At 70.7% G+C, this 45,944-nt stretch carries 42 protein-coding genes and 1 pseudogene (1 of these 43 running past the window's edge); 25 read left to right on the top strand and 18 right to left on the bottom strand.

What is annotated here, in order from left to right; all coding sequences use genetic code 11:
* Nucleotides 1-132 precede the first annotated feature (132 nt).
* The 3 genes from ACF1DX_RS06020 to xseA all read right to left on the bottom strand — a co-directional run bounded on the left by ACF1DX_RS06020 (nt 133) and on the right by xseA (nt 2,358).
* A complete protein-coding gene (locus ACF1DX_RS06020; protein ID WP_085575369.1) occupies nt 133-723 on the bottom strand; it encodes a malonic semialdehyde reductase in 591 nt (196 codons plus the stop codon).
* 154 nt (nt 724-877) lie between these two features.
* The gene (locus tag ACF1DX_RS06015; protein ID WP_391790013.1) at nt 878-1,138 is read right to left on the bottom strand and encodes an exodeoxyribonuclease VII small subunit; all 261 of its coding nucleotides are present in this window, start codon (nt 1,136-1,138) and stop codon (nt 878-880) included.
* Nucleotides 1,135-2,358, bottom strand: a complete 1,224-nt coding sequence (gene xseA, locus ACF1DX_RS06010) for an exodeoxyribonuclease VII large subunit (protein WP_391790012.1) — start codon at nt 2,356-2,358, stop codon at nt 1,135-1,137. The genes ACF1DX_RS06015 and xseA overlap by 4 nt, the downstream gene beginning before the upstream one ends.
* 65 nt (nt 2,359-2,423) lie before the next feature.
* Here xseA and ACF1DX_RS06005 point away from each other — a divergent pair, with 65 nt between their 5' ends.
* Both ACF1DX_RS06005 and ppgK read left to right on the top strand, forming a co-directional pair.
* The gene (locus ACF1DX_RS06005; RefSeq protein ID WP_391790011.1) at nt 2,424-3,443 is read left to right on the top strand and encodes a 4-hydroxy-3-methylbut-2-enyl diphosphate reductase; all 1,020 of its coding nucleotides are present in this window, start codon (nt 2,424-2,426) and stop codon (nt 3,441-3,443) included.
* 71 nt (nt 3,444-3,514) lie between these two features.
* The gene (ppgK, locus tag ACF1DX_RS06000) at nt 3,515-4,261 is read left to right on the top strand and encodes a polyphosphate--glucose phosphotransferase (protein ID WP_391790010.1); all 747 of its coding nucleotides are present in this window, start codon (nt 3,515-3,517) and stop codon (nt 4,259-4,261) included.
* Nucleotides 4,262-4,267: 6 nt separating this feature from the next.
* On the opposite strand, the gene ACF1DX_RS05995 is transcribed toward ppgK, so the two are convergent.
* Nucleotides 4,268-4,843 (bottom strand): DUF6542 domain-containing protein, encoded by a 576-nt coding sequence (locus ACF1DX_RS05995; RefSeq protein ID WP_391790009.1) that lies wholly within the window; start codon nt 4,841-4,843, stop codon nt 4,268-4,270.
* A gap of 182 nt (nt 4,844-5,025) precedes the next feature.
* Between ACF1DX_RS05995 and ychF the strand changes: the two genes are divergently transcribed.
* Nucleotides 5,026-6,114, top strand: a complete 1,089-nt coding sequence (gene ychF / locus ACF1DX_RS05990) for a redox-regulated ATPase YchF (RefSeq protein WP_391790008.1) — start codon at nt 5,026-5,028, stop codon at nt 6,112-6,114.
* An 83-nt stretch (nt 6,115-6,197) separates the two neighbouring features.
* Here ychF and ACF1DX_RS05985 read toward each other — a convergent pair whose 3' ends face one another.
* The 4 genes and pseudogenes from ACF1DX_RS05985 to ACF1DX_RS05970 all read right to left on the bottom strand — a co-directional run.
* Complete coding sequence (locus tag ACF1DX_RS05985; protein ID WP_391790007.1) at nt 6,198-6,590, bottom strand: twitching motility protein PilT; 393 nt, start codon at nt 6,588-6,590, stop codon at nt 6,198-6,200.
* On the bottom strand, nt 6,587-6,853 hold the full coding sequence (locus tag ACF1DX_RS05980; RefSeq protein ID WP_391790006.1) for a hypothetical protein: 267 nt from the start codon (nt 6,851-6,853) through the stop codon (nt 6,587-6,589). Before ACF1DX_RS05980 ends, ACF1DX_RS05985 begins: the two co-directional genes overlap by 4 nt.
* Before the next feature lie 576 nt (nt 6,854-7,429).
* Nucleotides 7,430-8,701, bottom strand: a complete 1,272-nt coding sequence (locus tag ACF1DX_RS05975) for a phosphatase PAP2 family protein (protein ID WP_391790458.1) — start codon at nt 8,699-8,701, stop codon at nt 7,430-7,432.
* A 59-nt stretch (nt 8,702-8,760) separates the two neighbouring features.
* Nucleotides 8,761-9,045: pseudogene (locus ACF1DX_RS05970) on the bottom strand (hypothetical protein); the annotation flags it as partial.
* Between the two features lie 67 nt (nt 9,046-9,112).
* Here ACF1DX_RS05970 and ACF1DX_RS05965 point away from each other — a divergent pair.
* The 7 genes from ACF1DX_RS05965 to ACF1DX_RS05935 all read left to right on the top strand — a co-directional run bounded on the left by ACF1DX_RS05965 (nt 9,113) and on the right by ACF1DX_RS05935 (nt 17,236).
* Nucleotides 9,113-10,312 carry a DUF4190 domain-containing protein gene (locus tag ACF1DX_RS05965; protein WP_391790005.1) on the top strand — a complete coding sequence of 400 codons (1,200 nt, stop codon included), beginning with the start codon at nt 9,113-9,115 and terminating at the stop codon, nt 10,310-10,312.
* A gap of 147 nt (nt 10,313-10,459) precedes the next feature.
* Complete coding sequence (locus ACF1DX_RS05960) at nt 10,460-11,212, top strand: GntR family transcriptional regulator (RefSeq protein WP_391790004.1); 753 nt, start codon at nt 10,460-10,462, stop codon at nt 11,210-11,212.
* Between the two features lie 704 nt (nt 11,213-11,916).
* Entirely contained in the window at nt 11,917-12,105 is a 189-nt protein-coding gene (locus ACF1DX_RS05955; RefSeq protein WP_073932281.1) for an SPOR domain-containing protein, read from the top strand.
* Between the two features lie 49 nt (nt 12,106-12,154).
* Nucleotides 12,155-12,568, top strand: a complete 414-nt coding sequence (locus ACF1DX_RS05950; RefSeq protein WP_391790003.1) for a (deoxy)nucleoside triphosphate pyrophosphohydrolase — start codon at nt 12,155-12,157, stop codon at nt 12,566-12,568.
* Nucleotides 12,569-12,710: 142 nt separating this feature from the next.
* Entirely contained in the window at nt 12,711-13,139 is a 429-nt protein-coding gene (locus tag ACF1DX_RS05945) for an ATP-binding protein (protein WP_391790002.1), read from the top strand.
* A 265-nt stretch (nt 13,140-13,404) separates the two neighbouring features.
* Nucleotides 13,405-16,020, top strand: coding sequence for a SpoIIE family protein phosphatase (locus tag ACF1DX_RS05940; protein WP_391790001.1), 2,616 nt, complete (start codon nt 13,405-13,407; stop codon nt 16,018-16,020).
* A 118-nt stretch (nt 16,021-16,138) separates the two neighbouring features.
* Nucleotides 16,139-17,236 (top strand): hypothetical protein, encoded by a 1,098-nt coding sequence (locus ACF1DX_RS05935; RefSeq protein ID WP_391790000.1) that lies wholly within the window; start codon nt 16,139-16,141, stop codon nt 17,234-17,236.
* On the opposite strand, the gene ACF1DX_RS05930 is transcribed toward ACF1DX_RS05935, so the two are convergent.
* Genes ACF1DX_RS05930 through ACF1DX_RS05915 form a run of 4 tightly spaced genes read right to left on the bottom strand, consistent with a single transcriptional unit; the run spans nt 17,233 to nt 21,144 of the window.
* A complete protein-coding gene (locus tag ACF1DX_RS05930) occupies nt 17,233-17,997 on the bottom strand; it encodes a succinate dehydrogenase/fumarate reductase iron-sulfur subunit (RefSeq protein WP_391789999.1) in 765 nt (254 codons plus the stop codon). The two genes, ACF1DX_RS05935 and ACF1DX_RS05930, sit on opposite strands and share 4 nt — an antisense overlap.
* The gene (locus tag ACF1DX_RS05925) at nt 17,994-19,952 is read right to left on the bottom strand and encodes a fumarate reductase/succinate dehydrogenase flavoprotein subunit (RefSeq protein ID WP_391789998.1); all 1,959 of its coding nucleotides are present in this window, start codon (nt 19,950-19,952) and stop codon (nt 17,994-17,996) included. Before ACF1DX_RS05925 ends, ACF1DX_RS05930 begins: the two co-directional genes overlap by 4 nt.
* Nucleotides 19,953-19,968: 16 nt before the next feature.
* The gene (locus ACF1DX_RS05920) at nt 19,969-20,805 is read right to left on the bottom strand and encodes a hypothetical protein (RefSeq protein ID WP_391789997.1); all 837 of its coding nucleotides are present in this window, start codon (nt 20,803-20,805) and stop codon (nt 19,969-19,971) included.
* Between the two features lie 45 nt (nt 20,806-20,850).
* Nucleotides 20,851-21,144 carry a hypothetical protein gene (locus tag ACF1DX_RS05915; RefSeq protein ID WP_391789996.1) on the bottom strand — a complete coding sequence of 98 codons (294 nt, stop codon included), beginning with the start codon at nt 21,142-21,144 and terminating at the stop codon, nt 20,851-20,853.
* 290 nt (nt 21,145-21,434) lie between these two features.
* Here ACF1DX_RS05915 and ACF1DX_RS05910 point away from each other — a divergent pair, with 290 nt between their 5' ends.
* From ACF1DX_RS05910 to ACF1DX_RS05880, 7 genes are all read left to right on the top strand, one after another.
* A complete protein-coding gene (locus ACF1DX_RS05910) occupies nt 21,435-23,675 on the top strand; it encodes an ABC transporter family substrate-binding protein (protein WP_391789995.1) in 2,241 nt (746 codons plus the stop codon).
* Between the two features lie 165 nt (nt 23,676-23,840).
* Nucleotides 23,841-25,748 (top strand): translational GTPase TypA, encoded by a 1,908-nt coding sequence (gene typA, locus ACF1DX_RS05905; protein ID WP_391789994.1) that lies wholly within the window; start codon nt 23,841-23,843, stop codon nt 25,746-25,748.
* A gap of 706 nt (nt 25,749-26,454) precedes the next feature.
* Nucleotides 26,455-28,068, top strand: coding sequence for an ABC transporter substrate-binding protein (locus tag ACF1DX_RS05900; protein WP_391789993.1), 1,614 nt, complete (start codon nt 26,455-26,457; stop codon nt 28,066-28,068).
* 130 nt (nt 28,069-28,198) lie between these two features.
* Nucleotides 28,199-29,128, top strand: a complete 930-nt coding sequence (locus tag ACF1DX_RS05895) for an ABC transporter permease (protein ID WP_391789992.1) — start codon at nt 28,199-28,201, stop codon at nt 29,126-29,128.
* The gene (locus ACF1DX_RS05890) at nt 29,121-30,083 is read left to right on the top strand and encodes an ABC transporter permease (RefSeq protein WP_391789991.1); all 963 of its coding nucleotides are present in this window, start codon (nt 29,121-29,123) and stop codon (nt 30,081-30,083) included. Before ACF1DX_RS05895 ends, ACF1DX_RS05890 begins: the two co-directional genes overlap by 8 nt.
* An 11-nt stretch (nt 30,084-30,094) precedes the next feature.
* The gene (locus ACF1DX_RS05885) at nt 30,095-31,153 is read left to right on the top strand and encodes an ABC transporter ATP-binding protein (protein WP_391789990.1); all 1,059 of its coding nucleotides are present in this window, start codon (nt 30,095-30,097) and stop codon (nt 31,151-31,153) included.
* Complete coding sequence (locus ACF1DX_RS05880) at nt 31,146-32,294, top strand: ABC transporter ATP-binding protein (protein ID WP_391789989.1); 1,149 nt, start codon at nt 31,146-31,148, stop codon at nt 32,292-32,294. The genes ACF1DX_RS05885 and ACF1DX_RS05880 overlap by 8 nt, the downstream gene beginning before the upstream one ends.
* 95 nt (nt 32,295-32,389) lie before the next feature.
* Here ACF1DX_RS05880 and ACF1DX_RS05875 read toward each other — a convergent pair whose 3' ends face one another.
* Nucleotides 32,390-32,812, bottom strand: coding sequence for a hypothetical protein (locus ACF1DX_RS05875; RefSeq protein ID WP_391789988.1), 423 nt, complete (start codon nt 32,810-32,812; stop codon nt 32,390-32,392).
* 233 nt (nt 32,813-33,045) lie between these two features.
* On the opposite strand from ACF1DX_RS05875, the gene ACF1DX_RS05870 reads away from it, so the two are divergent.
* The 5 genes from ACF1DX_RS05870 to ACF1DX_RS05850 are packed head-to-tail and all read left to right on the top strand — an operon-like array spanning nt 33,046 to nt 38,639.
* Nucleotides 33,046-34,671, top strand: coding sequence for an ABC transporter substrate-binding protein (locus ACF1DX_RS05870; protein ID WP_391789987.1), 1,626 nt, complete (start codon nt 33,046-33,048; stop codon nt 34,669-34,671).
* 6 nt (nt 34,672-34,677) lie between these two features.
* Nucleotides 34,678-35,601, top strand: a complete 924-nt coding sequence (locus tag ACF1DX_RS05865) for an ABC transporter permease (protein WP_391789986.1) — start codon at nt 34,678-34,680, stop codon at nt 35,599-35,601.
* Nucleotides 35,594-36,574 carry an ABC transporter permease gene (locus ACF1DX_RS05860; RefSeq protein WP_391789985.1) on the top strand — a complete coding sequence of 327 codons (981 nt, stop codon included), beginning with the start codon at nt 35,594-35,596 and terminating at the stop codon, nt 36,572-36,574. The genes ACF1DX_RS05865 and ACF1DX_RS05860 overlap by 8 nt, the downstream gene beginning before the upstream one ends.
* Nucleotides 36,575-36,580: 6 nt before the next feature.
* On the top strand, nt 36,581-37,573 hold the full coding sequence (locus ACF1DX_RS05855) for an ABC transporter ATP-binding protein (RefSeq protein ID WP_391789984.1): 993 nt from the start codon (nt 36,581-36,583) through the stop codon (nt 37,571-37,573).
* Entirely contained in the window at nt 37,566-38,639 is a 1,074-nt protein-coding gene (locus ACF1DX_RS05850; RefSeq protein WP_391790457.1) for an ABC transporter ATP-binding protein, read from the top strand. Before ACF1DX_RS05855 ends, ACF1DX_RS05850 begins: the two co-directional genes overlap by 8 nt.
* 100 nt (nt 38,640-38,739) lie before the next feature.
* On the opposite strand, the gene ACF1DX_RS05845 is transcribed toward ACF1DX_RS05850, so the two are convergent.
* Nucleotides 38,740-40,878: a prolyl oligopeptidase family serine peptidase gene (locus ACF1DX_RS05845; protein WP_391789983.1), complete on the bottom strand. Its 2,139-nt coding sequence runs from the start codon at nt 40,876-40,878 to the stop codon at nt 38,740-38,742.
* A 186-nt stretch (nt 40,879-41,064) separates the two neighbouring features.
* On the opposite strand from ACF1DX_RS05845, the gene ACF1DX_RS05840 reads away from it, so the two are divergent.
* Complete coding sequence (locus ACF1DX_RS05840) at nt 41,065-41,259, top strand: hypothetical protein (protein WP_030860044.1); 195 nt, start codon at nt 41,065-41,067, stop codon at nt 41,257-41,259.
* A 320-nt stretch (nt 41,260-41,579) separates the two neighbouring features.
* Nucleotides 41,580-43,007 (top strand): amidase, encoded by a 1,428-nt coding sequence (locus tag ACF1DX_RS05835; RefSeq protein WP_391789982.1) that lies wholly within the window; start codon nt 41,580-41,582, stop codon nt 43,005-43,007.
* A 57-nt stretch (nt 43,008-43,064) separates the two neighbouring features.
* Here ACF1DX_RS05835 and ACF1DX_RS05830 read toward each other — a convergent pair whose 3' ends face one another.
* From ACF1DX_RS05830 to ACF1DX_RS05815, 4 genes are all read right to left on the bottom strand, one after another.
* Nucleotides 43,065-43,394, bottom strand: a complete 330-nt coding sequence (locus ACF1DX_RS05830; protein ID WP_391789981.1) for a hypothetical protein — start codon at nt 43,392-43,394, stop codon at nt 43,065-43,067.
* A 215-nt stretch (nt 43,395-43,609) separates the two neighbouring features.
* Complete coding sequence (locus ACF1DX_RS05825; RefSeq protein WP_391789980.1) at nt 43,610-44,071, bottom strand: pyridoxamine 5'-phosphate oxidase family protein; 462 nt, start codon at nt 44,069-44,071, stop codon at nt 43,610-43,612.
* 311 nt (nt 44,072-44,382) lie between these two features.
* On the bottom strand, nt 44,383-44,592 hold the full coding sequence (locus tag ACF1DX_RS05820) for a DUF397 domain-containing protein (protein ID WP_391789979.1): 210 nt from the start codon (nt 44,590-44,592) through the stop codon (nt 44,383-44,385).
* Nucleotides 44,589-45,473, bottom strand: coding sequence for a helix-turn-helix domain-containing protein (locus ACF1DX_RS05815; protein ID WP_391789978.1), 885 nt, complete (start codon nt 45,471-45,473; stop codon nt 44,589-44,591). The genes ACF1DX_RS05820 and ACF1DX_RS05815 overlap by 4 nt, the downstream gene beginning before the upstream one ends.
* A gap of 154 nt (nt 45,474-45,627) precedes the next feature.
* Between ACF1DX_RS05815 and ACF1DX_RS05810 the strand changes: the two genes are divergently transcribed.
* Nucleotides 45,628-45,944, top strand: partial view of an ATP-binding protein gene (locus tag ACF1DX_RS05810; protein WP_391789977.1) — the 5' portion only. Its footprint extends 166 nt past the window's final position; the window shows 317 of its 483 coding nt (coding positions 1-317); the start codon lies at nt 45,628-45,630; its stop codon lies off the right edge, out of view.

Below are 45,944 nucleotides of genomic sequence, written 5' to 3'. Positions count from 1 at the left end.
TCGGGCCGCGGGCTGGCCTGTGTGGGGGGGCCGGGGCGCTGGGGGCGCGCGGGGGGGGGCCCGCCGCGCGGGGGCCCCCCCCCGTCGCGCCACGGGGGGGGGGGCCCCGCCCCCTGTGCGCCGTGCTGGTGCTCAGACGGTGGTGACGACCTGCTCGTACTCCAGGCGCGGGGAGCGCGGGAACCACGCGTCCGGCCCGGGGCGGCCGATGTTGACGATCATCAGCGGGGTGTGGTCGTCGTCGAGGAACTCCTTGCGGACGCCCTCGAAGTCGAAGCCGGTCATCGGGCCGGCGGCCAGGCCCGCGGCGCGCACGCCGACGATGAAGTAGGCGGCCTGGAGGGCGGCGTTCACCGCGGCGGCACCCTCGCGCACCGGGCGCTCGCTGAAGAAGGCGTCCTTGGCCTGCGGGAAGTGCGGGAGGAGCTGCGGCAGTTCCTCGTGGAACTCGTTGTCCGCGGAGAGGATCGCGACCAGCGGGGCGGAGGCCGTCTTGGGCCGGTTGCCCTCGGCCATGTGCGCGACCAGGCGCTCGCGGGCCTCGGGGGAGCGGACCAGGGTGACGCGCAGGGGGCTCTGGTTGAAGGCGGTGGGGCCGTACTTGACCAGGTCGTAGATCGCCCGCACCTGCTCGTCGGTCACCGGCTCGTCGGTGAACGTGTTGGCGGTGCGCGCCTCGCGGAACAGCAGGTCCTGGGCGGCGGGGTCAAGGGCGAGTGACATGCGTGAACCTTCTCGGGGGGTACGTCGGCCCGTCTGTCCGTGGGGGGACCACGGATGTCCGTGCAGGAGCCACGGACCGGTGGACGGGTCCGACGGTACGCCTATGAAGTTCAACGCTCAACTAAATCCGGAGCCCAGTGGTCCACTTCACAGCTCAGGCCTCCCCGGAGCCCTCCGCCCCGCCCTCCTCCTTCCGCTCCTCCTCCGCGAGCGCCGCGTCCAGCCGGGCCCGCGCCCCCTCCAGCCGGCGCCGGCACACCCCGGCCAGCTCCTCGCCCCGCTCCCAGAGCGCGAGGGACTCCTCCAGCGTCGTACCGCCCGCCTCCAGCCGTCGTACGACCTCGATCAGCTCGTCCCGCGCCTGCTCGTACCCGAGCGCCTCGGCCGCCGCCGTCTGCTCCGTCCTGCCGGTCATCCGTCCACCCTCTGTGTATCGACTCGAACCGTGAACTCGCCCTCGGACACCCGCGCCCGCAAGGTCTCACCGGCCTCCACCCCGGCCGGATCCCGCACCGCGTGCCCGTCCGCCCGCTGGAGCACGGCGTACCCGCGCTTCAGCGTCGCGGCGGGGGACAGGGCCACCACGCGCGCGTGCGTGTGCGTCAGCTCGGAGTCGGCCCGGTCCAGCCGATGCCGCAGACCGCGCCGGCTGCGCTCCAGCAGCGCCGTGACCTCCTCCGCGCGCGCCTCGACCATCCGGTGCGGATCCTGGAGCGAGGGGCGGGCCAGCGCGTGCGCCAGCCCGCGCTCCTCCCGGTCCAGCAGCGCCAGGACCGAGCGCCGCGCGCGGTCGCGCAGCATCCGTACCCGCTCGTGCTCCTCGCCCACGTCCGGCACCACCTTCTTGGCGGCGTCGGTCGGCGTGGAGGCGCGCAGGTCGGCCACGTGGTCGAGCAGCGGGTTGTCCGGCTCGTGCCCGATCGCGGAGACGACCGGCGTACGGCACGCCGCCACCGTCCGCACCAGCTGCTCGTCGGAGAACGGCAGCAGGTCCTCCACGCTGCCGCCGCCCCGCGCCACGATGATCACGTCCACGTCGTCGACCGCGTCCAGCTCCTTCACGGCCTGGACGACCTGCGGCACCGCGTGCACCCCCTGCACGGGCACGTTGCGCACCTCGAAACGGACGGCGGGCCACCGCAGCCGCGCGTTCTCCAGCACGTCCCGCTCGGCCGCCGAGGCGCGCCCGCACACCAGCCCGATCAGCCGCGGCAGGAACGGCAGCGGCTTCTTCCGCTCCGGCGCGAACAGCCCCTCCCGCGCGAGCGACTTCTTCAGCTGCTCGAGCCGCGCCAGCAGCTCGCCCACCCCCACCGGCTTGATCTCGGCGGCCCGGAGCGAGAGCTGCCCGCGCGGCGCGTACCACTCCGGCTTGCAGTGCACCACCACCCGCGCGCCCTCGCTCACCACGTCCGCGACGGCGTCGAACACCTGCCGGTAGCAGGTCACGCCCACCGAGACGTCGTACGACGGGTCGCGCAGCGTCAGGAACACCACCCCGGCGCCCGGCCGCCGCGACAGCTGGGTGATCTGCCCCTCGACCCACACCGCACCGAGCCGGTCGATCCACCCCCCGATCAGCCGCGACACCTCACCGACGGGCAGCGGCGCTTCCGCAGACGTGTTGAGAGCCATGTCCGCGAGAGTAGTGCGCCCCACCGACAACGCACCGTGACCGGGCCCCCGTACGCGGCCTTACGATGGGACGCATGACCGCTTCGCCTGGCCGCCGTGTCCTGCTCGCCGCCCCCCGTGGCTACTGCGCGGGAGTGGACCGCGCCGTGATCGCCGTCGAGAAGGCCCTGGAGCAGTACGGGGCCCCCGTCTACGTCCGGCACGAGATCGTGCACAACAAGTACGTCGTGCAGACCCTGGAGAAGAAGGGCGCGATCTTCGTCGAACGGACGGAGGAGGTCCCGCCGGGCAACATCGTCATGTTCTCCGCGCACGGCGTCGCCCCCGTCGTCCACGAGGAGGCCGAGCGCGGCCGGCTCGCCACCATCGACGCCACCTGCCCGCTGGTCACCAAGGTCCACAAGGAAGCCGTCCGCTTCGCGAACGACGACTACGACATCCTCCTGATCGGCCACGAGGGCCACGAGGAGGTCATCGGCACCTCCGGCGAGGCCCCCGACCACATCCAGCTCGTCGACGGGCCGGGCGACGTCGCGAAGGTCGAGGTCCGCGACCCCTCCAAGGTCGTCTGGCTCTCCCAGACCACGCTGAGCGTCGACGAGACCATGGAGACCGTCGACGCGCTGAAGGAGAAGTTCCCCCAGCTCATCTCCCCGCCCAGCGACGACATCTGCTACGCCACGCAGAACCGTCAGCTCGCGGTCAAGCAGATGGGCGCCGAGGCGGACCTGGTGATCGTGGTCGGCTCGCGCAACTCCTCCAACTCCAAGCGGCTGGTGGAGGTCGCCAAGCTGGCCGGCGCCCGCGCGGCGTACCTGGTGGACTTCGCCGACGAGATCGACGAGGCCTGGCTGGAGGGCGTCACCACGGTCGGCGTCACCTCGGGCGCCTCGGTGCCGGAGATCCTCGTCGAGCAGGTGCTGGAATTCCTGTCGGGGCGCGGCTTCGAGGACGTCGAGATCGTCAAGGCCGCCGAGGAGTCCATCGTCTTCTCCCTGCCCAAGGAGCTCCGCCGCGACCTGCGCGAGGAGGCGGCGGCCCTGGTGGCCGAGCGCGGCGGCTCCGGGGCGGATTCCGCGCGGTGACGGCGGAGCGGGTGTGACGGTCACGCGGGCTGCCTCGTGTGACCGTCCGTCGTACGTCGTAACGTAGGGCCATGCAGATCTTCGGCGTGGACATCGGCGGTTCCGGGATCAAGGGTGCCCCGGTCGACCTGGACATGGGGGACCTGGCGCAGGAGCGCCACAAGGTCCTCACCCCGCACCCGGCCACACCCGACGCGGTGGCCGACGGCGTGAAGCAGGTCGTCGACCACTTCGGCTGGACCGGACCGGTCGGGGTCACCTTCCCGGGTGTCGTCACCGGCGGCACCACGATCCGTACGGCGGCCAACGTCGACAAGAACTGGATCGACACCGACGCGCGCGTGCTGCTCGGCGACCGCCTGGGCGGCCTGCCGGTGACGGTGGTCAACGACGCGGACGCGGCCGGCGTCGCCGAGATGCACTTCGGCGCCGGACGCCACCGCCGGGGCACGGTGATCATGCTGACCTTCGGCACCGGCATCGGCAGCGCCCTGTTCGTGGACGGCGTCCTCGTCCCCAACACCGAGCTGGGCCACCTGGAGCTGCACGGCCACGACGCGGAGAAGCGGGCCTCCAGCAAGGCCAGGGAGGACGAGGACCTGTCGTGGGAGGACTGGGCGCACCGGGTGCAGAAGTACCTGGCCCACGTGGAGATGCTGTTCTCGCCCGAGCTGTTCATCATCGGCGGCGGCGTCAGCCGCAAGTCCCACAAGTTCCTGGACCACGTCCAGGGCATCAAGGCGGAGATCGTCCCGGCCCAGCTCCAGAACAACGCGGGCATCGTGGGCGCGGCGATGCGCGCGGCGACGGGCGGCTGAGGGACGTCAGGGGCGGGGACGGTTCCGCGCGGCGCGCCGGTTGATCCCGCGCACCCGGCGCATCCTGCGGCCGAGCACGATCAGGCTCGTGACCAGCGTCCCGCCGTAGAGCCACCCGGCCTGGGTGGCGAGGCCCGTCACCATGCCCATCAGCCGGTCGCCGGTACCGCCGCCGCCCTCGTCGGCGAGCGGGACCAGCCCCACGGCGAAGGCGATCGGCACCACGACGGGCGCGACGAGCAGGTCCCCCTCGCGCACCCACAGCGCGGTCAGCACGCACACCGGCAGGAAGAGCACGCCGTACACGGTCCCCGACGACCCGAACAGGACGTCGGTCAGCAGGCCGAGGACGAGCGTCACCAGCCCGCAGAACAGGCTCAGGCCCAGCCCGGTGAGCCGTGGGTTGGGCAGCCGCCGGACCGCGGGCGGGGGAGCGGGCCGGCCCTCCGGCACCCGGGCGGGCCGGACGGGCCGTGCGCCCCCTCCTCCCGCCGCCCGCCCCGCCCGGGGAGGCAGCGGCGGCTCGGCCGGCCTGTCACGTCGCGGTCCGTACCGCGCGGGTCGCGTCCTGTGTTGCTCCACTGCACCAACGTAGGTCGTTTTATGTGCCGAACAGCCCGTCAGACACGCCGGGGATCGCGGTCCGGCCGCACGTTCGACGGATCGCCGGGTCGCGGGCGGGCACGCCGTAGACTGGTGGATCGGCCCACACAGCCCCGTCGGCCGGTCCTCGTCCCCCATCCTCACGTACGGGAAGTCGCAACGTGTCGCTCACGATCGGAATCGTCGGTCTGCCGAATGTCGGCAAGTCGACCCTGTTCAACGCCCTGACCAAGAACGACGTGCTGGCGGCCAACTACCCGTTCGCCACGATCGAGCCGAACGTCGGCGTCGTCGGTGTCCCCGACCCCCGGCTGACCAAGCTGGCCGAGATCTTCGGCTCCCAGCGGATCCTCCCGGCCACGGTCGACTTCGTCGACATCGCCGGCATCGTGCGCGGCGCGTCGGAGGGCGAGGGCCTCGGCAACAAGTTCCTCGCGAACATCCGCGAGTCCGACGCGATCTGCCAGGTCATCCGCGCCTTCAAGGACGAGAACGTCGTGCACGTCGACGGCAAGGTCTCGCCGAAGGACGACATCGAGACGATCAACACCGAGCTGATCCTCGCCGACCTCCAGACCATCGAGAAGGTCCTTCCCCGCCTCCAGAAGGAGTCGCGGATCAAGAAGGACGTCGCGCCGAAGGTCAAGGCGGTCGAGGAGGCCAAGGAGATCCTGGAGAAGGGCGACACCCTCTTCTCCCAGGGCGTCGTCCAGGGCACCGAGCGCGCGGAACTCCTCCACGACCTGCACCTCCTCACCACGAAGCCGTTCCTCTACGTCTTCAACGTCGACGAGGACGAGCTGACCGACGAGGACTTCAAGAACGAGCAGCGCGCCCTGGTCGCCCCCGCCGAGGCGATCTTCCTCAACGCCAAGCTGGAGGCGGACCTCGCCGAGCTGGACGAGGACGAGGCCCTCGAACTCCTCCAGTCCGTCGGCCAGGAGGAGCCCGGCCTCGCCACCCTCGCCCACGTCGGCTTCCGCACCCTCGGCCTGCAGACCTACCTGACGGCCGGCCCGAAGGAATCCCGCGCCTGGACCATCAAGAAGGGCGCCACCGCCCCCGAGGCCGCCGGTGTCATCCACACCGACTTCCAGAAGGGCTTCATCAAGGCGGAGGTCATCTCCTTCGCCGACCTGGTGGAGACCGGCTCGGTGGCGGAGGCCCGCGCCAAGGGCAAGGCCCGCATGGAGGGCAAGGAGTACGTGATGCAGGACGGGGACGTGGTGGAGTTCCGCTTCAACGTGTGACCGTATCGCCATAGACGGCCTGACCTGCGAGAACGCCGGTCAGGCCGGCTTGCTGTCCGCAGGAGTCCGCAGACCTTCGGAGGTCAGACGGTGCGGATGACGGGAGCGGGCTTGACGTCCTGGGCGTCGACGAGGGCGTGGATGTCGTACGGGTCGGAGGTCCAGATGATCGCCCCGAGACCGGCAGCCATGACGACGACGGTGGCGTCGACGATGTCTGCGGTGCCGGCCTTGCCGCAGAGAATGCCCGCGGCCTTGGCGGTTTCGAGACCCACGGGTACGACATGGCACCCGGCGAGGAACTTGCCGAGCCTGACCTGTCGGCGGGAGTCCCGCCATGCCTGGCTGACGACCACGGAGGGCACGTGGATGTCCCTGCCGTCTTCGAGAGCCAGGCTGTGGCGAGCCCACATGCGCCGGTCGTCGTTGTCGATGGCGATCAGCGCACCGGCGTCGTACAGGTAGGGGATGTTCACGCGGCCGATGCCCCCGTGCCGCTGAGGTACTCGGCGTCGGCGTCGGCCATCTCGGCGCGGGCGTTGGCGAGCTCCTCCGGCGTGAAGGCGCCGTGCTCCGCCTGCCACTCCTGGATCACGGCCCGCCCGGCCCGCAGCCGCAACTCTCGTTCGGCTGCTCCGGCGACGAGCCGGGAGAGTGGGATGCCTTCCTCCTCGGCTGCGCCGGCCAGGGCGTCCACCAGGGATTCGTCGAGAGTGATCGTCACCTTCTTGGTAGCCATACCAACACCATAGCGTGATATGGCGGAGGCGGGGGCGGGTTTCGGGCGGTGGGGGTTGCCCTCGTGGGCCCGGCCGGGGAGCCGCCGTGTCGTGGAGCTCGCCATTCCGTCAGCGCTCCAAGGCCGTACTGGGCGGCGCACCACTGCCGGCGGGGATGGTGGGAGGATGCGGGGACTGCGAGAGAGGGGCGGGACGCGTGGGGCGACGCGATGGACACGGCAGCCCTTCCGGACGGCTATTTCGACGCGCTTGCCGTGACGATGCCCTGTTGCTCTGCCCAGACGGACTTGAACGCCCTCGACTACGTCGAGACTGCGGGTTTCGCCAGGTACAGCCTCGTCACCACAGACCTGGAATGTGAGCTGTCACTACCACCAGCCAGGCGTTGGAGGATCTCCTGGGCACGGACCTGCGGCAGGTCGTCGCCCGGTACTGACGTCAAGCGCTGGCTTCGCTATGCGGGGCCGCTCGGAAACAGAAGTTCGTACGGCAGGTGATCGTCATCCGGTACGTGCGGCACGTAGTCCGGGGCCGTGCGTGCGGCCACAGCCGGCAGGCGAGCGGCGTCACGCCGCTCAGACGGGTTCCGGCCGCGGTTCCCGCCGCGGCTCCGGGACGGTCGTCGTCTCCCACAGCGCGGTGGTGCGCGCGTAGCCGTGGATCACCGAGGTCATCGCCAGGACGAGAAGGGGACCGAACGCCCACGGGTACTCGGCCATCCGCGCCGGCAGCCACCGGTACGACACCAGCAGCACGGTGAAGACCGTCGTGCCGTGGACGACCAGCCAGGTGGCCGGCCGGTCCCAGCCGCGTGCGAGCGAGCGCATCGCCGCCTCGACGGTGAGCGCGAACACCACACCGGCGACGAGGTCCACGCCGTAGTGGTAGCCGAAGCCCAGCGTCGCCGAGAGGGTGGCGACCAGCCAGAACGTGCCCGCGTACCGCATCGCCCGCGAGCCCTCGCGGGTGTGGACGAAGAGGGTGACGGCCCACGCGGTGTGCAGGCTGGGCATGCAGTTGCGCGGGGTGATCCCGTCGAACGGGAGCGGGTGCGGGGTGCCGATGGACGGCAGCGTGTCCGGCCACAGGTGGCCCACCGCCCACGGTCCGCCGTCGGCGCCGTAGGCGTAGACCGGCCCGACGACCGGGAAGATCATGTAGACGGCCGGTCCGAGCAGGCCGATGACCAGGAACGTGCGCACCAGGTGGTGGGCAGGGAAGCGGCGCTCCACCGCCACGCGGCGCAGCTGGTACAGCCCGACGAGCGCCGCCGCCAGCGGGAGCTGGCCGTAGACCACGTGGAGGAGGAAGGGGCCGACCGGATCGGTGGTCTCGACGATCCGGCCGGCCAGCCACGACGGGTCGCCCAGCGCGCGGTCGGCGAGCGCGACGTACGGGTCGAGCACCGTCGGGCGGGTCTTCGAGGTGATGAGCAGCCAGGTGTCGCCCGTCTTGTGGCCGGCCACCAGGAGCAGGCCCAGACCGGAGCCCTTCAGCAGCAGGAGGCGCTCCGGCCCGGTACGGCGGGTGACGGCGACGGCCGCGATGCCCAGGACCACCCACAGCGCGCCGTTGCCGAAGTTCATCTCGGCGCCGGCCGCCCACCGCACCAGGAAGAAGACGACGTCGACGCCGATCGCCGTGCCCGCCGCGACGAGCCGCTGCCGCCAGGTGAGCACCACCATCGCCAGCGCGAGACCGGCGTACAGCAGCGGTCCCGAGTCGGGGGCGAGGACCACCTCACGTGCGTGGTGGGTGACCGGCCCCGGCAGGCCGTAGCGGTGCGCGGTGAATTCCAGGGCTATGAGGAATCCGAGGGTCGCGACACCCGCGGCCGCCCACAGCATCGCCTGCGGCTGACGTATGCGCGCCGGTGCGCGGCTGGGTTCTGTTTTCACTGCCTGGTCTATATATGAAGATCGGGTGATCGGCGGGGCGCCATGGGTCCGCACATGCTAACGGCACCCTGTGCGCCCGAGGTGAGCCAGGGCCGCTCCCGCACGGACCACGGCCGCCCCGTCGCCCGGCGGCACGCCTGCGCGTACCCCCGGACCAGGGGACGGGAGCCGTCCTCCACCCGCCAGGCCAGGACGTACCGGCTCGGGGAGAGACCGCGGACCGGGCGGGTCGTGACGCCGCCGAGGGTGATCAGAGGGGCGTTGCCCGCGGTCACCCGGCCGGCACCCGGACCCCGCCGCCGAAGCCGGCGAAGGTGCCCCGGGGGCGAGGGCCGTCACCCCGCGCCTACGATGCGGCTCGTGTCCATACCTCCGCCGCACGGGCCCCCGCAGGAACCTCAGGGCCCCCAGGGCCGGCACCCCGTTCCCCAGGGCCAGGCCCCGTATCCGCCGCCGCGGTTCCCCTACGGCGGCGGGCCCGGTCCCGCGCCGTACGGGCTCTACGGGCCGTACGGTCCCCGGCCGCCGGCCGTCGTCAACGGCGTCGCCGTCGCCGCCCTGGTGTTCGGCCTGCTGTGCCTGGTGCCGGCCGCCGGGCTGGTGCTGGGGCTGGTCGCGCTGCGGCAGATCAGGCGGCGGGGGGAGCGGGGGCGGGGGATGGCGATCGCCGGGACCGCGCTGTCGTCGCTCGGGCTCGCGCTGTGGACGGCGGCCCTCGCCTCCGGTGTCCTGAGCGACGTCTGGGAGGGCCTCAAGGACGGGACGCGCGGCGACAGCGTCCTCACCCTGGCCAAGGGCGAGTGCTTCGACTCGCCCGGCGGGCTGGAGGGCTGGTCCGCCGACGCCGGCCGGGTGCCCTGCGCGCGGGAGCACGACGGTGAGGTCTTCGCCGTCGTCCGCCTCCCCGGCGACCGCTATCCGGGCGACGACAGCCTCACCGGCACCGCCGGCGAGCGGTGCCACGACCTCCGGGACGCCTACGTCATGGACGGCTGGGCGCTGCCCGCCACCGTGGGCGTGTACTACCTCGTCCCGTCCCGGGAGAGCTGGCGCTTCGGCGACCGCGAGATCACCTGCGTCTTCGGCGACCAGGACCCGCGGAAGACCCTCACCGGGTCGCTGCGCCGGGACGGGACCACCCTCGACGCGCACCAACTGGCCTATCTGGCGGCCGAGGAGGTCCTCGACGCGGCGCTCGACGCGTCCCCCGGGTCGGAGTACCCCGAGGACGACCTGCCGGGACACACCGCGTGGGCGGCGAAGGTCGCGGACGCGCTCGCCGAGGAGGCCCGGATGCTGCGAGCGCACGAGTGGCCCGCCGGTGCCGGGCAGGCGGTGGGGGACCTCGCCGCCGGCCTGGAGGAGGCGGAAGGGGCGTGGGCGAAGGCCGCCGGGGCCGACGACGCGGACACGTACATCGAGCACGCCGACGCGGGCTGGGAGGTGACCGACCCCCGCGTCTCGGTCACCGCGCGCCATGCCCTGGGGCTGGCCTCCACGCCGCCCGAGTACGACGAGGAGGCCGAACGCGACACCGGTGACGGTGGAATGAAGGTGTGAGAGCCGCCATAGCGGGGAGAAAGTGCCTGCGTAAAGCCCTCCCCCGGCAGATGTCATCACATCGAGTGATTCTTTGGCCTTCGCTTGCCTGAAACAACCTACGGTTGTCACGCTGTTGCTGTCTGTACAACCTGATGGGAGCGGCCCGTGACATTCGGTGAGCAGCCGGCGTACCTGCGCGTCGCGGGTGATCTCCGTAAGAAGATCGTCGACGGCCGGCTGCCGCCGCACACGCGGCTCCCCTCCCAGGCGAGGATCCGCGAGGAGTACGGCGTCTCGGACACGGTCGCGCTGGAGGCGCGCAAGGTCCTCATGGCGGAGGGGCTCGTCGAGGGCCGCTCCGGTTCGGGGACGTATGTGCGCGAGCGTCCGGTGCCCCGGCGGGTCGCCCGCTCCGGGTTCCGTCCGGAGCGGGGGGCCACGCCGTTCCGCCAGGAGCAGGCCGACGCGGGTGTCCGGGGCACCTGGGAGTCCAGCAGCGAGCAGGCCGCGGCCCCCGACGCCGTCGCCGGGCGGCTCGGCATCGAGCCCGGCGACCGTGTGATGCGCACCAAGTACCTCTTCCGGGAGGCCGGTGAGCCGATGATGCTCTCCACCTCCTGGGAGCCGCTCGCCCTCACCGGCCGGACCCCCGTGATGCTGCCCGAGGAGGGGCCGCTCGGCGGCATGGGCGTCGTCGAGCGCATGCGCGCCATCGACGTCATCGTGGACAACGTCACCGAGGAGGTCGGCGCACGCCCCGGCCTCGCCGAGGAGCTGGTGCTGCTGGGCGGCGTCCCCGGGCACGTGGTCCTGGTCATCGAGCGCACCTACTTCGCCTCGGGCCGGCCGGTCGAGACCGCCGACGTGATCATCCCCGCCGACCGCTACCGGGCCGCCTACCACCTCCCGGTGAAGTAGCGGCCCCACGGGACGGCCCCGCCTGCCGGGCGAACCGCCGCGCCCGGCCCCCGGCACCCCCGCGGAGACCCCGCACCCCGGGGAAGACGACCTGCCGCCATCCGGGTTCCGGCCTTCCGCACTTCCGGCGGGTTCCCTGCGGGGTTTCCCGGTCGGCGGGCCTTTGCGCTCCTGATGAGGTCCCTTGCGCCCCTTTGGGAAAGCCCCTCGTGAGCCCGGCCCCGGCCTTCCGCGCCCCCCGGAGGGCTCCCCGAGGGGCGGTTCCCGGCCGTCGGTTCTCCGCGCTTCCGGCGGGACTCCTCACCCCCCGGGGACCTGGTCCCCGGCCCTCCGCGCTCCCGCCGGGACCCCCGCCGGGTGATCCTCGCGCGCCTTCACGCGCCCTTCCGCGCCCCCGGTCCGGCTCCGCTCCGGCGCTCCGCCCGTGGCGCCGTCGCCCCCGTGCCGTAGCAATCTGGCCGTTCTCCCAGGTCGCCCCCGGAGCACGGCGTGCCGGGCGGCGTGCCGCTGACCGGACGTGTCAGCCTTCCCGCACGGCGCGTCCGCCACCGTGCGCCCCCTGCGTTCTGGCTGGTTGCGTGCCTCTTTGTGAAAAGGCGTATTCGCTCAGTGAAGGTAAGGCGTAGGCTCGGGCATATGCGGACTGGGGTTTCCTTATCGGGCGGGGCGCGGCACCGGTCGCGGACGGGAAGTGGAGGGGAGCGATGAACGACGGCACGGTGACTCTTCCCTGGCTCGTCGTACGTCAGGACGACAACGGCAATCGCTACCGGGTGGGCAGGTACGCGACCCGCGCCGAGGCCGAGCGGATCGCGGACAGCCTCGACGGGCGCGGACACAAGCAGCTCTACTGGGTCGAGCGGATCAGCCAGAACGGAACGTCCGCCGACTGACCCGGACGGCCGGCGGGCCCCTGCCCGCACCTCCCGTAGGCTCCGGCGCATGAACGAGCGGATCGTGGTGGCCGGTGCGGCCCTGTGGCACGAGGGGCGGCTGCTCGCCGCCCGCCGGAGCGCACCCGCCGAACTGGCCGGGCGCTGGGAGCTGCCCGGCGGCAAGGTCGAACCGGGCGAGACCCCCGAGGCGGCCGTCGTACGGGAGTTGCGCGAGGAACTCGGGATCGACGCCGAGGCCGTGGAGCGCGTCCCGGGGGAGTGGCCGCTGCGGACGCCGTACGTGATGCGGGTGTGGACCGCGCGGCTGCGCCCCGGATCCGCCGCGCCCCGGCCCCTGGAGGACCACGACGAGCTGCGCTGGCTCACCCCCGACCGGATCTGGGACGTCGACTGGCTCGACCACGACGTGCCCGCCGTCCGCGGCACCCTCGCCCACCTCGGCCTCCGGGAGGGCGTGTGACGTGCGAGTCCGGCGCGCGGGGGCAGGAGTGACGGTGTGTGGGCGCCTTTCCGCGCCGCTCGTGCCACGATGCGCCGTCGAACGCGGTACGCCGTCCGGGATATCGGGTATGTGCCCATTAACCCCATGAAACCGGACATGGGTGGACTCCCTTGCCGGGGAAGTGATCCGCGTGCTCGACACCGACGGCGACCACGCCGCGTGGACCTTCTCCGCGGACCCGGGAACCGTGCGCGCCGCCCGCCGTGCCGTCCGTGACCAACTGCGCCTCTGGGACCTCGACAGCGTCGGCGACCTCGCGACCCTGCTCGTCAGCGAACTGGTCACCAACGCCCTGCGGCACGCCACCGCCCCCATCGGCGTACGCCTGACACGCCCCACGGGCCACAAAGGCGTCCTCCTGGTGGAGGTCTCCGACCCCCTCCCCGAGCCCCCGCACGAACGCACCGCCCGGCCCGAGGACGAGGGCGGGCGCGGGCTTCAGCTCCTGGCCTCCGCCTCCCGCCGCTGGGGCACCCGGCCGGGTGCCGCCGGCAAGACCGTGTGGTTCGAACTCGCGGTGCCGAGATGAGGGATCGCACGCCCGTTCACGGTGTACGCGCCCGCCCCTTCCGTCGAGTGACCGGCCGAGGGCCGTGGAGGTTGTCGAAGAGGGGGTTCGACGACGTGTCCGCTGGTTAGAAGACTGGAAGTGTTCTCACGGCGCGGACCGAAAAGCATCGGGACCGTGCTGTGATCGTGAACACCGTGTTGTGCGGCGCCGTAGTGCTGGATACTGCGGGCAGCCGCCCCCGGTGACCGGTGCCGGACGCGGTGAGCTGGAGGGGACGGTTCGCGTGAGCGAGATACCAGCGAAGGCCACGGAGTCCGAGGACTCGTCGGGTGGCGCGAGGAGCGGGGCCGCGGACGGCCCCGTCTTCGGCGATGCCCCGTCCGCCGACGCGATGTGGCAGAGCAGTCCGCCCGGCTCCATCTACGACTACATCAAGGTCGCCTCGTTCTCCATCGGCCCGGACGGGCTGGTCGACCAGTGGAGCCTGCGCGCCGAGCAGATCTTCGGCATCCCCGCCGAGCGGGTCGTCGGCACGGACCCCATCGAGGCGTTCATCGAGCCCGTCCGGCGGGAGCGCGGCCAGCGCAAGATGGCCGAGATCCTCGACGGCCGGGAGTGGACCGGAGTGGTGCCCTTCCGGCTGCCGTCCACCATGGTGGCCGACGAGCGCGACCGGGAGGGCCTCGCCGAGGTCTACGTCATGCCGACGCGGACCGAGGAGGGGGAGAAGGCCGCCGTCTGCATCGTCGTCGACGTCCGCACCCTGCGCCGCATCGAGACCGACCTCGCCGCCTCGCAGGCCATATTCGGCCAATCCCCGTTCGGCTTCCTGCTGATCGACCCCGACCTGCGGGTGCGCCGCGCCAACCAGCGGTTCGCGTCCGTCTTCGGCGGCACCCCCGACGACCACCGCGGCAAGGGCGTGCACGACTACCTGCCGCGCGGGGAGGCCGAAAGGGTCGCCGCGACCCTGCGCCGGGTCCTGGAATCCGGCGACTCCATCACGGACATGCACGTCACGGGCTTCGTGCCGGGCTCCGACGAGCGCCGCCACTGGTCCGTCAACCTCTACCGCGTGCACAGCGGCAGCGGCCGGCCCATCGGCGTCGCCTGGCTCGGAACCGACATCACCGCCCGCCGCGCCGCCGCCCGGGAGGCCGCCGCCGCACGGCGCAACCTCGCCCTCCTCAACGACGCGGGCGCCCGGATCGGCAACTCCCTCGACCTGGAGACGACCGCCCGCGAACTCCTCGACGTCGTCGTCCCCGGCTTCTGCGACCTGGCCACCGTCGACCTGTACCAGGGCCTGCTGGTCGGTGACGAGACCCCGCCGGGCCTCGCCGACGGCAGCGCGGAGGTGCGTCGCGTCGCCTTCGCCAGCGCCGTGTCCGACGCGCCGTTCAGCGTCACCGGGGAGCCGGTGAAGCTGGGCGCCGTCCACCACTACCCGTTCAACTCGCCCTGCGCGGACGCCCTGCGCACCGCCCGCCCGCAGAGCGTCCCCGGCGGGGACGGCGGCCTGGTGCAGTCCACGCTCGCCGTGCCGATGGTCGCCCACGACACGGTCGTGGGACTCGCGCAGTTCGCCCGCACCAAGGGCAGCGAGCCGTTCGGCGACCGCGACCGCGAACTCGCGGTGGAACTGGCCGCGCGCGCCGCCGTCTGCATCGACAACGCCCGCCTCTACCGGCGCGAGCACGAACGCGCGTTGATACTGCAGCGCTCCCTGCTCCCGCCCGGCGACCCCGAGGCCTCCGGCCTCGACATCGCCTGCCGCTACCTGCCCGGCAACGTGGCCACCGGCCGGCCCAGCGAGGTCGGCGGCGACTGGTTCGACGTCATCGAACTGCCCGGCCACCGTACCGCGCTGGTCGTCGGCGACGTCATGGGACGCGGTCTGCGCGCGGCCGTCGCGATGGGCGAACTGCGCACCGCCGTACGGACCCTGGCCCAGCTCGATCTGGAACCCGCCGAGGTGCTCTCCCAGTTGGACGAGATCGCCCGGGGCCTCGGCGCGCCGGGCGGCGTCCAGCAGGCCACCCGGGCCGCCCGCCGCCCCCGCGAGGCCGACCTCTCCGAGGTCTACCTGGCGACCTGCGTCTACGCCGTCTACGACTCGGTGACCAGGCGCTGCACCTTCGCCAACGCGGGCCACTTGCCGCCCGTCCTGGTCGAACCGGGCGAGCCCGCGCTGATGCTGGACGTACCGCCCGGAATACCGCTCGGCGTCGGCGGCGAGCCCTTCGAGGAGGTCGAGGTCGAACTCCCCGAAGGCGCCCTTCTCGCGCTCTACACGGATGGACTGGTCGAAAGCCGCGACCACCCCCTCGACGAAGGGCTCCAGGCCTTCGTGCGCGCCCTGACGGACCCCTCCGCCCCCCTGGAGGACGTCTGCGACCACGTCCTCAACACCCTCGACACCCACCACGGCGAGGACGACATCGCCCTGCTGATGGCCCGCGTCCAGGGACTGCCCGCCGAGTCCGTCGGCGACTGGACCCTGCCCCGCGAGCCCCGCAGCGTGGGCCGCGCCCGCGAGTACGCCCGCGCGCAGTTGCTCGCCTGGGACATGGAACCCCTGGTCGACACCACGGAGCTCCTGGTCAGCGAGTTGGTCACCAACGCGCTGCGGTACGGCGAGGGGGAGATCAGACTCCGTCTCCTCCTCGACCGCACCCTGGTCTGCGAGGTCTGGGACTCCGGCCTGGTCCAGCCCCGCCGCCGCCGCGCCCGCGACACCGACGAGGGCGGCCGGGGCCTCCAGCTCGTCGGCCTGCTCAGCGCGGCCTGGGGCTCCCGCCGCACCCCCCGCGGCAAGACGGTCTGGTTCGAACTCCCCCTCCCCGGAACGGACACCGCCCTCACCGACCCGGCGGAGGCGCTGCTGAGCCTGTTCTGACGGTCCGGGCGCACCACCCCGGTACGCCCGAGGACACCGTCCGGCGCCACATGATCGCAACCGGAACACCCGTTCCCCTCGTCCTCACCGGCAACATCGGCGGCGAGGGGAAAACGGCATGGAGCGCACGGAGCCGCGGGAGGAGACGGCCGGAGAGGACGAGGGCACCTCATCCACGCCCGAGGGGAAGCACCGCGGACCCTGGGTCCGCCGGACCAGGCGCGTCGCCCTCGCGGTCACCCTCCTCCTGGTCGTCCCCCTCCTCGCCGTCGAGACCGCCCTGCGGGTCAACTACATGGGCGACCCGGCGGACGGTACGTACACCCGTGACCGGGACGCCATGTGGCTCGGTCACGCCTGGGTCGACGGGCGGAAGAAGGACGCCGACGTCACCGCGCTGGCCCGCCGTCTCGAGGACACCGGGATCCGCGACCTGTACGTCCACTCCGGGCCGCTGGAGCACGACGGGACGCTGCCGGAGTCCGCGTACCCCCGCGCCCGCTGGCTGATCGACGCCGTGCACCGGGAGCTGCCCGGCGTCCGGGTCCAGGCCTTCCTCGGGGACGTCCTCGCCACCGAGGGGCCCGACGGCATGCGGCTGGAACGCGCCGCCACCCGTGCCGCCGTCGTCGGCTCCGCCCGCCAGGTGCTCGACGCCGGCTACGACGGGGTCCACCTCGACCTGGAGCCCCTGCACTCCGGCGACGGGAACTACCTCTCCCTCCTGGACGACCTGCGCGCCGTCACCCGCGCCCGGGACGCACAGCTGTCCGTCGCCGCCCACCAGATCGACCCGCTCCCCGCCCTCCACACCGTCGCCGGTCTCGTCGCCGACCATCCCAAGTGGTGGTCCCAGAAGTTCTTCGGCCAGGTCGCCCGGCGCGTCGACCAGATCGCCGTGATGTCGTACGACACCGCGCGGCCACTGGAGAGCACCTACGGCGGCTACGTCGCCCAGCAGACCTCGCTCGCCCTGGAGGTCACCCCGCCCACCACGCACCTGCTGATGGGGCTGCCCTTCTACTACGAGAGCAACCCCAGCCACTGGGGTCACGCCGAGACCGTCGCCGCCGCCGTCCGAGGCGCCCGCCTCGGCCTCTCCCGGACGGACCCCGACCGCGAACTCTTCGGCGTCGCCCCGTACATCGACTTCGCGGCGACGGAGACGAACTGGAGGGAGTACCGGGAGGGCTGGCTGCGTCCCGACGCCTCCTAACGCCTTCTGATCTTCGAGCCCAGCCACACCAGCGGGTCGTACTTGCGGTCCACCGCCCGTTCCTTCAGGGGGATCAGCGCGTTGTCCGTGATCTTGATTCCCTCGGGGCAGACCTCCGTACAGCACTTGGTGATGTTGCAGTAGCCGAGGCCGTGTTCGTCCTGGGCCGTGCGGCTCCGGTCCAGGCCGGTTTCCCCGGCCGCGTCCAGCGGGTGCATGTCGAGCTCCGCGACCCGCATCAGGAAGCGCGGCCCGGCGAACGCGGGCTTGTTCTCCTCGTGGTCGCGGACCACATGACAGGTGTCCTGGCACAGGAAGCACTCGATGCACTTGCGGAACTCCTGCGACCGGTCCACGTCCTCCTGCGTCATCCGGTACTCGCCCGGACCGACCCCGGCCGGCGGCACGAAGGCCGGGACCTCCCTGGCCTTGGCGTAGTTGAAGCCGACGTCCGTCACCAGGTCCCGGATCACCGGGAAGGCCCGCAGCGGCGTCACGGTGATCGTCTCGTCCCGCTCGAACACCGACATCCGGGTCATGCACAGCAGCCGGGGACGCCCGTTGATCTCCGCCGAGCACGAACCGCACTTGCCGGCCTTGCAGTTCCAGCGCACGGCGAGGTCGGGGGCCTGGGTGGCCTGGAGGCGGTGGATGATGTCGAGGACCACCTCGCCGTCGTTCACCTCGACCTCGAAGTCCTTCAGGCCGCCGCCCCCGACGTCCCCGCGCCACACCTTGAAGCGGGCCTCGTAGCTGCTCATCCGTGGAGCTCCTCTTCGGCCAGGTACTTGACCAGCTCCTCCTTCTCGAAGAGGGCGAGCAGGTCGGGGCGGATGGGTTCGGTGGTCTCGCGGGTGAGGGCGATCCGGCCGCGTGCCGGGCCGGCGGCGGCCGCGAGACCGTCCGTGGGGTCGGCGGGACCGTCCGTGGGGTCGGCGAGCGCGCACAGCAGGTTCACGTTGCGCCAGGAGCGGTCCATCCCGGCGTGGTCCTCGCGGGTGTGCCCGCCGCGCGACTCGGTGCGCTCCAGCGCCGCCCGGGCCACGCACTCGCTGACCAGCAGCATGTTCCTCAGGTCCAGGGCGAGGTGCCAGCCGGGGTTGAACTGCCGGTGCCCCTCGACGCCGGCCCGGCGGGCCCGTTCCCGCAGCTCGGCGAGGGTCTCCAGGGCCTGCTCCATCTCGTGCTCGCGGCGGATGATGCCGACCAGGTCGTTCATCGTCTGCTGGAGTTCCTGGTGCAGGGTGTACGGGTTCTCCGGCGGCCCCCCGTCCGGCTCCCCGCCCTCCGCGGAGAACGGCCGCAGGGCCTCCGCGGCGGCCGCGTCGACCTGTACGTCGTCCACCCGGGGCCGCGCCGCCCCCGCCCCGCCCGCGTACTCGGCCGCGTGCAGACCGGCCCGGCGTCCGAAGACCAGCAGGTCGGACAGGGAGTTGCCGCCCAGCCGGTTGGAGCCGTGCATCCCGCCGGCCACCTCACCGGCCGCGAACAGCCCCGGCACCCCGCGCGCCGCCGCCGAGTCGGAGTCGACGGCGATGCCGCCCATCACGTAGTGACAGGTCGGCCCGACCTCCATCGCCTCCGCCGTGATGTCGACGTCCGCCAGCTCCTTGAACTGGTGGTACATCGACGGCAGCCGCCGTTTGATGACGTCGGCCGGCATCCGCGTGGACACGTCCAGGAAGACCCCGCCGTGCGGGGAGCCGCGGCCCGCCTTCACCTCGGCGTTGATCGCGCGGGCCACCTCGTCGCGGGGGAGCAGTTCGGGCGGGCGCCGGTTGTGGTCCGGGTCGTCGTACCAGCGGTCGCCCTCCTCCTCGGACTCGGCGTACTTCTCCTTGAAGACGTCCGGGATGTAGTCGAACATGAACCGCTTGCCCTCGGAGTTGCGCAGCACCCCGCCGTCCCCGCGCACCGACTCGGTGACGAGGATGCCCTTCACCGACGGCGGCCAGACCATCCCCGTCGGGTGGAACTGCACGAACTCCATGTTCAGCAGCGGGGCCCCGGCCAGCAGCGCCAGCGCGTGCCCGTCGCCGGTGTACTCCCACGAGTTCGACGTCACCTTGAACGACTTGCCGATGCCGCCGGTGGCGATGACGACGGCGGGCGCCTCCAGGACGAAGAAGCGGCCGGACTCCCGCTCGTAGCCGAAGACTCCCGAGACGCGAGGCCCGTCCTTCAGCACGCGTGTGACCGTGCACTCCTGGAAGACCTTCAGCCGGGACTCGTACTCCCCGGTCTCGCGGAAGTCCTCCTGCTGGAGCGCGACGATCTTCTGCTGGAGGGTGCGGATCAGCTCCAGGCCCGTACGGTCGCCGACGTGCGCGAGGCGCGGGTACTCGTGGCCGCCGAAGTTGCGCTGCGAGATCCGGCCGTCCTCCGTCCGGTCGAACAGCGCGCCCCAGGTCTCCAGCTCCCACACCCGCTGCGGCGCCTCCTGGGCGTGCAGCTCGGCCATCCGCCACTGGTTGAGGAACTTCCCGCCGCGCAGGGTGTCGCGGAAGTGGACCTGCCAGTTGTCCCCGGCGTTGGCGTTGCCCATCGCCGCCGCGATGCCGCCCTCGGCCATCACGGTGTGCGCCTTGCCGAACAGCGACTTGCAGATCACCGCCGTACGGGCACCCCGCTCGCGTGCCTCGATGGCGGCGCGCAGGCCCGCGCCGCCGGCACCGACCACGACGACGTCCCACTCCTGTCGGTCGACCACGGACATCAGTCACAGCCCCCAGCTAGAAGAAGCGCGGATCGTCGAAGACGCCGGACGCGACGAGGTAGACGTAGAAGTCGGCGAGGGCCACGCTCAGCAGCGACGCCCAGGCGAGCTGCATGTGCCGGGCGTTCAGCCGGCCCACCCACTGCCACATCCGGTAGCGCACCGGATGCCTGGAGAAGTGCTTCAGCTTCCCGCCGACGATGTGCCGGCAGGAGTGGCAGGAGAGGGTGTAAGCCCAGATCAGCGCGATGTTGACCAGGAAGACCAGGGTGCCCAGACCCATGTGGCCCCACGCGTAGTGCTCGTCTCGGAAGGCGAGCACGGTGTCGTAGGTCAGGACGCCGGCGACCAGGATCGCCGCGTAGAAGAAGTACCGGTGGACGTTCTGCAGGATGAGCGGGAAGCGGGTCTCCCCGGTGTACTTCGCGTGCGGTTCGGCCACCGCGCAGGCCGGCGGGGACGCCCAGAAGCCCCGGTAGTAGGCCTTGCGGTAGTAGTAGCAGGTCAGCCGGAAGCCGAGCGGGAAGATCAGGATGATGATCGCCGGTGAGATGCCCCACCAGCTTCCGAAGAGCTCCCCGTTCGGTCCGGCCCGCATCGGCTCGCAGTTCTCCGCGAGGCACGGCGAGTAGAACGGCGAGACGTACGGCGCCGCGTAGTAGTCGGCGTTCGCGAAGGCCCGCCAGGTCGAGTAGACGACGAAGGCGAGCAGGCCGGCCGCGGTGGCGGCCGGGGCCAGCCACCAGCGGTCGGTCCGCAGATGCGGTGCGGCGATCGCGGCGCGCGTACCGGTTCTCACACCGCCGCTTCGGGGACGGGGTTCTGTGGCGGGAGGTTCCGTACCAGTGGCCACTTGTCCACTCCGGTAGGGGTCGGGGGGCGTCGCGATCGGCGGGGGTCAGGGAGCGCGGCGGTCACGGGCGCCGAGGCCCTCGTCGTCCGTGTCCACCCACAGCGAGGGGTCGTACGGCGTGTCGGAGATGGTCACGAGATCGGGGCGCTTCCGCGCGGCCGCGACGACGGGGGCCGTCTCCCGCAGCAGCGCCACGCTCTCGCGCAGATGATCGGTGTCGACGCGGACGCGGCGCATCTCCAGACCGCCGCTGCCGATCTCCTTCTCCAGGCGCCCCACCGACCGGATCAGGTCGTCGAGACAGCGCTGGACGGATGTCAGTTCGTCGTGCACGGACATGACTTGCCCTCACTTCCACGGGTCCTTCTGGCCCAAGGCGGCAACGTTCATGCGCCTGCGAGTGTTGCGCGTCACACCTTGCGCTGTGAAGGGATGTGCATCGATTGGCCGAGGCGCACGGGTGCGCTCTCCCGTGCTTTGCGCCGCACGGGTGGGCTTGACACCCGTGGCCGCCGTGTCGCCCTGAGTTGCCGAACCCTTTCCTCTTCAGTGGGCCGCGTACATCGGATGAGCTCCAAATACCACCAAAAGTGATCGTAACGCCCGCGGCTTCCCGGAGGTATCCAGAGATGTCCCACGACGGCGTCGGCCCGCGCGCGGCTCTGCGCTCGCTCGCCTTCCTCACCGCCTGCGTGCTCGCGGTGCCCGCGCTGGCCGGATGCGGTTCCGACGACCCGGCGGGCAAGCCCCTCGCGGGAGCGGACATCGCACGCGCCGACCGGTCCGCGATCGCCGACGGGGGCACTCTGCGCTGGGCCGTGGACACCGTCCCGGAGACCCTGAACACCTTCCAGTCGGACGCCGACACCACCACCGCCCGGGTCGCCCAGGCCGTCCTGCCGTCGATGTACCGGATGGACGGCCGGGGCCGGCCGGTGCGCAACCCCGACTACCTGGAGTCGGCCGAGGTCGTCGACACCGAACCCAGACAGGTGGTGCTCTACCGGCTCAACCAGCAGGCCGTCTGGAGCGACGGCCGGGAGATCGGCGCCGCCGACTTCGCCGCGCAGTGGCGCGCCCTGTCCGGCAAGGACACCGCCTACTGGAGCGCCCGCAACGCCGGCTACGACCGCATCGAGAAGATCGAGCGGGGCGAGAACGACCTGGAGGTCAAGGTCACCTTCAGCCGTCCCTACGCCGACTGGAAGTCCCTGTTCACCCCGCTGTACCCGAAGGAGGTCATGGGCACCCCGGACTCCTTCAACGACGGCGCCCGCAGAAAACTGAAGGTCACCGCCGGGCCCTTCACGGTGAAGAAGGTCGACACCGGGAAGGACGAGGTCACCCTCACCCGCAACGCGCGCTGGTGGGGCGACCCGGCGAAGCTCTCCACGATCGTGCTGCGGGCCGTGCCCCACGACAAGCGGATCTCCGCGCTCGGCGCCGGCACCGTCGACCTGGCCGAGATCGGCCCGGCCGCCGCCCGCCGCATCACCGCCGCCGCGCTGCCGCGGAGCGCGAGCAGCCCCCTGATGGGCCCCGGCGCCGAGCGGTCCGCCGCGGACGCGCTGCGCTCCTGGGCCGTCGCCAACGGCTCCGACGAGGAGGCCGCCGACGAGGAGATCTCCGCCCGCGAGAAGCTGCGCGGGAAGAAGGTGAAGTACGCCCGTCAGCAGAAGGCCCTCACCGGCTTCGAGGTGCGCACGTCACTGGAGCCCGCCTACACCCAGCTCGCCCTCAACGGCGCCGGCGGCCCCCTCGCCGACGAGCGGGTCCGCCGTGCCGTGGCCCGCGCACTGGACCGGAAGGCCATCGCCGAGGCGGTCCTGAAACCGCTCGGCCTGCCCGCCGAGCCCCTCGGCAGCCACCTCGCGCTGTCCGGCCAGGCCGCCTACGCCGACGGCAGCGGCGCCCTCGGCGAGCAGGACGCCAAGGAGGCGAGGGCGCTGCTCGCGGACGCCGGCTGGGTGCCGGGCGGGCCGGTGAAGAAGGAGAAGGACGAGGAGGAGGCGGCCGGCCCGGAGGGCGGGGACTCCGAGGAGGACACCGAGTCCGAGGGCGACGACGGCACGTACATCGTCGGGGAGGACGACAAGGCCCCGCGGGACTCAGGGACGGGCACCGGGCGTCCGGAGCAGGGCGGCGGTGACGGCGCGTACAGCGGCGGGGGCGACGACAAGGCCCCGCGGGACTCCGGCACCAGTACCAAGCGGCTGAAGCAGGGCGGCGCCCCCGGTGCCTACGCCCCCAAGGGCACCGCCGCCCCGGCACGGGCCGGGAACGCCCGCGTCGCCAAGGACGGCAAGGCGCTCACCCTCCGCTTCGTCCTGCCCTCGGGACCGGGCTCGGGCACGCTGCGCACCGTGGCCGGCCGGATCTCGACGATGCTGGAGCGGATCGGCATCGGCACGAGGATCACCAAGGTCGACGACGAGAGCTACTTCAAGGACCACATCGCGTCCGGCGAGTACGACCTCGCCCTGTACTCCTGGCCCGCGACCGCCTACCCCGCCACCGACGCCCGCCCCGTCCACGCCAAACCGGTCCCGGCCGCCGACGGCTCCCTGAACGTGGAGCAGAACTACACCCGCGTCGGCACCGACCAGGTCGACCAGCTCTTCGACCAGGCCGTCACCACGCTCGACGACTCCGCGCGCCGCGCCCTGCTCCGCAAGGCGGACTCCCGCATCTGGGCGGCGGCCGGCTCCATCCCCCTCTACCAGCGCCCCCAGCTCACCGCCGCCCGCAAGAACCTGGCCAACGCCGGCGCGTTCGGATTCCGTACGCCGGTGTACGAGGACATGGGCTTCCTGAGGAAACCGACTCGGGGGCCGGGCGCGGAGGGCGCCGGGCCGTCGGCCGGCGGCTGACAGCCCGGTGACCTGCCCGTCGAGCGGGCCGCGACGGCCACGCGAGCCCTTGTCGCCGTCGCCCCGTACCATGGGGTGAGGCCGAGGCGTGTTCAGCCCGGCAGGGCCCGCACACCACAGACGCTCGTGCGGGGCATTCCTCAGCACTCCGGGAGTACGCCTTATATGGCCACGCGCCACGACATCCGCAACGTCGCCATCGTCGCCCACGTCGACCACGGCAAGACCACCATCGTCGACGGCATGCTCAAGCAGGCCGGCGCCTTCGCCGCGCACCAGCTCGACTCGGTCGACGACCGCATGATGGACTCGAACGACCTGGAGCGTGAGAAGGGCATCACGATCCTCGCCAAGAACACGGCGGTGAAGTACCACCCCAAGGACGGCGGGGAGCCCATCACGATCAACATCATCGACACCCCCGGCCACGCCGACTTCGGCGGTGAGGTCGAGCGCGGTCTGTCGATGGTCGACGGCGTGGTGCTGCTGGTGGACGCCTCCGAGGGCCCGCTGCCGCAGACCCGTTTCGTGCTGCGCAAGGCGCTCCAGCAGCGGCTGCCGATCATCCTCTGCATCAACAAGACGGACCGTCCGGACGCCCGCATCGACGAGGTGGTCAACGAGACCTACGACCTCTTCCTCGACCTGGACGCCGACGAGGAGCAGATCGAGTTCCCGATCGTCTACGCCTGCGGCCGCGACGGTGTGGCCTCCCTGACCAAGCCGGAGGACGGCACGGTCCCGGCCGACTCCACCAGCCTGGAGCCGTTCTTCTCGACGATCCTGGACTACATCCCGGCTCCCACCTACGACGAGGAAGCCCCGCTCCAGGCCCACGTCACCAACCTCGACGCGGACAACTTCCTCGGCCGTATCGCGCTGCTGCGCGTGCACCAGGGCGAGCTGAAGAAGGGGCAGACCGTCGCCTGGATGAAGCGCGACGGGTCCGTCTCCAACGTGCGCATCTCCGAGCTGATGATGACCGAGGCGCTCACCCGCAAGCCCGCCGAGAAGGCCGGCCCCGGTGACATCTGCGCCGTCGCGGGCATCCCGGAGATCATGATCGGCGAGACCCTCGCGGACACCGAGAACCCCGTCCCGCTGCCGCTGATCACGGTGGACGAGCCGGCGATCTCCATGACCATCGGCACCAACACCTCGCCGCTGGTCGGCCGCGGCGGCACCGGCAAGGGCGCCGACGCGAAGGCGGCCGTGAAGGACCGCAAGGTCACCGCCCGCCAGGTCAAGGACCGCCTGGACCGCGAGCTGATCGGCAACGTCTCGCTCCGCGTCCTGGACACCGAGCGTCCGGACGCCTGGGAGGTGCAGGGCCGCGGTGAGCTGGCGCTGGCCATCCTGGTCGAGCAGATGCGCCGTGAGGGCTTCGAGCTGACGATCGGCAAGCCGCAGGTCGTCACCAAGGAGGTCGACGGCAAGACGTACGAGCCCGTCGAGCGCATGACGATCGACGTGCCCGAGGAGCACATGGGCGCGGTCACGCAGCTCATGGGTGTGCGCAAGGGCCGGATGGACAACATGTCCAACCACGGCTCGGGCTGGGTGCGCATGGAGTTCGTGGTTCCGTCCCGCGGTCTGATCGGTTTCCGGACGGAGTTCCTGACCCAGACCCGTGGCACCGGCATCGCGCACTCCATCCACGAGGGCCACGAGCCCTGGTTCGGCACGCTCACCACCCGTAACAACGGCTCCCTGGTCGCCGACCGCTCCGGTGCCGTCACCGCGTTCGCGATGACGAACCTCCAGGAGCGCGGCGTGCTGTTCGTCGAGCCCGGCACCGAGGTGTACGAGGGCATGATCGTCGGCGAGAACTCCCGTGCCGACGACATGGACGTCAACATCACCAAGGAGAAGAAGCTCACCAACATGCGGTCGTCCTCGGCCGACTCGTTCGAGGCGATCGTCCCGCCGCGCAAGCTGTCGCTGGAGCAGTCCCTGGAGTTCTGCCGCGACGACGAGTGCGTGGAGGTCACCCCGGAGGCGGTCCGCATCCGCAAGGTGAACCTGGACGCCCGCGAGCGCGCCCGCGCCGCGAGCCGCGCCAAGCACGGCTGACGCCCACAGGAGCGCTTCCCACGGACGGACGGCGCCGGACACCCGCACAGGGCGTCCGGCGCCGTCCGCGCGTACGAGGCGGGGAACGCCGTCGGGAACAGCCCGGAGTCAAGGCGAGGGAAAGGGCGGGGCGGGAAAGGGAAAACACGGAAGGGGAAGCAGACGTGCGGGTAGGGAAAACCCTTGATCTGGCTGGAGCATGCCGTCGGGGCGGCCGGATCGCACTAGCCTGCTCACGGAGCGGCACGCCCCGCGGCCGACGGATCCGGGCCCCGAGGTCCACGACCAACGGCCCTGCCGGCCGGGCGTGCTGAGCGCACGGCAGCGCTGAGGCACACCTTGCACGGCGGCCACGTTACGCGCAATCGGTTTTCCCCCAGGCGACCGTCCGGTATTCGGACAGTAACCCCCGATAGATGTGTAACAAGTCCGTTTCGCAGGGATCTTTCACCAAACGCTTTGTCCGGATTTTGGAAGATGTAGGACCCAGCTGTGATCGAACCGATACCTCGGGGGTGTGGTTCGGCCGGTGACGAATGGCAGATAGTTAGGCGCGTAGAGCTCGGCTGAACGGGTCACGCGCTGACGGCGCCGACTCACGAGCGGGGGGCACCTGACGATCTCCGGCACCGGCGACGGGCGGTGGACGGTGAGATGTCGTGTGCTCCTCTTTGCGGTGAACCAATGGACTCATGAGGAGGAACCCATGCGCGGTGCCAAGAGCGCCAAGTGGGTCGCGGGTGCGATAGTCGTCGCGCTGGCCGCTACTGCCTGTGGAGGCGGCGACGGTGACGAGGGGAAGAGCAAGGGTTCCGGCCCTGCGGGGTATGTCTCGATCGACGTCGGTGAGCCGCAGAAGCCGCTGATCCCGGCCGACACCAACGAGTCCAACGGCTCGTACGTCATCCAGGCGCTGTTCACCCAGCTCCTGGACTTCGACGCCAAGGGCGAGATCGTCTACACGAACGCCGAGTCGGTCACCACCGAGGACTCGAAGACGTGGACGGTCAAGCTCAAGAAGGGCTGGAAGTTCCACAACGGCGAAGAGGTCACCTCCAAGTCGTACATCGACGCCTGGAACTGGTACGCCAACATCAAGAACAACCAGCAGAACTCCTTCTGGTTCCAGGACATCAAGGGTTACGACGACGTTCACCCGGAGAAGGGCGAGCCGAAGGCCGAGACCATGTCCGGTCTGAAGGCCGTGGACGACCACACCTTCACCATCGAGCTGAAGTACACGATGCCGTACTTCAACTACAAGCTGGGCTACACCACGTGGGCCCCGCTGCCCAAGGTCTTCTACGACGACCCGAAGGCCTTCGGCCAGAAGCCGGTCGGCAACGGTCCCTACACCTTCGAGAAGTGGGACCACAAGAAGCTCATCCAGGTCAAGGCCTGGGACGAGTACCAGGGCCCGAACAAGGCGAAGAACAAGGGCGTCCAGTTCAAGGCCTACACGACGCTCGAGGCCGCCTACAAGGACGTCGTCTCCGGCAACCTGGACATGATCCGCCAGGTCGGCCCGACGGACCTGCCGAAGTACAAGCAGGACCTCGGTGACGGCGCCATCGAGCAGCCGTACGCGGCCATCCAGACGCTGACCCCGGCGTTCTACTCCAAGACGTTCAAGGACATCGACCCGAAGGTCCTGCAGGGCCTGTCGATGGCGATCGACCGCGAGACGATCACCAAGACCGTCCTGAACAACACCCGCACGCCGGCCGAGTCCTTCACCCCGCCCGGCGTCAAGGGCAACCAGGACCTGGACACCGACGTGTTCACGTACAACCCGGAGAAGGCCAAGCAGCTCATCAAGGAGGGCGGTGGCGTTCCGGGCAACAAGTTCACCGTCCAGTACAACACCGACGGTGGGCACAAGGAGTGGGTGACCGCGGTCTGCGAGTCCATCCGCAAGGCCACCGGCGTCGACTGCGTCGGCGACCCGAAGCCGGACTTCGCCACGGACCTCGAGGCCCGTGACAACGACCAGGTGAAGGGCATGTACCGCGGTGGCTGGGTCGCCGACTACCCGGTCAACGCCAACTTCATGAAGGAGCTCTACCACACCACCGCCGAGGCCAACAACGGCCGCTTCTCCAACAAGGAGATCGACGACCTGATGAACAAGGCCGACAAGGCCGGTTCGCTCGAGGAGTCGGTGAAGGCCTTCCAGGAGGTCGAGAAGAAGCTGGTCGAGCACATGCCGGCCATCCCGCTCTGGTACTACCGCATCAACGGCGGCCACGGTAAGAACGTCGACAACGTCAACGTCGACTTCCACGGTGACCTCGAAGTGTGGGCCGTCACCACCAAGTAAGAGGATCCTCGGGGATCTTCCCACTCGGCCGTAAGCCCGCCGCCGCTCAGGCGGCGGTGGGAGGTGCGCGGGGCCGTCTCGTCATCAGGAGACGGCCCCCCACCTGCGTTAACCCCTCACGGAGGCACCTATGGGGCGCTATGTCGCACGACGACTGCTCCAGATGATCCCGGTCTTCATCGGGTCAACTCTGCTCATCTTCTGCATGATGTACGCCCTGCCCGGCGACCCCGTCCGGGCGATGATGGGGGATCAGGCGTACGATCCGACGGTGGTCGCGAGCATCAAGAAGGAGCTCGGTCTCGACCAGCCGCTGCTGCAGCAGTATGTGAACTACATGACCGGGCTGGTCCAGGGCGACTTCGGCACCCAGATCGCCAGCCAGCGGCCCATCGGGGACGTCATCGCCGACGCGTTCCCGGTGACGATCAGGCTGACGATCTTCGCCTTCACCTTCGTCACGCTCGTGGGCATCGGCCTCGGCGTCGTCGCCGGTCTGCGCCCCGACACGCTGCGGGACCGCGGACTGCTGACGCTGACCCTGTTCCTCGTCTCGATGCCGTCCTTCGTGCTGGGCTTCCTGCTGCAGTACCTGCTCGCGTTCAAGTGGTCCGTCACCACCCCCACGGTGACCGACTCGACGAACTTCTCCCAGCTCGCGCTCCCCGCCACCGTGCTGGCGTCGCTCTCCCTGGCCTACGTCGCCCGGCTGACCCGTACGTCGATCGCGGAGAACCTGCGCTCCGACTACATGCGCACCGCCATCGCCAAGGGGCTGCCGCGCCGCCGGGTCATCGGTGTCCACCTGATGCGCAACTCGCTGATCCCCGTGGTCACCTTCCTCGGCATCGAGATCGGCAGCCTGATGACCGGCGCCATCGTGACCGAGGGCATCTTCAACGTGCGGGGTATCGGTATCGAGATCTACGAGGCGCTCAGCCGGCGTGAGGGCGCCACGGTCGTGGGCATCGCCTCGCTGATGGTGCTCATCTACCTCGCCGCCAGCTTGATCGTCGACCTGCTTTACGCGGTCCTGGACCCGAGGATCCGGTATGCCTGACAAGACCATCGAGAAGACGGTCGACGCCCTTCCGGGGGACACCGCGAGCACCGCCGGCGTCGTCGTGACCGACTCCGGCCCGGCTCCCGACAAGGCGCGCAGCCTGTGGTCCGACGCCTGGCACGACCTGCGGCGCAACCCGCTGTTCCTGGTCTCGGCCGTGCTGATCGTGTTCCTGCTGGTGATGGCGGCCTGGCCGGGACTGTTCACCAGCGCCTCGCCGCGCGACGCCGACCTGGCCGAGCACTACCTGGGCAAGCCGAACTGGGGCCACTTCTTCGCCCCGGACTGGTTCGGCTACGACGTCCAGGGCCGCTCGATCTACGCCCGGGTCGTCTACGGCGCCCGCGCCTCGATCACCGTCGGTGTGGGTGTCACCCTCGCCGTCACCGTCCTCGGCACGGTCATCGGCATGATCGCCGGCTACTTCGGCGGCTGGACCGACACCCTGCTCTCGCGGCTGACCGACATCTTCCTCGGCATCCCGTTCCTGCTCGGCGCCCTGGTGGTGCTCAACTCCTTCGACGACCGCACCGTCCTGGTCGTCATCCTGGCCCTCGCCTTCCTCGGCTGGACCCAGATCGCCCGTGTCGCCCGCGGCGCCGTGATCACCATCAAGCAGGCGGACTACGTGGTGGCCGCCAAGGCGCTCGGCGCCTCGACGTCCCGGATCCTGCTCCGGCACATCCTGCCCAACGCGGTCGCGCCCATCATCGTGGTGGCGACCATCGCGCTCGGCGGCTACATCGCGGCCGAGGCCACCCTGTCCTTCCTGGGCGTGGGTCTCGGCGACACGGCCGTCTCCTGGGGCGGCGACGTGGCGCGTGGACGTGAGCAGCTCCGTATCGCCCCCCACACCCTGATCGTCCCGTCGGTGATGGTCTCGATCACGGTGCTCTCGTTCCTGATGTTCGGCGATGCGGTACGCAACGCCCTCGACCCCAAGCTGCGCTGAGGGAGGCGTACGTGACCATCATCGATGAAACGGCCGAGAGCCCCGGGCCGGACGGCTCGCAGGACGCCGGCCGTCCGCTGCTCGAAGTCCGCGACCTGCACGTGGAGTTCCACACCCGCGACGGGGTCGCCAAGGCCGTCAACGGCGTCAACTACTCCGTCGCCGCGGGCGAGACGCTCGCCGTGCTCGGCGAGTCCGGCTCCGGCAAGTCCGTGACCGCCCAGGCCATCATGGGCATCCTCGACATGCCGCCCGGCCGCATCCCCAAGGGGGAGATCCTCTTCCGCGGCCAGGACATGCTGAGGATGTCCGGCGAGGAGCGCCGGAAGATCCGCGGCAACAAGATCGCGATGATCTTCCAGGACGCGCTGTCCTCGCTGAACCCGGTGCTCTCCGTGGGCTACCAGCTCGGCGAGATGTTCCGCGTCCACCAGGGCCTGTCCAAGAAGGAGGCCAAGGCCAAGTCGATCGAGCTGATGGACCGGGTGAAGATCCCGGCCGCCGCGGCCCGGGTCAACGACTACCCGCACCAGTTCTCGGGCGGTATGCGCCAGCGCATCATGATCGCGATGGCGCTCGCCCTGGAGCCGGACCTGATCATCGCCGACGAGCCCACCACGGCCCTCGACGTGACCGTCCAGGCCCAGGTCATGGACCTGCTCGCGGAGCTCCAGCGCGAGTACAACATGGGCCTGATCCTGATCACCCACGACCTCGGTGTCGTCGCCGACGTCGCGGACAAGATCGCGGTGATGTACGCGGGGCGGATCGTGGAGACCGCGCCCGTGCACGAGCTGTACAAGCGGCCCGCGCACCCCTACACCAAGGGCCTGCTCGACTCGATCCCGCGCCTGGACCAGAAGGGCCAGGAGCTGTACGCGATCAAGGGGCTGCCGCCCAACCTGACGCGCATCCCGTCCGGCTGCGCCTTCAACCCGCGGTGCCCGCAGGCACAGGACATCTGCCGTACGGACGTCCCGCCGCTGTTCCCCGTCACCGAGCGGGACGGCGGCGAGCTGGCCGGCCGCGGCAGCGCGTGCCACTTCTGGAAGGAGACGATCCATGGCTGAGCTGGAGAAGACGGACGAGGCCGTGGACGCCACCCCCAACGTCACCGAGGTCGAGACGGTCGACGCCGCGACCGAGGCCGAGGCGGTGGCCGCGCTCGACGCGCCCGTCGACCGCGGTGAGCCGATCCTCCAGGTGCGCAACCTGGTGAAGCACTTCCCGCTGACCCAGGGCATCCTGTTCAAGCGGCAGGTCGGCGCGGTCAAGGCCGTGGACGGGATCTCCTTCGACCTCTACCAGGGCGAGACGCTCGGCATCGTGGGCGAGTCCGGCTGCGGCAAGTCCACGGTCGCCAAGCTGCTGATGATGCTGGAGAAGGCGACCGCGGGCGAGGTCTTCTACAAGGGCCAGGACATCACCAAGCTGTCCGGGCGTGCGCTGAAGGCGGTCCGGCGGAACATCCAGATGGTGTTCCAGGACCCGTACACCTCGCTCAACCCCCGTATGACGGTGGGCGACATCATCGGGGAGACCTTCGAGATCCACCCCGAGGTGGCGCCGAAGGGCGACCGCCGCCGCAGGGTCCAGGAACTCCTGGACGTCGTCGGCCTCAACCCCGAGTACATCAACCGCTACCCGCACCAGTTCTCGGGCGGTCAGCGTCAGCGCATCGGCATCGCCCGCGGCCTGGCCCTCAACCCCGAGATCATCATCTGCGACGAGCCGGTCTCCGCACTGGACGTGTCCGTCCAGGCGCAGGTCATCAACCTGATGGAGAAGCTGCAGGACGAGTTCAACCTCTCCTACCTCTTCATCGCGCACGACCTGTCCATCGTCCGGCACATCTCGGACCGGGTGGGCGTGATGTACCTCGGCAAGATGGCCGAGATCGGCACGGACACGGAGATCTACGACCACCCGACGCACCCCTACACCCAGGCGCTGCTGTCGGCGGTCCCGGTCCCCGACCCGGAGGCCCGCGAGGGCCGGGAGCGGATCATCCTCACCGGTGACGTGCCGTCGCCGGCCAACCCGCCCTCGGGCTGCCGCTTCCGCACCCGCTGCTGGAAGGCGCAGGACAAGTGCGCCGAGGAGGTCCCGCTGCTGGCGGTGCCCGAGCGCTTCAAGGGCGCGGACTCCCCGGTGGCCCACGAGTCGGCCTGCCACTTCGCCGAGGAGAAGGACGTCGTCCACGCGGCCTGACCGCACCACGGCGCCGCGAGCCGGTCCCGGTACCCCGCACGACGGGGTACCGGGACCGGCTCTTCCGGTTTCGGCCCCCCTGGGGCCGGACGGGTTCAGGCAGGCCGGCGGGACGTGGCCGCGGAGTCCGCCGGCTGCCGCCGGCCGAGCCTGTCCAGGACCCGGTCGCGCAGGAGCTCGTACTCCTCGCGGAGCCTTCGTATCTCGGACGGGCGGGGGATGACGACGCCTCCGACGACCTTCTCCTCCGGTCCGAACTGCTCGCGGGTGAGGTCGATCTCGACGCCCATGCCCAGGCGGTTCCACCAGTGGTAGTCCACGCGCTCCCCGTCGACGTGGACCTCTCCCCGGATCAGCTCGCCTCCCAGCAGGTCGTTGAGCACCATCGCGGTCACCCCGCACTGGTCCCGGGCCGGGTTGTCCCCGGTCCAGCGCGACCGGTACTCGGGGGTGCACGTCTCGGCGCTCCAACTGTCGCGCACGGCCTGTTCGATGTCGGTGAGAAGCAGCGGTGTCATGCCGGTGATCCTGCCAGGGGGCACTGACAACGCGGGGCCCCCGCCACCGCGCTCCGTCCCGGGCCCCGGGGAGGTGCTCACCGGGCGGCCGGTTCCGCGGGGGGCGCGGGTCATCCGTTCGGCGGCCCGCCGCACCCCGACGGTGGAACCGGATGAGCCGTGTGCGCCTCTTGCGGCGATATTGGCGGAAAGGACCGGCGTACGCACCCAGCCCACGTACGAGGAGGCACCCGATGCGCGGAGCCACGCACGCCCGATGGGCCGTCTGCGCGGTGGCGGTCGCCCTCACCGCGACCGCCTGCGGAGGCGAGAGCAGCGCCGACGACGCCGGCGCCGTACTGAGCGCCTCCTGGGGCGACCCGCAGAACCCGCTGGAGCCGGCCAACACCAACGAGGTCCAGGGCGGCAAGGTCCTCGACATGATCTTCCGGGGGCTGAAGCGGTACGACCCGGTCACCGGCGAGGCGAAGGACATGCTCGCCGAGAGGATCGAGACCTCCGACTCGAGGAACTTCCGCATCACCGTCAAGGACGGCTGGACCTTCGGCAACGGCGAGAAGGTCACCGCCCGGTCCTTCGTCGACGCCTGGAACTACGGCGCGAGCCTGCGGAACAACCAGCGCAACGCGTACTTCTTCGGCTACATCGAGGGTTATGACAAGGTCCACCCGGAGGACGGCGGCAAACAGACCGCCGACACACTCTCCGGGCTCAAGATCGTCGACGACCGCACCTTCACCGTCAGGCTCACCCAGAAGTTCTCCACCTTCCCCGACACCCTCGGCTACAACGCCTTCGCCCCGCTGCCCCGTGCCTTCTTCGACGACCACGACGCCTGGGTGAAGAAGCCGATCGGCAACGGCCCGTACCTGGTCGACTCGTACACCCGCGGCTCGCAGATGTCCCTGCGCACCCGGTCCGACTACCCCGGCCCCGACAAGGCCCGCAACGGCGGTGTCGACCTCAAGGTCTACACCGACAGCAACACCGCCTACACCGACCTGATGGCCGGCAACCTCGACCTGGTCGACGACGTCCCCGCCGCCCAGCTCAAGAACGTGAGGAGCGACCTCGGCGACCGCTACCTCAACACCCCCGCCGGCATCCTCCAGACCCTCGCCTTCCCCTACTACGACGACGCCTGGAGCAGACCCGGCGCGGAGAAGGTCCGCAAGGGCCTGTCCATGGCCATCGACCGCGAGCAGATCACCGACACGCTCTTCCGCGGGACCCGCACCCCCGCCACCGACTGGACCTCCCCGGTCCTCGGCGAGGACGGCGGCTACCAGGCCGGCCTGTGCGGGGAGTACTGCGCGTACAGGCCGGACGAGGCCAAGAAGCTCATCCGGGAGGGCGGCGGCCTGCCCGGCGGCAAGGTGACCATCACCTACAACGCGGACACCGGCTCCCACCGCGCCTGGGTCGACGCCGTCTGCAACTCCATCAACAACGCGCTGGACAACGAGCGCGCCTGTGTCGCCGCGCCGGTCGGCACCTTCGCCGACTACCGCAACCGGATCACCGGCCGCAAGATGAGCGGCCCGTTCCGCGCCGGCTGGCAGATGGACTACCCGCTCATCCAGAACTTCCTCCAGCCGCTCTACTACACGGGCGCCTCCTCCAACGACGGCAAGTGGTCCGACGAGCGGTTCGACGACCTCGTCGACCGGGCCAACCGGGAGACCGACCCCGCCAAGGCCATCGGCCTGTTCCAGCAGGCCGAGAAGGTCGTCCGCGACCACATGGCCGCCATCCCGCTCTGGTACCAGAACGGCAGCGCCGGCTGGTCCGAACGCCTCTCCGACGTCAGGCTCAACCCCTTCAGCGTCCCCGTCTACGACCAGATCAAGGTGAGCTGAACCGCCATGGGACGCTACGTCGTCCAGCGGCTGCTCCAGATGATCCCGGTCTTCGTCGGGGCCACGCTGCTGATCTTCCTGATGGTCAACGTGATGGGCGACCCCATCGCGGGCCTCTGCGGCGAACGCCGGTGCGACCCGGCGACCGCGGGACGGCTGCGGCGGGAGTTCGGCCTCGACCGGCCGGTCTGGCAGCAGTACCTGACCTACATGGGGAACGTCTTCACCGGCGACTTCGGCACGGCCTTCAACGGCCAGGAGGTCACCGAGCTGATGTCGACGGCGTTCCCCGTCACCATCCGGCTCACCCTGATCGCGATCGTCTTCGAGGTCGTCGTCGGCGTCACCCTCGGCGTGGTCACCGGACTGCGCCGGGGCCGCCCCGTCGACACCGGCGTCCTGCTGTTCACCCTCGTCGTCATCTCCGTGCCCACCTTCGTCACCGGCCTGCTGCTCCAGCTGCTGCTCGGCGTGAAGTGGGACTGGATCCGGCCCTCGGTCTCCACCGAGGCGCCCTTCGCCGAACTGCTCCTGCCCGGCCTGGTCCTGGCCTCCGTCTCCCTCGCCTACGTCACCCGGCTGACCCGCACCTCCATCGCCGAGAACCGGCGCTCCGACTACGTCCGCACCGCCGTCGCCAAGGGCCTGCCCCGCCGCCGGGTGGTCGTGCGGCACCTGCTGCGCAACTCCCTCATCCCCGTGGTCACCTTCATCGGCGCCGACATCGGCTTCCTCATGGGCGGCGCGATCGTCACCGAGCGGATCTTCAACATCCACGGCGTCGGCTACCAGCTCTACCAGGGCATCCTGCGGCAGAGCACCCAGACCGTCGTCGGCTTCGTCACCGTGCTCGTGCTGGTCTTCCTGGTCGCCAGTCTCGTCGTCGACCTCCTCTACGCCGTTCTGGACCCGAGGATCCGCCATGCCTGAGCAGCACTACGAACCCGAGCCCGCCGTCGCGGGCGCCGCCATCGGCGGCACCGTGGACGTGGGCGTCGAGGAGGCCGGGACCCTGGAGAAGCGGCCGAAGGGCCGAGGCGGTTCCGGACCGCGGGACAAGCCGCGCTCCCTGTGGTCCGACGCCTGGCGCGACCTGCGCCGCAACCCCGTCTTCATCGTCTCCGGGCTGGTCGTCCTCTTCCTCGTCTTCGTCTCCCTGTGGCCCTCGGCGATCGCCCCCGGCAGCCCCCTCAAGTGCGACCTGGCCAGGGCCCAGGAGGGCCCCCGGCCGGGCCACCCCTTCGGCTTCGACGGCCAGGGCTGCGACGTCTACACCCGCACCGTCCACGGCGCCCGTACGTCCGTCACGGTCGGCGTCCTGGCCACCCTGGGGGTCGCGGTCCTGGGCAGCGTCCTGGGCGCCCTGGCGGGCTTCTTCGGCGGCGTCTGGGACGCGGTCCTCTCCCGCGTCACCGACGTCTTCTTCGCCATCCCGGTCGTCCTCGGCGGACTGGTGCTGCTGTCGGTCATCACCAGCGACACCGTCTGGCCCGTCATCGGCTTCATCGTGCTGCTGGGCTGGCCGCAGATATCCCGCATCGCCCGCGGCTCCGTCATCACCGTCACACAGAACGACTACGTCCAGGCCGCCCGCGCGCTCGGCGCCTCCCCCGCCCGGCTGATGCTGCGGCACATCGCGCCCAACGCCGTCGCCCCGGTCATCGTCGTCGCGACCATCGCGCTCGGCACGTACATCGCCCTGGAGGCCACCCTGTCCTACCTCGGCGTCGGCCTGAGGCCGCCCAGCGTCTCCTGGGGCATCGACATCTCCGCCGCCTCCCCGTACGTCCGCAACGCCCCGCACGCGCTGCTGTGGCCCTCCGGGGCCCTCGCGGTCACCGTCCTGGCGTTCATCATGCTCGGCGACGCGGTGCGCGACGCCCTCGACCCGAAGCTGAGGTGAGCCGCCGTGCTGCTCGAAGTGCGGGACCTGCGCGTGGAGTTCCACACCCGCGACGGGGTCGCGAAGGCCGTCAACGGCGTCAGCTACGGCGTCGACGCGGGCGAGACGCTGGCCGTGCTCGGCGAGTCCGGCTCCGGCAAGTCCGTGACCGCGCAGGCCGTCATGGGCATCCTCGACACGCCGCCCGGCAGGATCACCGGCGGCGAGGTGCTGTTCCGGGGCCGGGACCTGCTGAAGCTGAAGGAGGACGAACGCCGCAAGGTCCGGGGCGCCGAGATGGCCATGATCTTCCAGGACGCCCTGTCGTCCCTCAACCCCGTGCTCACCGTCGGCGACCAGCTCGCCGAGATGTTCACCGTGCACCGGGGCATGTCCCGCAAGGACGCGCGGGCGAGGGCCGTCGAGCTGATGGACCGGGTGCGCATCCCCGCCGCCCGGGAGCGGGTGAGGCAGTACCCGCACCAGTTCTCCGGCGGCATGCGCCAGCGCGTCATGATCGCCATGGCGCTGGCCCTGGAACCCGCCCTGATCATCGCCGACGAACCCACCACCGCCCTCGACGTCACCGTCCAGGCCCAGGTCATGGACCTGCTCGCGGAGCTCCGGCGCGAGTACCGCATGGGCCTGATCCTCATCACCCACGACCTGGGCGTGGTCGCCGACGTCGCCGACCGCATCGCCGTGATGTACGCGGGCCGGATCGTCGAGTCGGCCCCCGTGCACGACATCTACAAGGCCCCGGCGCACCCTTACACCCGGGGCCTGCTGGACTCCGTCCCCCGCCTGGACCTCAAGGGCCGGGAGCTCTACGCCATCAAGGGCCTGCCGCCCAACCTGACGCACATCCCGCCGGGCTGCTCCTTCCACCCCCGCTGCCCACTGGCCCGCGACGTCTGCCGCACCGACGAACCCCCGCTGTACGAGGTCTCGCCGACGCGGGGGAGTGCCTGCCACTTCTGGAGGGAGTGCCTCGATGACCTCGATGACCTCGATGGCTGAGCCGGTCCTGGAGGTCAGCGGCCTGGTCAAGCACTACCCGCTGACGCGGGGTGTCGTCTTCCGCAAGCAGGTCGGTGCCGTACGGGCGGTCGACGGCGTGGACTTCACGCTGGGCCGGGGCGAGACGCTGGGCATCGTCGGCGAGTCCGGCTGCGGCAAGTCCACGGTCGCGAGGATGCTGGTCAACCTCGAACGCCCGACGGCCGGTTCGATCCGCTACAAGGGCGAGGACATCACCAGGCTGTCGGGCAAGGCCCTGAAGGCCGTACGCCGCAACATCCAGATGGTCTTCCAGGACCCGTACACCTCCCTCAACCCCCGCATGACGGTGGGCGACATCGTCGGGGAGCCGTACGACATCCATCCCGAGGCGGCCCCGAAGGGCGACCGGCGCAGGAGGGTCCAGGACCTGCTGGACGTCGTCGGCCTCGACCCGGACTACGTCAACCGCTATCCGCACCAGTTCTCCGGCGGCCAGCGCCAGCGCATCGGCATCGCACGCGGCCTGGCGCTGCGCCCCGAGGTGATCGTCGCCGACGAACCGGTCTCCGCGCTGGACGTGTCGGTGCAGGCCCAGGTCGTCAATCTGATGGACCGGCTGCGGGCCGAGTTCGGTCTGGCGTACGTGTTCATCGCGCACGACCTGTCGATCGTCCGGCACCTCTCCGACCGGGTCGGGGTGATGTACCTGGGGCGGATCGTGGAGACCGGCACGGAGAACGAGATCTACGAGCACCCCACACACCCGTACACCCAGGCCCTGCTCTCCGCCGTGCCCGTACCGGACCCGGAGGCCCGGGAGCACCGCGAGCGAATCATCCTCAGCGGCGACGTCCCGTCGCCGACGGACGTCCCCTCCGGCTGCCGCTTCCGCACCCGCTGCTGGAAGGCGCGGGAGCGCTGCGCGCGGGAGGTGCCGGCGCTCGCGGTGCCCGAGTGGTTCCGCACGGCCGGGGGGCCGGTGGCGCACGACTCGGCCTGCCACTTCGCCGAGGCCGTACCGGTCAGGCGCTCCGCGCCGGGGGCCTCGGTCCCCGTGGAGGTGCACGGCGACGGGCCGGGGTGACATGGCGCACCCCGGCCCGTTTACGGCACCCGCACGGCCGTACGCTGATCAGCGTGCCGTGTCCGTATATCGGTACCGCTTCCGTGAAGTTGCGTGTGTGTTAACGCGGTTCGTCCCCGTTTGCGAGCCCCAGTGAACGCTTGAGGAAGCCGAGCTGGAGCCGGAGCAGGTTCTCGGCGACCTCCTCCTGCGGGGTCATGTGGGTGACGCCGGACAGGGGCAGCACCTCGTGCGGGCGGCCGTCCGCCAGCAGCGCGGAGGAGAGCCGCAGGGAGTGGGCGACCACCACGTTGTCGTCCGCGAGGCCATGGATGATCATCATCGGGCGGTGCGGTCCGGCGGCGTCGACCAGGCCCGCGTCGTCGATCACCGAGTTGCGGCGGTAGACCTCCGGCTGCTCGTCCGGGTGGCCGATGTAGCGTTCCTGGTAGTGGGTGTCGTACAGGCGCAGATCGGTGACCGGGGCGCCCACCACGGCCGCGTGGAAGACGTCGGGCCGGCGCAGGGCGGCGAGGGCCGCCAGGTAGCCGCCGAAGGACCAGCCCCGGATGGCGACCCGGTCCAGGTCGAGGGGGAAGTCGGCGGCGAGTGCCTGGAGGGCGTCCACCTGGTCCTGGACGACGAGGGCGGCGATGTCGTCCCGGACGGACTTCTCCCAGGCGGGCGAGCGGCCCGGCGTCCCGCGCCCGTCCGCGACGATCACCGCGAACCCCTGGTCGGCGAACCACTGCGAGGTCAGGTGCGGGTTGTGGGCGGCGAGCACCCGCTGCCCGTGCGGGCCGCCGTAGGGGTCCATGAGTACCGGCAGGAGGCTGTCACCGGCGTAGTCCCGGGGCATAAGCACGGCGCACGGAATTCGGCGTGCGCCCCCCTGTGTCAGCGTCACGCGGGGGGACATACCGGGGTCTTCGGCGTACGACGGGACAGTCGCCGTCGGTTTCCCGTCACGCAGCACCTGGACCCGTGAACCTGGCCGGTCCAAGGCCGCCGAGACGAGTACGGTCACGCCCCCGGCGCGTACCGCCGAGTGCACACCGGGCTCCCGCGAGACGCGCTCCACGCCGAGTTCGTTCACCCGGTAGACGTGCACCTCGCCGATCTCGGGGTCGGCCGCCTCCTCGCCCGCCGACGCCGAGACCAGCACGTCGTCGTCGGAGACGTCCAGGACGGCGCGGATGTGCAACTGCGCTCCGGTGAGCGGTCGTTCACCTACGGCGAGTCGTCGCGCACCCCCCTCGTCCGCGATCCGGACCAACTGCCCGGAAGGGCTCCAGCACGGCACCCCAGGGAAAAGTTCCAGCCAAATCCGATCTTCGTCGGCGTGCACCATCCGGGTCGCCCCGGAGTCCGGGTCCACGGCCAGGATCAGTGCGGCGCGCTGGTCGCGCGCCTGGACGAGCAGCAGCGGGGCACCCGCCGCTGACCAGTGCACATGCGCCAGATACGGGTAGCGCGCCCGGTCCCAGGAGACCTCGGTGCGCGTTCCGTCGAGGCCGATCACGAACAGCCGGACGTCCGCGTTCGGGGTGCCCGCCGCCGGGTACGCCACCCGCTGCGGCTCCCGTTCCGGATGTGCCGGATCGGAGATCCACCAGCGCCGTACCGGCGTGTCGTCCACGCGCGCCACCAGCAGCCGGTCCGACTCCGGAGCCCACCAGAAGCCCCGCGAGCGGCCCATCTCCTCGGCCGCGACGAACTCGGCCAGACCGTAGGTGACGTTCTCCGACTCCGGGGTGGCGAGGGTCCGTTCGTCCGTCCCTTCGGCCCCCACGACGCGCAGCGCGCCCCGGGAGGCGTAGGCGACGTACCGCCCGTCGGGCGACGGACGCGGGTCGATCACGGGCCCCGGCACGCGCAGTTCGCGTGCTGTCCCGGCCCGCAGTTCGGCCGTGAAGAGCCGCCCTGACAAGGCGAAAGACGCCAACTCGACGGCCGCGTCGGTGGCGTAGCCGACGATGCCGGCGCCGCCCTCACGGCTCCGCTCGCGCCGTGCGCGCTCCTCGGGGGAGAGGTTCTCGGAGGCCCCGCCCAGGAGGGCGCGCGGGTCGGCCGCCACGCGTTCCCCGCCCCTTTCCGTGTCGAGGACCCAGAGTGAATTGGCCCGGTCCGTACCGGAACCGGAGCGCAGGAACACGACACGCGAGCCGTCGGGAGCCACGCTGAACGAACGCGGCGCGCCGAGGGTGAAGCGGAGGGTGCGGGCGTGCCGTCGGGGGAAGGAGTCGGTCTCGGTCGTCATGCCCTGACCATATTGGCCATGCGCCCCCTTGTGCGGCTGTGCGCCGACCGATGCGCACGTACGGATAGTTATGATCGTTAGCGCATAGTGGGTATGAACCTGCTGGCTGCTGTGTCGTTTTACCTGCCCCCATGTTCCTACGTCTCCCTTACCCCCGCGCCCTGGGATCTTTGGAGGTGAACCGCCGTGGCACTCTCGATTTCGGCGGTGGTGCTGCTGGCGATCATCGTCTTCCTGCTGATCAAGAAGTCGGGCCTGAAGGCAGGGCATGCCGTGGTGTGCATGCTGCTCGGCTTCTACCTCGCCTCGTCGACGATCGCCCCGACCATCAGCGAGCTGACGACGAACATCGCGGGGATGATCGGCAGTATCAACTTCTGAACCGTCCTGTCTTCCGGCCGGGCCCCGAGGTGCGTTCCGGGACCCAGCCGGAGTCCACGTCCCGCTCGTTCTTCCGGCGTGCCTGTTTCCGTCCTGTCGTCCGGTCGGGTTCCGAGGTGTGCCGCGGGGGCCGGCGGGGGGCCACGTCCTGCGCGTTCTTCCGGCGTGCCTCTCCGTGCCGGGCTCCGTGGGCGGTGGGGGCGGGGGCCTCTCGGGGGACGGTGGACCGGCCGGCTCGTGCTCGCCTACCCCTCGCCTGTTACTCGCGGGTAGGGAATGATGGCGGGCACTCATTCACGCGTTCAGGGGCGGAGCCGACGGTGACGACTTCCGAAGAACAGAGCGAGGCGCGGACCAGGGTGCACGTCTTCCGGGACGACGCCCTCGGCGACCACGACGCGGTCGGCCTCGCCCGCGCGATCCGCCGGCGCGAGGTCGGCGCCGCCGAGGTGGCCCGTGACGCGGCGGCCCGGGTCAGGGCCGTCGAGTCACGGCTAAACGCGGTCCAGACGCACCTCGACGTCCCGGCGCACGGCTCCGGGTCCGGTGGCCTCCTGGCCGGGGTGCCGACCTTCGTGAAGGACAACACCGACTACCAGGGACTGCCGACGGGTCACGGAAGCGCCGCGTTCGCACCCCGCGTCGCCCGGCGGCACGCCCCGTTCGCCCGCCAGTTCCTGAGCACCGGCGTCACGGTGCTCGGCAAGACCCGGCTGCCCGAGTTCGGCTTCAGCCCCACCACGGAGTACGAGGGCGCCGAGCCCGTCCGCAACCCGTGGCACACGGGCCACTCGGCGGGCGGTTCGTCCGGCGGCAGCGCGGCGCTCGTCGCCGCCGGCGCGGTCCCGATCGCGCACGCCAACGACGGCGGCGGCTCGATCCGCATCCCCGCCGCCTGCTGCGGACTGGTCGGCCTGAAGCCCACCCGCGGCCGAATGGTGGCGAACGCGCAGGGCCGCCAACTGCCCATCGACCTCGTCGTCGACGGCGTCGTGAGCCGTTCGGTGCGCGACAGCGCGGCGTTCCTGGCCGCCGCGGAGAAGCACTGGCGCAACCCGAAGCTGCCGCCCGTCGGCCTCGTCGAGGGCCCCTCGGAGCGCCGCCTGCGCATCGGATTCCTGGTGGACTCCCCGAACGGCGTCCGCTCCGACGCGGACACCCGGGCGGCGGTGACGGAGACGGCCGAGCGCCTGGAACGGCTCGGTCACACCGTGGAACCGGTGGAACTCTCCATCGACCCGCACTTCACGGACGACTTCCTCACGTACTGGGGCCTGCTGTCGTTCCTGATCGGCGTCACCGGCAGGACGCTGGGCGCGGACTTCGACCGCCGCCGCATGGACGGGTTGAGCCGGGGCCTGCGCGAGACGTACGTGAGGGCCTGGCGGACCACGCCGACCGTACTGCGCCGGCTGAAGCGCACGCGTGAGGCGTACGCGGCCGGGTTCCGCGGCCTCGACCTGATCCTCTCCCCGGTCCTGGCCCACACCACCCCGCCGATAGGCCACTTGAGCCCGACCGTCCCGTACGCCACGCTGATCGAACGGCTCCTGAACTACGTGGCGTTCACCCCGGTCGACAATGTCGTCGGCACGCCGTCGCTCTCGGTGCCCTCGGCGAGCACGACGTCGGACGGATTGCCCATCGGCGTCATGTTCTCCGCCCGTCCGGGCGCCGAACGCACGCTGCTGGAGCTGGCGTTCGCCCTGGAGGCGGACCGGCCGTTCCGGCGGCTCCGGGACGTCTAGCGCATAAGAGTCAAGATCGGGGCCGGTGTTCTGCCGGGGCTGCCCGTATTGAGTGCGTCAGGTGTTCGGAGTGCTGACTGAGTCCGACCGGGGCGGAAGACCGGTTCGGTCCTTGCGGAGCGGGCCGGAGGTCAATCCCAGCAGCCCTGCGCCGACGAGCATGGTGGCGCAGGCGACAGTCACGACTGTCGGACCTTCGAGGTCCGCGAGTGTGCCGAGGAGGTTGTTCATGAGCAGCAGAGCGAGACTCTGGACGAGTACGAGTACGGCCTGCACACGAGACAGGTGACTTTCAGGAGTCGCTGTGAGGATCAGCGGCGCGATGTGGGCGGAGAACATCCCGTTTCCGATGCCGATCACCAGGGAGGCGGCCGTCGCCTCCGCCACGCCGGGCGCAAGGACCGCACGGTCTCAGACGGCACTGACACTGGAGCTGTCGCGTGTGCGGCGCAGCGCTACTGGGCGGGCTGACTTCCGCTTGTACCGCCGTGAGGTCATCTGTTGACCACATGACCTCACGATCTCGTTTCAGGTGTTCTGGTACTCCAGCCGTAGACCGTGATTTCGCTGGTGGGGAGAGGGGCGTCGGTCGGCGACGGCCGCTACTCCAGCCACGTCCCGTCGCGCATGATCACTCTGCCGCGTAGTTCCGGTTCGCCGCGCCAAGCGCGCACGCTCTTCGGCACCACACGCACGTACAGAAAGGAACCTTCTTCCGCACGCGGGTCCCACCCGAACTTGGCGGCGAACGCCTCGGCCGCGTCTTCGGGCACGTCCTGGTCCAGGAAGCATTCCGCCTCACCCTGGAGAAGCACCACGTCGAGGGTGTCCGGCAGCGCCAGGCGCACGCGCGGCTCCTCGCGGACGTTCCGCGCGGTCGCGGTAGTGGCGCTGGTGCACACCCACACCGCTCGCCCGTCCCACAGGAACCACAGCGGCACCTGGTGCGGCCCGTGATCGGGATGTGCTGTCGATACCCATACATCCCGTTCGGTGGCGAGCCGTTCCAGAGTGTCGCGCCTACGCTCCGCCGCCTGGCGGCGGACAATTCCCTTGGTCTGCATGGGTGTCGACCATAGCCAGCAGGTTCAGAACACGCATGAGGCGAGGGACCTACGCCCGGCGACCGATGAACCCCTCAGCCTCCGTTCCGGAACGACCGGTACAGGTCGACGACGAAAACCGTGAGCATCTTGACCCTTACTGTCTCCAGCCTGCTCGTTTGAGCGTCTGGATGACATTGCTCTGCCCACTGCTCACGCTTTCGGTGAAGTGGGGCTTCTCCGGCGGCGGGGCGTCACGGCAAGGTGACGCCGACCGGGGACCTTCGGCCTGTTTCGCGTCCCCGGCCAAGCTCCGTAAGCGGCCCGCTGGATCAGCCCTCGACCGCGTACGGCAGGAAACCGGCCCACGCGGCGGGGGCGAAGGCCAGCCGGGGGCCTTCGACGTTCTTCGAGTCGCGAACGTGGACGGTGCCGGGCTCAGCCGCGATCTCCACGCACGAGTCGCCCTCACTGCCGCTGCTGTAGCTGCTCTTGAACCACGCCAAGCCGGGGGCGTCCCCGGACGAGGTCTTGCGGATCATGTCTCCCCCAGCAGTTGTTCGATGAAGACAGCCGACTCACGTGGCGTGAGCGCCTGAGCCCGGATGATGCCATACCGGAGTTCCAGGATACGAAGCTGCCGCAGGTCGGAAACCGGTCGTCCGTTGGCCACCGCTGGTGAACGTCCGACTGCCGAACCGTCCTCGAACTTGAGCACCTCGATGCCGCCGTCCACACCGGCATGTTCATCGCGTTCCATCGGCATCACCTGAAGCTCGACGTTACGCAACTGCCCTGCCTTAATCAGGTGCTCAAGCTGACCGCGCAGGATTGCCCTTCCACCCAGTGGCCGTCGAAGTGTCCACTCCTCCAGTACGAAGCTGAGGTCGGGGGCCGGGTCCCGCTCGAAGATCGCCTTACGCGCTACGCGTGCTGCGATGAACCGTTCTACCTCCTCCGTTGAATAGGCGGGGCGTCGCATGGTCAGAAGAGTGCGTGTGAACTCGGGAGTCTGCAACAGGCCATGGATGTGCAGCGGATCGTAGAGCTGAAGCTCAACCGCCCGCGCCTCCAACTGTGCGAGATCCCGAACCTTCTTCGGATACCGGACCTTCTTCACGTCCTCGTGCATCGCCGCGATGAGCCCCCCGGCGTTCAGGACCTCGTCCGCCGTGTCCAAGTACTCGGGCCTGGGGATCCGCTTGCCCGTCTCGATCTTGTACACGAGATCCGCACCGTACCCGGCCGCCACCGCGAAGTCGTTGACCCGCATCCCCGCCGCCTCCCGGCGAAGCCTCAACTGCCGCCCCACCGTGGCCACCACGGCCAGTGCCCAGTCGTCGTCCGGGTCCACCTCCCACCCCGGCTCGTCCGTCTGGTCCATCTCGGTCCCGACCCGCACCGCCTCATCGCTCACCGACATGTGTGCCCCTCCGTGATGCTGCGACGTACTGTTCCGACCTGTTCGCAGGAGCTACTTCGACAGTCTGGACACGACCGGTTGAACCTTGGACCGTAGCTCTACGTAACAGCTCAATTACACATCACAGTATGTCCGGTCGGCCACGCTCGGTGATGTGAATCAGCAAACTCAGGGAATCGCCGAGCACGGGTCAGGACCCGAACCCGACCTCGGCGTCCACAACTTCACCATGCTGCTGTCGTCCACCCCGCGCGGTGCGCGCCTCGCCCGCCTGCTCGCGGTGGACACGCTCCGGAGCTGGGGGCTTCCGCACGAGCGGGCGAGCCACGTCATCGCGGAACTGGCGGCCAACGCGGCCACCCACGGCCGTCTCCCCGGCCGCAGCTTCCGGCTCACGCTCTACGTGGTCGGCGCCACGCTCCGTATCGAGGTCACCGACACACGCGGTGACCGGATGCCCACACCCCAAGC

Source organism: Streptomyces sp. NPDC014676 (assembly GCF_043084105.1).
GTDB lineage: Bacteria > Actinomycetota > Actinomycetes > Streptomycetales > Streptomycetaceae > Streptomyces.
Note: the sequence above shows the minus strand (reverse complement) of the source record. Positions and strands in the feature narration are given on the sequence as shown.

Coding starts and splice junctions, on each gene's coding strand:
- ACF1DX_RS06020 (WP_085575369.1), bottom strand. CDS start 723: ATGTCACTCGCCCTTGACCCCGCCGCCCAGGACCTGCTGTTCCGCGAG.
- ACF1DX_RS06015 (WP_391790013.1), bottom strand. CDS start 1,138: ATGACCGGCAGGACGGAGCAGACGGCGGCGGCCGAGGCGCTCGGGTAC.
- xseA (WP_391790012.1), bottom strand. CDS start 2,358: ATGGCTCTCAACACGTCTGCGGAAGCGCCGCTGCCCGTCGGTGAGGTG.
- ACF1DX_RS06005 (WP_391790011.1), top strand. CDS start 2,424: ATGGGACGCATGACCGCTTCGCCTGGCCGCCGTGTCCTGCTCGCCGCC.
- ppgK (WP_391790010.1), top strand. CDS start 3,515: ATGCAGATCTTCGGCGTGGACATCGGCGGTTCCGGGATCAAGGGTGCC.
- ACF1DX_RS05980 (WP_391790006.1), bottom strand. CDS start 6,853: ATGGCTACCAAGAAGGTGACGATCACTCTCGACGAATCCCTGGTGGAC.
- ACF1DX_RS05975 (WP_391790458.1), bottom strand. CDS start 8,701: ATGCTGTGGGCGGCCGCGGGTGTCGCGACCCTCGGATTCCTCATAGCC.
- ACF1DX_RS05955 (WP_073932281.1), top strand. CDS start 11,917: ATGAACGACGGCACGGTGACTCTTCCCTGGCTCGTCGTACGTCAGGAC.
- ACF1DX_RS05950 (WP_391790003.1), top strand. CDS start 12,155: ATGAACGAGCGGATCGTGGTGGCCGGTGCGGCCCTGTGGCACGAGGGG.
- ACF1DX_RS05935 (WP_391790000.1), top strand. CDS start 16,139: ATGGAGCGCACGGAGCCGCGGGAGGAGACGGCCGGAGAGGACGAGGGC.
- ACF1DX_RS05930 (WP_391789999.1), bottom strand. CDS start 17,997: ATGAGCAGCTACGAGGCCCGCTTCAAGGTGTGGCGCGGGGACGTCGGG.
- ACF1DX_RS05925 (WP_391789998.1), bottom strand. CDS start 19,952: ATGTCCGTGGTCGACCGACAGGAGTGGGACGTCGTCGTGGTCGGTGCC.
- ACF1DX_RS05915 (WP_391789996.1), bottom strand. CDS start 21,144: ATGTCCGTGCACGACGAACTGACATCCGTCCAGCGCTGTCTCGACGAC.
- ACF1DX_RS05910 (WP_391789995.1), top strand. CDS start 21,435: ATGTCCCACGACGGCGTCGGCCCGCGCGCGGCTCTGCGCTCGCTCGCC.
- typA (WP_391789994.1), top strand. CDS start 23,841: ATGGCCACGCGCCACGACATCCGCAACGTCGCCATCGTCGCCCACGTC.
- ACF1DX_RS05900 (WP_391789993.1), top strand. CDS start 26,455: ATGCGCGGTGCCAAGAGCGCCAAGTGGGTCGCGGGTGCGATAGTCGTC.
- ACF1DX_RS05895 (WP_391789992.1), top strand. CDS start 28,199: ATGGGGCGCTATGTCGCACGACGACTGCTCCAGATGATCCCGGTCTTC.
- ACF1DX_RS05890 (WP_391789991.1), top strand. CDS start 29,121: ATGCCTGACAAGACCATCGAGAAGACGGTCGACGCCCTTCCGGGGGAC.
- ACF1DX_RS05880 (WP_391789989.1), top strand. CDS start 31,146: ATGGCTGAGCTGGAGAAGACGGACGAGGCCGTGGACGCCACCCCCAAC.
- ACF1DX_RS05875 (WP_391789988.1), bottom strand. CDS start 32,812: ATGACACCGCTGCTTCTCACCGACATCGAACAGGCCGTGCGCGACAGT.
- ACF1DX_RS05870 (WP_391789987.1), top strand. CDS start 33,046: ATGCGCGGAGCCACGCACGCCCGATGGGCCGTCTGCGCGGTGGCGGTC.
- ACF1DX_RS05865 (WP_391789986.1), top strand. CDS start 34,678: ATGGGACGCTACGTCGTCCAGCGGCTGCTCCAGATGATCCCGGTCTTC.
- ACF1DX_RS05860 (WP_391789985.1), top strand. CDS start 35,594: ATGCCTGAGCAGCACTACGAACCCGAGCCCGCCGTCGCGGGCGCCGCC.
- ACF1DX_RS05850 (WP_391790457.1), top strand. CDS start 37,566: ATGGCTGAGCCGGTCCTGGAGGTCAGCGGCCTGGTCAAGCACTACCCG.
- ACF1DX_RS05845 (WP_391789983.1), bottom strand. CDS start 40,878: ATGACGACCGAGACCGACTCCTTCCCCCGACGGCACGCCCGCACCCTC.
- ACF1DX_RS05825 (WP_391789980.1), bottom strand. CDS start 44,071: ATGCAGACCAAGGGAATTGTCCGCCGCCAGGCGGCGGAGCGTAGGCGC.
- ACF1DX_RS05820 (WP_391789979.1), bottom strand. CDS start 44,592: ATGATCCGCAAGACCTCGTCCGGGGACGCCCCCGGCTTGGCGTGGTTC.
- ACF1DX_RS05815 (WP_391789978.1), bottom strand. CDS start 45,473: ATGTCGGTGAGCGATGAGGCGGTGCGGGTCGGGACCGAGATGGACCAG.